This window comes from Methylobacterium sp. GXS13 (genome assembly GCF_001455965.1).
Lineage (GTDB): Bacteria > Pseudomonadota > Alphaproteobacteria > Rhizobiales > Beijerinckiaceae > Methylobacterium.
Window position 1 is genome coordinate 1 of sequence record NZ_LKKO01000017.1, and the last position, 56,462, is coordinate 56,462.

Here is a 56,462-nt window from a genome sequence, read left to right on the forward strand (position 1 = left end):
CTCGCCGGCACCTCGGCGCCCCCGGGGGGCGAGGCGAGCCGCGCCTCCGCGGTGGTGCTCGCCCCCCGGGCGACGCTGGACGGGTTCGGGGCGCTCGGCTCGCCCCCCGCCTCCGCCACCGCGGTGGCGGCCGACTATGCTGACCGGGGGAGCGCCGAGCACCCGCCCGGTTTCTACGGACCGGCCGATGGCGGCATCAGCGTCAACGCTCTGAAGCCCGACGACCGCCTGAAGCCCCTCGACACCGCGGCGCTGGACGGCGCCCGGATCGGAACCCTCGCCGGAGCTGAGACCCTAGATCTGCGCCCGACCCTGTTCACCCTGGCGCTGCTGCTGCTCGCCCTCGACACCCTGGCCGGCCTGTGGCTCGGCGGCTTCCTGCGCCGCTCGGCCTGGGCGAGCCGCCTGCGCGGGCGCCCGCCCGTGCTGGCCTTCGCGGGTTTGCTCCTGTTCGCCGCAATGCCGGCGCAGCCGCTGCGCGCCGAGGAGCCCGCGGCCAACCGGCCGAACGGCATCGAATCCGCCCTCGTCACGCGGCTCGCTTACGTGATCACCGGCGACGCCGCCGTCGATGAGGCGAGCCGGGCCGGCCTGACCGGCCTGACCCAGATGCTCGCCTCGCGCACCGCCCTCGAACCGGGCGAGCCCGCCGGCATCGATCCGGCCAAGGATGAGCTGGCCTTCTACCCGCTGATCTACTGGCCGATCGCGCCGTCCCGGCCTCAGCCGTCTGAGACGGCGATCCGCAAGATCGACGCGTTCATGCGCAACGGCGGCACGGTTCTGTTCGACACTCGCGACGCGCTCACCGCGCGCCCGGGCGGCCCCCCCTCGCCGGAGGCGGCTTACCTGCGCAAGATGCTGGCAACCCTCGAAGTACCGGAACTGGAGCCGGTGCCCCTGGACCATGTGCTGACCAAAGCGTTCTATCTCGTCGACAGCTTCCCGGGCCGCTACGCCACGGGCCAGACCTGGGTCGAGGCGCTGCCCCCCGCCGCCGAAGGCGCCGAGCGCCGCCCCGCCCGGGCCGGCGACGGCGTCAGCCCGATCATCATCACCGGGAACGACCTCGCCGCCGCCTGGGCGGTGGGCCGCCGCGGCGAGCCGCTTTACCCGGTGGTCGGTGGCGACCAGCGCCAGCGTGAGATGGCGTTCCGGGGCGGCGTGAACATCGTGATCTACACGCTCACCGGAAACTACAAGGCGGACCAGGTCCACGTGCCCGCGCTGCTGGAGCGACTGGGGCAGTGAGTTTTTTGGATAACCAGCGAGGCGCCGAAGCCCCTCCCCCCTCTGTGGACTACGGGCGACACGAACGCGAAGCGCGGGCGCTGTTGCAGGCCGCGACGCGCCCCCTCTCCTGTGCAGGCTTGCAGATTCATATATCGAGGTCGGCAGATGAGATGGGAAACACCGCGGCTCTCCCTCTCCCCTCTGCGGGGGAGGGTGGCCCCAGAAAGGGGGTCGGGAGAGGGGAGCGACGGTGCAGGACAAGGCTGCGGCCGTCATGCCGCCCCCGCCCCTTTCGGAACCCGGGTTCCCCTCTCCCGACCCCTGCTGACGCAGGGGCCACCCTCCCCCGCAGAGGGGGAAGGGAGACGCGCTTGGGGTTAGCCTTGGCTCTCATCCGGCAGCAATATGTAAATCTGTTAGCCTGTCCTGGAAAGGATTGGGGTGGGGGGTCAGGTCTATCCGGAAAGGTCGCATCCCTCACCTTGTCTCTCTCCCGCACGAGAGAGGGGACCGGCGCCTTCCGCGGTCACGCCCAGACGACGGCCACGGTCAAAAAAGGCTTAGGGCGTAGCTCGCCCGGCGGAAGAAGCCACCGCACCACCGAACCGGAGCGCTCCGCCCCATGCTGAGCCTCAGCTTCACCCCCCTCCTGCCCTGGCCGGTCCTGGCCGCTCTCGGGCTCATCGTCGTCGTCCTGGCCGTGCTCGCCTTCGTGGCGCGGGGCCGGACGGCGCTGCTGCGCGCCCTGGTGCTCGCCCTGGTGCTGGCAGCCCTCGCCAACCCCGCTCTGGTGCGGGAGGACCGCGAGCCGGTGAAGGACATCGCCGCGATCGTGGTCGACCGCTCCGGCTCGCAGGCGCTGGGCGACCGGCCACAGATGACCGATGCGGTCCGGGCCGAGCTGCAGCGCCGCTTCGGCGCGCTCACCAATATCGAGCCGCGCTTCATCGATGTGCCCGACGCCAAGGATGGCGACGACGGCACCAAGCTATTTACGGCCCTGGGCCAGGCGCTTGCCGACGTGCCGCCCGAACGGCTCGCCGGGATCGTGATGCTCACCGACGGCGTGGTCCACGACATCCCGGCCTCGATGGCCCAGCTCGGTATCAAGGCGCCGCTCCATGTGCTCGTCACCGGTCATCCGGACGAGCGCGACCGGCAGATCAAGCTTCTGGAGGCGCCGCGCTTCGGCATCGTCGGCAAGGATCTCTCGATCCGCGCCGAGGTGATGGAGCGCGGTGGCACCGGCCATGCCGTGGTCACGGTCCGCCGCGACGGCGAGGAGATCGATCGCCGGGACGTCGCCACCGACAAGCCGTTCGCGCTGACCACCCGGATCGAGCATGGCGGCCCGAACGTCGTCGAGATCGAAGTCGAGCCGCTGCCGGGGGAATTGACCACGGTCAACAACCGCGCCGTCCTGCCGATCGAAGGCATCCGCGAGAAGCTCCGGGTGCTCCTGGTGTCCGGGGAGCCGCACCAGGGCGAGCGGACCTGGCGCAACCTGCTGAAATCCGACGCCAACGTCGATCTGGTGCACTTTACCATCCTGCGCCCGCCGGAGAAGCAGGACGGCACGCCGATCTCCGAACTGTCGCTGATCGCGTTCCCGACCCGCGAGCTGTTCGTTCAGAAGATCAAGGACTTCGACCTGATCATCTTCGACCGCTACGCCAACCAGAGCGTGCTGCCGCAGGCCTATTTCGACAACATCGTCCGCTATGTCCGTGAGGGCGGCGCGCTGCTCGTTGCAGCCGGCCCCGAATATGCCGGACCGGCGAGCCTCGCCCGTACGCGACTGGCCAGCATTCTGCCGGGCGACCCGGACGGGCGGGTGGTCGAGCGCCCCTACAAGGCGACGCCGACCCAGGTCGGCCAGCGCCACCCTGTCACCCGCGACCTGCCGGGCTCCGACGCCAACCCGCCCGCCTGGGGCGACTGGCTGCGCATCGTCCAGGCCCGCACCCGGCCCGGCATCCAGCCGATCCTGTCGGGGGCCGATGGCCTACCACTGCTCGCCCTGTCCCGGGAGGACAAGGGCCGCGTCGCGCTGCTCCTGTCCGACCACGCCTGGCTCTGGGCGCGGGGCTACCAGGAGGGCGGTCCCTATCTCGATCTGCTGCGCCGCCTCGCGCATTGGCTGATGAAGGAGCCGGCCCTCGAAGAGGAGGCCCTTCGGGCGCAGACCACGGGCCGCGGCCGCGAGGTGCGGGTCGAGCGCCAGACCATGACCGAGCAGGTCGAGCCGGTCACCGTCACCGGGCCGACCGGGAAGGTCACGACGCTCACCCTGAAGCCCGGCGAGCCCGGCCTGTTCACCGGCACCTTCGACGCCGAGACCCTGGGGTTGCACACCTTGCGCTCGGGCAACCTCGTGGCCTTCGTCAGCGTCGGTCCGGCCAACCCGCGCGAGCTCGCCGACGTCTTCAGCGACACCGAGCGCCTGAAGGCGGTGGCGGAGGGCTCCGGCGGCTCGATCCGCCGGGTCGCGGATGCCGGCGGCACCACCCAGGTGCCGCGGCTCGCCACCGTGCGCAGCGGCCGGTTGGCCGGCGGCGACTGGATCGGTTTCCGCCCGAGCGACAGCGCCAACATCCGCGGCGTCGAGGTCTACCCGCTGGCGCTCGGCCTCGCCGCCCCGGCGGCGCTCGCGGCAGCCGTGCTCGCCATGTGGCTGGTCGAGGGTCGCCGCGGACGTGCGGCTTGATTTTTTGGTTTTTCGCGTCGCGGCTGTCCGACTGGATCGGACAGCCGCGACGCCCTCCCTCCCCCCTCTGCGGGGGAGGGAGACGCGCGCGGATCCGGCCCCCGTCAAAAAAGCCCCGTGCTGCGCGTCACGCCACGGTCGTGCACCGACCTGCAACACGCAGCCTCGACGCCCAGGCCGCACCCGGCCTAAGACCCTTCGGAAACCAAAATTCCCGCACCGCACGGTGCGTCGATAGGGAGACAGCCTGCCCGTGACCGGACGCCTCCTCGCCGCGACGCTCGTCGTCGCCTGCCTCCAGTTCGCCCCGGCCCGGGCGCAGGAACCGGCCGCGATGCCGGCCGCCACCGGACAATGGACCCACGCGATCACGTTGATGGGCGAGCCGAAATACGGCTCCGATTTCAAGCATTTCGACTATGCCGACCCCAATGCGCCGAAAGGCGGCCTGGTGCGGATGGGCGCGCAGGGCGGCTTCGACAACTTCAACATCGTGGTCGCGGGCCTGAAGGGCGACCTCGAGAATGGGGTCCAGCAGATCTACGATACGCTGATGACCGAGTCCTCGGACGAGCCATTCACGTCCTACGGGCTGCTGGCCGAGGCGGTGCGGATCGCCCCCGATCTCGGCTCGGTCTCGTACCGCCTGCGCGAGAACGCCCGCTGGCATGACGGGAAGCCGATCACCCCCGAGGACGTGGTCTGGTCCTACGGCGTGCTGAAGGCCAACTCTCCGTTCTACGCCGCCTACTATCAGACTGTGGCCAAGGCCGAGGCGACCGGCCCGCACGAGGTGACCTTCACGTTCACCGAGAAGGGCAACCGCGAGCTTCCGCAGGTGATCGGCCAGCTGCGCGTCCTGCCCAAGCACTGGTGGGAGGCCAAGGATGCCAACGGCAAGCCGCGCAGCCCCACCGAGACCACCCTGGAGCCGCCGCTCGGCTCCGGGCCCTACCGGCTCGCCAAGTTCGAGCCCGGCCGCAGCGTCACCTACACCCGCGTGCCGGACTATTGGGGCAAGGATCTGCCGGTGAATGCCGGGCGCTACAACTTCGACACGGAACGGTTCGAGTATTTCCGTGACGGCACCGTGCTGGTCGAGGCCCTGAAGGGCGACCTCTACGACTTCCGGGCCGAGAACATCGCCCGCAACTGGGCGACCGCCTACGACGATTTCCCGGCCGTGAAGGAGGGGCGCCTGATCAAGGAGGCGTTCCCGGAGCGCGGCACGGGCATCATGCAGGCCTTCGCGTTCAACACTCGCAGGGAGAAGTTCAAGGATCCGCGGGTGCGCCGGGCCTTCAACCTGGCCCTGAATTTCGAGGAGATGAACAAGGCGCTGTTCTACGGCCTGTACAAGCGGATCGACTCCTACTTCTTCGGCTCCGAGCTCGCCTCCGCGGGCCTGCCGGAGGGCGAGGAGAAGGCGATTCTGGAGAGCGTCAAGGATAAGATCCCGGCTTCGGTCTTCACCACGCCCTACGCCAACCCGGTCAACGAGACGCCGGACGCCATGCGGAAAAACCTGCGCGAGGCCGTCGGATTGCTGCGCGAGGCGGGCTACGAGTTACGCGGCGGCAAGATGGTCAACAAAGCCACCGGTGAACCGCTGACGGTCGAGTTCCTGGAATTCCAGAACGCGTTCGAGCGGGTGATCCTGCCGTTCGCCGCCCAGCTCAAGCTCATCGGCATCGATGCCTCGCTGCGGGTGATCGATGCGGCGCAGTACCAGAACCGGATGCGCGAGTTCGACTTCGACGTCACGACCAACGCCTGGGGCGAGTCGCTGTCGCCGGGCAACGAGCAGCGCGAGTTCTGGGGCTCGGCGGCGGCCGACAAGCCGGGCTCGCGCAACCTGATCGGGATCAAGGATCCCGGCATCGATGCGCTGATCGAGAAGGTGATCTACGCGCCCGACCGGGCCGGTCTGGTCGCCGCCACCCGGGCGCTGGACCGGGTGCTGCTCGCCCACGATTACGTCGTGCCGCAATGGTCGGCCAGCGAGCAGCGGACCCTGCGCTGGAACCGGTTCGGCCACCCGGCGATCCTGCCGCGCTATGCCGGGTCCGGATTCCCAACGACCTGGTGGTACGACGAGAAACTGGCCGCCAAGACCGGAGCCCCGCGTTGACCGCCCGCCCCTGGCGGCCGAGCCGGCGCGGCCTCGTGCTCGGCGCTGGCGCCCTCGCGGCGATCCGTCCCGCCTGGGCAGCCGGCGAGGAGCGCCACGGTCTGTCGAGCTTCGGCGAGCTGAAATACGGCCCCGGCTTCGAGCGGTTCGACTACGTGAACCCGATCGCCCCGAAGGGCGGCCGGTTCTCGACCCAGCTCACCGGGACGATCGGCAACCAGTCGCTCAACACTTTCAACACGCTCAACATTTACGTGCTGCGCGGTGACGGCGCCGCCGGACTGGACCAGACCTTCGACAGCCTGATGGTCCGGGCCCTCGACGAGCCGGATGCGGTCTACGGGCTCGTCGCGCGGGCCGTCACGGTGAGCCCCGACGGCCTGACCTACACCTTCGCGCTGCGCCCCCAGGCCCATTTCCACGACGGCTCGCGGCTCACCGCCCGCGACGCCGCCTTCAGCCTCAAGCTCCTGCGCGACAAGGGACACCCCTCGATTTCCGAGGTGATCCGGCCGATGACCGACGCCCGGGCCGAGGGCGACGACACCCTGGTCGTCACCTTCGCGGAGGGCCGCGCCCGGGACGCGGCGGTGTTCGTGGCCCAGCTGCCGATCTTTTCCGCGGCCTATTACGGCGCCCGCGACTTCGAGGCGTCGAGCCTCGAGGCGCCGCTGGGCTCCGGTCCCTACCGGGTCGGCGCGGTCGATCCCGGCCGCTCCATCGGGCTGGACCGGGTGCCGGATTACTGGGCGGCGGACCTCGCCGTGACCGCCGGGCAGAACAATTTCGACGCGATCCGCTACGAGTATTTTCGCGATCGCACCGTGGCCTTCGAGGCGTTCAAGAGCGGCGCCTTCACGGTCCGCGAGGAGTTCACCGCCCGGGTCTGGGCCACCGGCTACGACTTCCCCGCCGCCACCGAGGGCCGCGTGATCCGCCAGACCGTGCCGGATGCGCGGCCCAGCGGTACGCAGGGCTGGTGGATCAACACCCGCCGCGCACCGTTCCGCGACCCGCGGGTCCGCGAGGCGATCGGCTTGTGCTTCGACTTCGAATGGTCGAACCGCAACTTGATGTACGGCGCCTACACCCGCACCGCCTCGTTCTTCGAGAATTCCGACCTCAAGGCCACTGGCAAGCCCTCGGCCGAGGAGCTGGCCTTACTGGAGCTGTTCAAGGACCTGCCCCCGGAGGTGTTCGCCGAGGCCTGGACGCCCCCCGTCTCGGACGGGTCCGGCCAGGACCGGGCGCTACTCAAGCGCGCCGACGCGCTGCTGCGCGAGGCCGGCTGCACCCGCCAGGGCGGCGGCCTCCTCCTGCCGGGCGGCCAGCCCCTGGACATCGAGTTCCTGGACGACGACCCCGTCTTTCAGGCGGTGACCCAGCCGTTCATCCGCAATCTCGGGCTGCTCGGGATCAAGGCGACCCACCGCACCGTCGACCCGTCGCAGTACCAAGCCCGGGTCAACGATTTCGACTTCGACGTCACGTCTCGCCGCTTCGCCGGCGGCGTCACCCCGGGCGCGGAGCTGCGCGAACTCTACGGCTCCAAGGCTGCCAGCACCCCGGGCTCCAACAACCTCTCGGGCGTCGCCGATCCGGTCATCGACGCGCTGCTCACCGTCATCGCCGATGCCCAGTCCCGGGCCGCGCTGACCACGGCGTGCCGGACCCTCGACCGGGTGCTGCGGGCCCAGCGCCTCTGGGTGCCGATGTGGTATTCCGGCGCGCACCGCCTCGCCCTGTGGGACCTCTACGGCCGCCCGGCGAACCCGCCCAAATACGATCTCGGCGCCCCCGGCACCTGGTGGTACGAGGCCGACAAAGCCAAGCGGATCGGGCGGGACTAGGACGATCATGCTTGGCTACATCCTGCGCCGCATCGGCCTGATGATCCCGACCCTGTTCGGGATCATGCTGATCACCTTCACCATCGTGCAATTCGCCCCCGGCGGCCCGGTGGAGCGGGTGCTCTCGCAGATGAAGGGCCAGGGCGACGGCGCCCTGTCGCGGGTCACCGGCGGGACCGGCGATCTCGGCGGCGGCGGCCGGTCGGCAGGGGGCGGCGAGGGCAATTCCCGCTATCGCGGCGCGCAAGGGTTGAGCCCCGACTTCATCGCCAAGCTGGAGAAGCAGTTCGGCTTCGACAAGCCGGCTCCCGAGCGCTTCGCAAAGATGCTCTGGGACTACGCCCGGTTCGATTTCGGCCGCAGCTACTTCCGCGATGTCACCGTGATCCAGCTGATCCAGGAGCGCCTGCCGGTCTCGATCTCGCTCGGCCTGTGGATGACGCTGCTGTCCTACGCGATCTCGATCCCGCTGGGCATCCGCAAGGCCGTCAAGGACGGCGAGCGCTTCGACCGCTGGACCTCCTTCGTGGTGATCATCGGCTACGCGATCCCGGGCTTCATGTTCGGGCTGATGCTGATCATCCTGTTCGCAGGCGGCTCGTTCTACCAGTGGTTCCCGCTGCGCGGCCTCACCAGCGAGGGCTGGGAGAGCTTCTCCACCTGGCACAAGCTCACCGACTATGCCTGGCACATGGTGCTGCCGCTCACCGCCCTGGTGATCGGCGCCTTCGCCACCTCGACCCTGCTGACCAAGAACTCGTTTCTCGACGAGATCCGCAAGCAATACGTCCTGACCGCCCGGATGAAGGGCCTGTCCGAGCGCCGGGTGCTCTACGGCCACGTCTTCCGCAACGCCATGCTGATCGTGATCGCCGGCTTCCCCGGGGCCTTCATCTCGGCCTTCTTCACCGGCTCGCTGCTGATCGAGACGATCTTTTCTCTCGACGGGCTCGGCGAATTGTCGTTCCGGGCGATCGTCGGTCGCGATTACCCGGTGGTCTTCGCGACCCTCTACATCTTCTCCCTGCTCGGGCTGGCGGTGAACCTGCTCTCGGACCTGATCTACGTCTGGATCGATCCGCGGATCGACTTTTCCGCCCGGGCGACCTGACGGTGGGAAGCGACGACCGCGGGGTCCGGATGCCGGAGGGTTCCAACCCATGCCGGGCATCGCGACCGTCGCCCAGCTTCTCGAAAGGCGGTCGGATGGCGGCCGCCCTTCGATGTCGGCTCGGATGGTCGGCGGAGACACCGCTTGACGACGAATAGGGGTCGCGACACTATCGCGGGACATGATCAGGAATCAGCCATTATGTGACCGACGCCGACGCCGCTGCACCCAAGCGGCGGCTCCTCGGGCTGCGCGTCGATCAGCGCCCGTCCGCGTGGTGACGGCCTCGCCGTAGGTCCCACCCGCCGGAGCGGCTCCGGCCCGCGTTCCTGAACCTCCGCAGCCCTCGGCTCCGGGGGTTTTCTTTTGCCCGAACCCCAGAAGGACACCCCTATGAGCCTCCGCGTCGGCATTGTCGGGATCAGCGGTTTTGGCGGCGGCGAGGCGATGCGCCTGATCGCGAACCACCCGTCTTTCGAGCTGATCTACGCCGCGGGAGAGGGCAGCGCCGGCAGCCGTCTGGTGGAGCGCTTCCCCGGTGTGCCGGCCAAGCTGGCCGAACTGGTGATCGAGAAGTGGGATCCGGAGACCCTGCCGAACCTCGACGTGCTGTTCGCATCGCTGCCCACGGGCACTTCGGCCGAGGCGCTGGCACGCGTCTCCCAGGACGTGAAGATCGTCGATATCGGCGGCGACCACCGCTACGTCGCGGGTTGGGCGTACGGCTTGGCCGACGTCTGGCCGAGCCAGATCAAGGGTCAGAGCCGCATCGCCAACCCCGGCTGCTTCCCCGCGGCGACGCTGACCGCATTGGCGCCGCTGCTGGCCGACAAGCTGATCGAACCCGGTCAGATCGTCGTCGATGCCAAGACCGGCATTTCCGGTGCCGGCCGGGGCGGTGCCGACAGCCGGTTCGGCTATGCCGAGAGCAACGAGAACCTCGTGCCCTACGGCCTGCTCAAGCACGTCCACATGCCCGAGATCGCCACGACGATCGAGCGGCTGAACGGCGGCAGCGCGGCCGGGCTGGTCTTCACACCGCATCTGGTGCCGATGACCCGCGGCGTCCTCGTCACGATCTACTGCCGCGGCCAAGCCACCACGCGCCAATGCCTGAACGCCGCCCGGCGCTTCTATGCCGAACGGGCGTTCGTCCGCGTGACCGATGCGCCGCCGCAGACCAAATGGGCGGCCGGCTCGAACCTGGCATTCGTCAGCTATGCGTCCGATCCGGAGCGCAGCTTGGTGATCGCGATGGGCGTGGTCGACAATCTCGGCAAGGGCGCGGCCGGTCAGGCGGTGCAGAATGCCAACCTCATCTGCGGTCTGCCGGAAACCGCCGGGTTGGACGGTGCACCTGTTTGGCCGTGATGAGGACGGAACATCGGCGCGAATCTCGGCCACGCCGTCCCGCGTCCCGGTGAGAAGAACGGGAACGACGCGTTGCTGTCCGTGGTCAGGGCCATGCAGTGATCGTCGCCCGCGCGGAACGGCGCGGCGTTCATCAGGGCGCACCACCGCTCCGCCGCCATCGCCTCGGGGGCCTCGAAGCCGCGCAGGATCACGCCTCGTCCATGCGTGCCGATCTCGGTCCGCCAGCAGTTGGGCAGCGTCCCGCCCTTTGCCTGGGCTGCCCAGGCTCGCCCTGAGATCGGGTGGACCGCTTGAAACGTGCACGATCGCCTCGTGCGCACACAGAGCAGGCAAGGAGGCTCATTGGTGTCGTTCGCGTCTCCCGCCCCGACCGACAGGGCTTCGATCCCGGGACGCGGGTGAAGTCGCCTGCGCAAGGCTCTGGAGATGCTCGACCTCCGTGCCACCAAACCGCGACGCACCGGGGGCATGCGCGCCTGCGTCAAGCCAGCCTGTCACGATCAAAGCCGCAGCGTCATTGATCCCGATCACGATTCCGGTAGCACTGCCCGGGCCGTGCAACGCAGGATCGTACGGCGATCGCGATCGGAGCACCCATGCGCCTCTCGACCCTTCTCGTCGGCCTTTGTCTCGGAACCGCGCTGCCCGGCGTGGTGCTGGCGCAGCCGGCACCGAAACCCGCGCCGGCCGCGGCGCCGGATCCGGCTCTGCTGAAGGTCGCCCGGGAGACGGTCGCGCAGATGCAGGGGGATCGCGCCGCCACGCTCGGCTCGATGGCAGCCCCGATGGTCGGCATGATGCAGCAGATCGGCATCAAGGAGCCCGAGAAGGCGCAGGTGCTGGTCCAGGAGGTCGTGATGCCGACCCTGTCCGACCATTACGATGAACTCCTCGACATCCAGGCCCGGGGCTTTGCCACGATCCTGAGCAAGGACGACCTGCAGGCGATCGCGGCCTTCTACGCCACGCCCACCGGCAAGCGCCTCGCGGCCGCCCAGCCGCAGCTCGCCCAGATCCAGCTGGCGGGCATGCAGCAATGGATGCAGGCGGTGGCGCCCGAGATGCAGGGCAAGATCGTCAAGGCGGTCCAGGCCCATGGCTGGGGCCCGGGCGGCCAAGCCAAGCCGAAGTGACCAACTGATCCGGTTCGACTGAGAACCGCGGGCGGTTTAAGGCGGTCCACCGCCGCCCAGCACCCGGGCCACCGTGCTCCGCAGGGCCTGCGCGCTTCGGTAGCCCACCGCCGCCGCCACGGCGCCGGGCGGGCCGCCCTCGGCGGCGAGCGCGAGCGCCCGGATCACCCGGGCCCGCGCCCGCCAATCGCCGAAGCTGAGCCCGGTCTCGGTTCGGAACCGGCGAGTCAGGGTGCGCCGGCTCGCCCCGGCGCGGTCGGCCCAGGCGTCGAGGTCCTCCGCCGCCGCGGGATCCTCGATCAGGCCGAGACAGACCCGGCGCAGGCGGGCATCCCGGGGCAGCGGCAGGGTGAGCGGCGTCTCCGGGGCGCGGCCGATCTCGTCGAGCACCAGGGCGGCGAGGTGGCCACCGCGGCCGGCCTCATCGTACAGAACCGGTTCTTCCGCGAGGGCGGTCAAGGCTGCGGCGAGGAGCGGCGAGACCGCGATCACACGGCAGAACATCGGAAACGAATCCACGGCGGCCGGGTCGAGATAGGCCGTGCACAAGGCCACCGGCCCATGGGTCACCGTGGCATGCGGCAGGCGCGGCGGGATCCAGAGGGCGTGCCCCTCGGGGACCACCCAGGTGCCGTCCTCGGCCGAGGCGCTCATCAGCCCGGCCGTCGCATAGAGGAGCTGAGCCCGGATATGGAAATGCAGGCCGGTGCCGCTCCCGGCCGGCAGCGGCTTGCGCACGACCGCAACCGGCCGCGGCACATGCTGATAGTCCGACGCGGCGGTCGACCGCGGCGCAACCGTCAATTTTGGCCCGTTCGCATCCATATCCGGCCCGACGCCTCTATCGGGCCAGGCTATCAAGGGTCGATCCTGGAGGATACGCCGCGATGGATGCCGAAACCCTGTCCCGCCGCACGCTGCGTTTCGTCAACGTCGCGCATGCCCTCGACCATTTCGTGCTGCTGATCTACCCGACCGCGGTCATCGCCATCGCGGCCCAGACCGGGCTCGGTTACGGCGAGCTGATCGGGCTCGCCACCGGTGCCTTCGTCGCCTTCGGCCTGTGCTCACTGCCGATGGGCTGGCTGGCGGATCGGTTCGGCCGACGCACCATGCTGGCGGTGTTCTTTTTCGGCTACGGCCTGTCCTGCCTGGGGGTGGCAAGCGCCACGACCCCGTTGAGCTTCGCGCTGTGGCTGTGCGTCCTCGGCCTCGCCTCGGCGATCTACCACCCGGTCGGCTCGACCATGCTGGTGACCCATGCCCGCCGGCTCGGGCGGGACCTCGGTGTCAACGGCGTCTGGGGCAATCTCGGCGCCGCCTCGGCCTCGGGGGTGACCGCGCTGCTCGCCACCACCGTCGGCTGGCGGGCGGCCTTCGTGGTGCCGGGCCTCGTCTGCCTCGCCTGCGGGACCGCCTTCCTGGCCTTGGTCCCGGGTGACGGCGAAGCCGGCGGCAAGAAGGCCGGGATCGCGGCCGCGATCACGGTGAGCCGGCCCTGGGCGCTGATGGCCCTGTACGCCCTGGCGATCTTCGCGGGCGGCGTCACCTTCAACCTGACCACGATCAGCCTGCCCAAGGTGATCGACGAGGGCGTCGGCCACGCCCTGCCGCTGGCGCTGATCGGCTCGCTCGCCACCGTGGTCTTCCTGTTCGGCGCGCTGATGCAACTCGCCATGGGTCGGCTGATCGACCGGTTCAGCCTGCCGTCCCTGTTCGTCACCCTCTCGGTGTTGCAGCCCCTTGGGCTCGGGCTCGCGGCGCTCACCACCGGCCTGCCGCTGCTCGCCGGGCTGATGCTGGCCATGACGGCGATCTACGGCCAGGTGGTGATCAACGACGCGATGATCGCCCGCTACGTGCCCCCGGCCTACCGGGCCCGGGCCTACAGCGTGCGCTACTTCGTGGGCTTCACCGCCAGCGGCTTCGTGGTCCCGGCGATCGCGGTCCTGCACGACCGCGGCGGCTTCGCCCTGGTGCTCGGCATCGCGGCCGCCAGCGTCGCGGTGATCTGGCTCTCGGCGCTCGGCTTCCTGCGGGTGACGCAGGCGGGACCGAGAACCGAGCTCGCGGCGGCGGAGTAGGCCGGCAGTTTGCCGCCCCAGGCCTCCGCTGCTACGCGGCGGCGGTTCCGAGCTGCGAGCCCGCCCTTGACCACACTCTCCCTCGTGATCCGGCCCGAGCGGCCCGAGGACGACCCCGCGATCGAGCGCCTCCAGGCACGGGCCTTCGGTCCCGGACGGTTCGCCCGCACCGCCTACCGGCTGCGGGAAGGTGCGGCGGAGCGGATCGACCTGGGCGTGACCGCCTCGGTCGGCAGTTTCCTGGTGGGTTCGGTGCGGATGGGTCCGGTGCGCACCGGGAGCGTGCCCTTCGTCATGCTCGGCCCCCTGGCGGTGGACCCGAGCTTCGCGGGCCGCGGCATCGGCAGCACCCTGACCCGCGCGGGTGTCGAGGCAGCACGGCAGGCCGGCGAGGGCCTGGTGATCCTGGTGGGGGACGCGCCTTATTACACCCGCTTCGGCTTCACCCGGATCCCGCCGGGCCGCCTCACCCTGCCGGGACCGGTGGACCCGACCCGGCTCCTGTGGCTGGAATTGGCCGACGGGTTCTGCGAGGGGGTGTCGGGGCTGGTCGAGGCGGTGCGCCCGTCGAGCACGACGGGCGTTTGACGAGTCTGGGATTCGAAAGATCCGCGCGCTTTTCGAGAGCAGGGCCGAGCCCGTCGAATACCCCGCTTCGGTTCCGTTCTAGGCCTGTGGCTCGAGACGCCCCTCGATCAGACGCACATATTCGGCTTCCGCAACGCCGTAGCCGTCGCCGGCGCAGTCGAGCAGCCCCTCGCGATCGAGCACTTCGACGCTCCCGCGGCGCTTCCGCACGAACCCGTCGGTCTCCAGGGTTCTGAGGGCCGCGGTCACGCCCGGACGCTCGACGCCCAGCATGAACGACATGAAATCCTGCGTGACGGTGATCTGGTTGCCGTCGATCCGGTCGTGGCACATCAGCAACCATCGGGCGAGGCGGGTCGCGGTGTTGCCCCGCGCATTGGCGAAGGCCGTCTGGGCCGTCTGGACGAACTGCGCCTGGATGAAGCGATGCAGCAGCCGGCGTAGGGTCGGGCGCCGTTCCACCTCGCTCCGCAGCACCGCCACGTCGATGCTCAGCATGTGACCGGCCATCTGCACGAAGTGGGTGTGCGGGCTGCGGTCATCGTCGAGCAGGATGGGGGCGGCGCCGACGAGACCCTCCCGGCCGATCAGTCCGATCTCGACCCGGCCGCTCGGCTCATCGTTGGTGATCGAGACGAATCCCGCCTCCGGGAAGAAGACGGTTTCGATCGTCGTGTGGGAGGGGATCAGGACGTGCCGCAGGGCCATGTCCTGACTGCGCAGCGCCGGCTGCAGGGCCGCGAAATCCTCCGGTGGAAGCGCACGGAGAAGGCGATTTCGGACCCCGGATTGCGGGAGGATGGACATGGTGCTCGCCTGCGACGGGCAAGAGCACAGAGCGTCCCTCAATCACCAGCGCCCGAATTGTGGCCGGCGATCAGCATCAAGTGGTGTTTTTCGCAAGACCTGCAAGTGTTACGGAAAGAGCGTACAAGTTTTACAAAATACGCTTTCCAACATCGCTCACCGCCGACCAAATAAATAACAAACGTTGGATTTGGTGCGGTCTATCTGCGGGCGGAATCGTGGGCTTGTGCCTTCAAAATCTCTTGGACGCACGCGAACACCGCTCTTCGATCCTCGGGGGCTCGGATCGCGAGCCACATCTGCAGAAGCTGAGCGGTGTGCCCGACCGAAGGTCCATCGGGGGCTTCGAAGAAGAGATCCGTCGAACAGCCGAGCACCGCCGCCAGATCATTGAGCCAACCCGACGTCCGAGCGGGTGCCAGCGCATTCAAGGCGTTCGGGGTCTTCATATCCATTTCGGAGTCTCGATCAATAAATCCCGTCGCAGCGGCGACGAATGCATCTTATCACTGTAGATCGGGTTGCAAAACCGTAATTAAAATACAATAATTCAAGAGATAGAGATCTGAATGTAAATTTTTTACATTCGAGAACCCGCCCTTGAACATCTTACAAATTGGATTTGCAATGAATCGGGCCTCTGATCTGGATGCTGTAGCAGATGCATGTATTGCCGCCCATGCCGTCATCACCGAACACGGCACACCTCAGATGAAGATGCTGAGCCGGGTTCTGCTGCACATCGTCGGCAAAGAGATCGCACGGAACCTGTCATCCGCGCAGCACGAGGGCGATCTGGCGCGGCACGAGCGGATCACGCCCGTCGCAGCGCCAGGGCCGCGATCAAGCCGGCCGTGAGCAGCGCCAGGGCCACGGGGGTCGCCGACGTCGCAGGCCAAGCCGAGGCCGCAACCGTGAACAAAGCCCCGAAGGTCATTTGCGTGAAGCCGTAGAGGCTGGAGGCCGAGCCCGCCGCGTGCGGATCGACGTTCATCAGACCGGCCACCGCGTTGGGGCTGAGCAGGCCGACCCCGACCGCGTAAGCAAACAGCGGCACGATCAGGCTGACGACGCCGAGCATTCCGGTCCGGTCGACCAGCAACAACGCCAGGGCTGACGCTATGCAGAGAAGATTGCCGCTGCGCGCCGCCTGCCGGATAGGCACCCGGCTCGCGAGACGGCTCGCCATTACCGCGCCCCCGACCATGCCGAACACCACGATCAGGCAATCGAACCCCACCTCCTGCGATGAGCGCCCGAGCCGGTCGACGAGCAGGAACGGCGCCACCGCCAGAAAGGCGTAGAGGCTGGTTCCGCCGCAGGCTCCCGCGACCAGGTAGGCGCGGAACACCGGCACCTTCACGAGCCGCACATAGCCCGCCAGGATCGCCCCGAAGCCGGGCAGTGCCACCTTGTGCCGGTTGGTCTCCGGCAGGGTGAACACCACCACGGCGCCGAGCAAAGCGACGATCCCGGCGAGCACCACGAACACGGCGCGCCAGCCGAACGCCTCGTTCACCACCCCGCCGATCGCCGGTGCCAGGGCCGGCGTGAGCGTCATCGCGGTGGTGAGGATCGCGAGCTTCCTGGCCGCGTCCTCTCGGGTGGAGACGTCCCGCACCATGGCCCGGCCGATCACCAGGGAGCCGCAGGCCCCGAGCGATTGCAGAACCCGCGCCACCAGCAGCACGCCGATATTCTGGGCCGGGATCGCCAGCAGCAGCCCGGCCAGGTAGAGACCCAGCCCGCCGATCAGGATCGGCCGTCTGCCGAACCGGTCCGAGAGCGGGCCGTAGAGAAGCTGACCGCCCGCGAGCCCGACCAGATAGACCGTGATGGTGAGCTGCGCGGCGGCCGTCGTGGTGCCGAGATCCGCGGCGGCGGTGGCGAGCGCGGGCACGAAGATGTGCAGCGCCACCGTGCCGGTCATGGTCACGGCGACCAGCAACGGCAGGGGCGCTCGGCGCCCCGCCGGGTCGGGACTTCGATCGGGCAAGAGGATTCCTTCGCGGTGTCTGACCCGGGCTGACATCGGGTCGCGGCCGCCTCAAGGCAAAGGTCGGGCCTGAACCCGACCAGTTCCCCCGCCCCTACTCCTTCGGGGTCGGCAGCGGTGCGTTCAGATCCTTGGTCGGGCCATCGACCTCGAGGTTCCTGGCCCGGTCCACCGCCTCCGGATTGGCCTGGGCCGCCGGCTCCTTGGCGGCCGGGGCGGACGGGGCCGTCGGTTCGGCCGGGATCAGGCTGGACGGCGTGCCCTGCTGGTCGCCGTCATGGGCACCGGCCGGCGGGGTCGGGGCGTTGCGGTCGCTCGACTCGCTCGGCGCCCGCGGACTACCGGCCGACTTCTCCTCGACCGGCTTGGCCGTGCTGGTATCGGCAGGTTTGGCCGGGCTGTCCTTGCCCTCAGACCCCTTGCCGGCGGCCGGCTTGGAGGCGGAGGGTTTTTCCTCGGACGCAGCCGCGGGCTTGTCCTCGGGCTTGGCGGCGGCGGGCGCGGCCTCCGGCTTCGCCTCGGTCTTCTCGACGGCGGGCAGCGGCTTGGGGGTGTCGGCGTTCGTGCGCAGGTAGGCGATGACGTTGGCCCGCTCCTGCGGCGAGGTGATGCCGGCATACGCCATCTTGGTACCGGGGGCGTAGCCCTTCGGGCTGGTCAGGAAGGCGTCCAGGTCGTCGTAAGTCCAGGTGCCGCCCTTGCCCTTCAGGGCCGCGGAGTACTCGAAGCCGGCATGGCCGCCCTTCGGCCGCTCGACGACGCCGTATAGATCCGGGCCGACCTTGTTCGGACCGCCCTTCTCGAAATTGTGGCAGGCCCGGCAGGCCTTTGTGCCGCCCTCGCCCTTCTCGACGTTGGCGCTGGCGAGCCGCACGGCGATCGGCTCGACCTTCGCCTCCGGGGCCGCGGCGGCGGTTTGCGGCTCCGGCTCGGGCAGATCGTACCCGGCTTTGCCGGCGGGTTTGGGATGGTAGATCAGCTCGGCGACGAAACCCGATCCGGCCGCGAACAACAGGGCGCCGAGGACGGCGCCGAGGACCTTGTTCACCTCGAACGAGTTCATGCTCTTCTCTCGATCTGCCCCCGCCCGACGCCGGCTGGCTGGGACGCGGGACCTTGGAAGATTTCAAGGGTGCTTAGCCGTTTCGGCACGATCTTGACAATGCCGCACCCGGGATCCGCACTGTCGCGGGCCGAAAGGGTCGAGGCAAATCGCCCAGCTTGTCACCCGATGGCATCATTTTTCCGGTTTGCGCGATGCGGCGCCCGTGGCGCCCGAGGGACGACAACGGCGGGAAGGCCTGTTAAGCAGCCGCGCTTTGCTGGCGGACGCCTCTGCCTCTGGTCCGAGCCCCTCATGTCCGATCCCCTCGTGCTGATCCCGGCCCGCCTTGCCGCGACGCGCCTGCCGAACAAGCCGCTGGCCGAGATCGCCGGCGAAGCGATGATCGTCCATGTCTGGCGCCGGGCCATGGAGGCCGGGATCGGCCCCGTGGTGGTGGCGACCGACACGGCCGAGATCGCCCAAGTCGTCGAGGCCGCCGGCGGCATCGCGGTGATGACCCGGGCCGACCACCCGTCCGGCTCGGACCGCCTCGCCGAGGCGCTGGACACCGTCGATCCGGAGGGGCGCCACGATGTCGTGGTCAACGTGCAGGGCGACTTGCCGACCATCGACCCGGCGATCATCGGCGCCTCGATCGGCCCGCTTTCCGACAGGACGGTCGACATCGTCACGCTGTGCGCGCCGATCAGCGACGCCCACGAGGCCGACAATCCCAACGTGGTCAAGCTCGTGGGCCATCAGGTGGGCCCGGGCCGCCTGCGTGCGCTCTACTTCACCCGCGCCCGCGCCCCCTGGGGCGAGGGTCCGCTCTGGCACCATATCGGCCTCTATGCCTATCGCCGCACGGCGCTCACCCGCTTCGTCGCCCTGCCCCCGGGGGAATTGGAGACCCGGGAGAAGCTCGAGCAGCTGCGCGCGCTGGAGGCCGGCATGCGCATCGATGCCGTCATCGTCGACGACCTACCGCTCGGCGTCGACACCCCCGCCGACCTGGAGCGCGCCCGCGCCCTGCTCCAGGCCCGCCGCCTGAACTGAACCGCATTCCCGATGACAGACCGCACCATCTCGTACCAGGGTGAGCCCGGGGCCAACTCGCACATCATCTGCGCCGAGGCGTTTCCGGATTGGACGCCCCTGCCCTGCGCCACCTTCGAGGACGCCTTCGCGGCGGTCACGGAAGGTCGGGCTCAGCGGGCGATGATTCCGATCGAGAACTCGATCGCGGGCCGGGTGGCCGATATCCACCACCTGATCCCGACCTCGCCCCTGCACATCGTGGCCGAGCACTTCCTGCCGATCCATTTCCAGCTGATGGTCCTGCCGGGCACCGCCCTGGAGACCGTGCGCACCGTGCACAGCCACGTCCATGCGCTCGGCCAGTGCCGGCGGATCGTCCGTCGGCTGGGCGTGAAGGCCGTGGTCGCCGGCGACACCGCCGGGGCGGCGCGCGAGGTCGCGGAGATCGGCGACCCGAGCCGGGCGGCCCTAGCGCCCGCTTTGGCCGCCGAGGTCTACGGCCTCGACATCCTAGAGCGTGACGTCGAGGATGAGGCGCACAACACCACCCGCTTCGTGGTGTTCTCCCCCGAGCCCGCGCCGGTGGAGCCCGGCAGCGGCCCGTGCGTGACCAGCTTCGTGTTCCGGGTCCGCAACATCCCGGCGGCCCTCTACAAGGCGCTCGGCGGCTTCGCGACCAACGGCGTCAACATGTCCAAGCTCGAGAGCTACATGATGGACGGCGAGTTCACCGCCACGCAGTTCTACGCGGAGGTGGACGGCCATCCCGAGGATCCGGGCCTCGCCCGGGCGCTGGACGAACTCGGCTATTTCTCCCGCGAACTCAGGGTGGTCGGGACCTACCCGGCCCATCCGTTCCGCGAGGCCGCGCGGCCGGCGGCGGAGTAGCGGGCTTCGCAGTTCAGGCCTGTCATCGCACCTTGCGGTAACGACAATCCGTAACTACGCTTCGCCCTGGGCTTTCAATGGGATACCGAGAAGGATGCAGCCAATCAGGCCAAGCATCTGATCGGATTCCGACAGGCTGCCGAGATCTTCCGCGGCTTTCGGCTGACGCGCGAAGACCTGCGACGCGACTATGGCGAACGCCGGTTCATCCGCTTGGGCCTGTACGACGGGGCGGTGTTGCGGGTGGTGTATGTTCAACGTGACGGCGCCATCCGCATCATCTCGGCATGGAAGGCGAGCCGCCATGACAGGAAAGTCTACGCCGAAGCGCGTTCGAGAGCGGGCAGCGACCGTCCGGTATGAAGGCTTTGCTGACATGCCCGCGGCGGACCCGTTGAGCCCGGCCTTCAAGGCCCTGGACGATGCCGAGATCGAGCGACGCGCCGCTGCAGATCCCGATGCCGGCCTGATTCCGCCGGGTTTCTGGGACGAGGCCTCGCCGGCGTCCGTCGCGACGAAGCAACAGATCACGCTGCGCCTCGACGCGGACGTGCTGCGGCATTTCCGGAGCGCCGGAAAGGGTTATCAGTCTCGGATCAACGCGGTGCTCAAGAGCTACGTGACGGCGCAGGAGAAGCGGCGGTAGCAAAAATCACTCCCGCCGCAACACCCTGTCGGCCGCGAAATCCGACCAGAACCCTGGCCGAAAATCCCGCTTGAGCGCCTCCGGGTCGTAGATCGTCTCGACCCAGGTCAGGAAATCGATGCCCTTGGCCTCGCCCTCCGCGCGGTAGCGCGCGAAGAAGGCGTCGAGGATGCCGGTCTTGGCGAAGCGAAGATGGCCGTAGCGGGCCGAGAGCTGGCGGGCGGCCTCGGCCACCGGGCGGTTCTCGTGCAGGATCAGGTAGAGGGCCGAGGCGAGCCCGGCCCGGTCGGCGCCCGACTTGCAGTGCATTACCGCCGGGTACTGGATGCCAGCGAAGAAGTCCTTGGCGCGCAACAGGGTCTCCCGGTCCGGGGCCTCCCGGGAGCGCAACACGAACTCGACCAGGGTGAGCCCATGGCGCTCGCAAGCCTCCCGCTGCAGCGGCCAGGAGCCGTGCTCGCGCCCGCCGCGCAGGGAGATGATGGTGCGCACACCCTCGGCCCGGAAGCGCGCGAGCTGGTGCGGCCCGGGCTGGGCCGAGCGCCAGAGCCGACCCGAGCCGACCCGGTGGCGGTTGAGGTAAGCCAACCGGAACACGCCGTGATCGATCAGCAGCATGTTCGCCCAGGCCTTCAGCCGGTCGCCGGGGCCGGCGATCGGCCGCTCGAAGCGGGCGATCCGGGCCATGCGGCGCGCGTAGCGCGTCTCGGGCTTGAGGAAGCGGTTGAACACGATCGGGGCTGCCGCGGAATCGGGAGCCGGCTCTAACAGCCCCCCGGAAGCCCGGCAATTCGCCTATCGAACCGGCAGCCAGGCCGCTGTACCGCCGACCAACGGAGAGGTCCCAAAAAACCGGCGCCGATCTTGCCTCCACTCTGCCTGGATCGGGATCGAACCTGGGCGGGCCGCACGGGTTATCCGACGGTCGACGGGGGAGGCCGGAAGCCCATGAGCACGCGCACCACGAGCATCCGCCGGGCTCGCGAAGCCGATCTCGGCAGCCTGTCGACGGTGTTCGATGCGTCGTGGCGCGAGGCCTATCGCGGCATCATCCCCGGGGTGGCTCTGGAGCGGCTGATCGCGGGTCGCGACCGGGCCTGGTGGCGCAGCGCCCTGCGCCGCGGCCGCCCGATTGCCCTGGTCGAGACCGGGGAGCGGGTGGTCGGCTACGCCGCCTACGGGCGCACCCGCAGCCGGGCGCTCGGCACCGAGGCGGAGATCGACGAGCTCTACCTGCTGCCGGAATATCAGGGCGTCGGCCTCGGACGCCGCCTGTTCAAGGCGGTCCGCAACGACCTCGCCGACCACGGCCTCACCCAGCTCGGCGTCTGGAGCCTGGAGGACAACGCCCGTGCCGGCGCGTTCTACGAGGGTCTCGGCGGCAAAGCCGGACCGCGGGTGCTGGACCGGGTCGCGGGGGTGGCGCTTCCCAAGGTCGGATACCTGTTCAGCTAACGTTTCTTGGGACTCGTCGCCGGCCTCGCGCCGATACTGATTTGCATCGCCCGGCCAGGCATCTAAGAGGTCCGGGAAGCGGTGCAGACCGCATCCCGGAAGCGATACGCCATGAACATCGACGCCATCCCGCTCGGCAAGAAGCCCCCGCACGACGTCAACGTCATTATCGAGGTGCCGCTCGGCGGCGAACCGATCAAGTACGAGATGGACAAGGAATCCGGCGCGCTGGTCGTCGACCGGTTCCTCTATACGCCGATGTTCTACCCCGGGAACTACGGCTTCATCCCGCATACCCTGTCGGGCGACGGCGATCCCTGCGACGTGCTGGTGGCCAACACCCGCGCGGTGCTGCCCGGCGCGATCATCAGCGCGCGCCCCGTCGGCGTGATGGTGATGCAGGACGAGGGCGGCGAGGACGAGAAGGTCATCGCGGTGCCCTCGCGCCACCTGACCAAGCGCTACGATCGGGTCGAGAACTACACCGACCTGCCCGACATCACGATCCAGCAGATCCAGCACTTCTTCGAGCACTACAAGGATCTGGAGCCCGGGAAGTGGGTGAAGTTCGTCCGCTGGGGCGACAAGGAAGAGGCCCACCGGCTGATCGAGGAAGCGATCGAGCGGGCGAAGGCCAAGAAGTAATCGTTCCTCGCAGGCCGCTCCCGCTCGGAGCGGCCTGCCGCAATCATCCGTCGATGCGACGCAGGCCGGCCTTGTAGCGACGGGCGTTCTCGACATAGCGCAGGGCCGCCTGGCGCAGGCCCTCCACCGCCTCGGCATCGAGGGTGCGCACGGCCTTGGCCGGAGCGCCGACGATCAGGCTGTGATCCGGAAATTCCTTGCCCTCGGTGACCAGCGCGTTGGCGCCGATCAGGCAGCCCCGGCCGACCCTGGCGCCGTTCAGCACCGTCGCACCCATGCCGACGAGACTGCCATCACCGATCGTGCAGCCATGGACGATGGCGCCGTGGCCCACCGTAACGTCGGTACCGATCACCAGCGGAAAGCCGGGATCGACATGCATGATCACGCCTTCCTGCACGTTGGTGCGGTCACCGATCCGGATCGGCTCGTTGTCGCCGCGCAAAGCTGCGCCGAACCAGATGCCGACATCGAGGCCAAGATAGATTTGGCCGATCACCTGGGCGTCCGGGGCGATCCAGACCCGGGTGGGATCGGCAAGCTGCGGCGCGTGGTCGTCGAGGGCGTAGAGCGGCATGGCTGGCTTCCGTCCCGGAGGCTGATCCGTCGGCATCGAGGCCGACGATGGGCATCGCCTGTCGCCGGAATGGCACAGGTCCGTCCCGCCTGCCAATGCTAGGCTGCCCGCTCGATCGGATGCGAGGCGCAGGCGTGAAACGGATCACGGCAACGATCGGCCTCGCGGGCCTGCTACTGGCGCAAGCGGCCGCGGCGGCGGATTGGCACGAGGGCGTCCGGCCCGCGGGCTTTCGGGCCACCTGTGAGGATCTGGCAACCTTCTGCTTTGCGGCTACCTGCGGGGGCGATCAGATCGAAGCGGCCGAAACCTGCCGGGCGCGCTGCCCGAGCGCTGTGATCCTGAGCGTGGTGCCGGCCGCCTGCCGAATCCCGGGCGCGGTGCCCGGGCCGGTCCTCCGGCGGCGGAGCTGAGGCCACGGCATGATCCGACGCAGCCTCGGCGACGGATCGATAGATCTATGTGAGAAAAAAGCCTCCGTCCTGCGGCAACAAAACGCGGGGCGCAGCATTGAACATGCTCCAACGGCTCAAAAGCAAGCACCTCATTGCGGACCGTTGCTCGCACTGGCGCGAGACCGGAAGCTATGAAGATGATCAAAGACGATCTGAACCCGCCCCCTATGGGCTTGAACGCCGATCCTATTCTGTACGGGGTCGCTGTCGGACTGGCGGCGCTGTTTCCGCCGGTGCTGTCCCACGGTCACGATTCCACCGACCGGACCGTGTCGTCCGACGAAGACGAGGATCGGGACGCGCCCGATTCGGAGTGAGCGTGTCGCCATCCGCCGCCTGATCGTCAGCCGGCCAGCCGCGCGATCAGCAGCAGCGTTGCTGCGGCCGGCACGGCGGCGGCGAGCCAGAGTGCGAGAGCATGAAACGCAGGCGGCGCCGTGAAGCGTGACGGCCACGATACACTGGGGCGCAAAGGTTCTCCGCGCCCGAAATCGATTCCGATGGCCATCAGCGCCTCCTCGATGCCCGAGGAGAAAAGGCCGGCGGCCCTCAAGAGCGTCTGAATCCGCAGACGGGTTCGCGTGGCGTGGTGAACCCGTCCTTAAAGCAGGGGCCGGTGCGCCGGAGCAGGTCTCAGAGCGCCCGGTCGAACTTCAGCTCGCCATTCGGGCTCTTCAGCACGAGTTGGGAACCGACGAGATCCCACACGGCTGCTGTGCGCAGGGCGACGAAGAAGGCTTGCTCTGAGGCCGCGAGGCCCTTGTCGCAGCTCTTCTTCGTGAGGGCGAGCGGACCGACCGCGAGGTGCTGATCCTTCAGCGGGAAGGCGGTCGCCGCGAAAGTGTTGCAGCCGCCGTAGCCGCGAGCGCGGTACTGCTTGTCGATGATGAAGCTCGGCCGGTCGCCCCCCGTGAACGGCTTGCCGTTGAGGCTCACGGCCGTCCAGGTCGAGTCGAGCGGGAAGATCTTCTCGCTCGCCTTCGTGCCCGGCACGTATTGCGGCTTCTTCTCTTCTTCGCCGCCGGGGCGGCGGTTGCCGCGGCCGAAGCCCGTGGGCGCGCCGCCCATCTGGGCCTGGGCCTGCGTCGCTGCGGTCAGGTCCACGGCCAACACGGCACAGGCCAAGGTGGCGATCAGCACCGCTCTCATCGTTCTGCCCCTCAAACGCGCGCGCACGGCGCTCAGCTCATCGTCCATCCGGGGGATGCACCGCCTACGGCAGATACCGGCCCGACGCCCACGATTCGTGCGTCGCGGCCGCCCCGAACCCATACGCCCCCGCGGATGCGATTGAAATTCAGCACAATTATGGTCGCGGCACATTGTCGGGCGCCCGGAAACGATCCGCGGCGGATATCGTTGTCGATGATTGCACGGGATGGAGGACAACGTGGCAGGATCGGACGAGGGCGGCCAGGCCGGTGCGGGTGCGCCCGCGATGAGCCCAGCACAGTCGCGGGCGGCACGGGGACTGCTCGGATGGTCCGAGGCGGACCTTGCCGGAAAGGTCGGCCTCGACGAGCAATTCGTGCGCGACTTCGAGAGCGGCTACGGCGACCCGCCGAGCGGGCAGATCGAAGCCCTGCGCAGCGCCCTCTGCACCGCGGGCGCGGCGTTCGACGATGCACCCAATTCCGGCGTCCACCTGGCTGCTGGGTCCAAGGCCGACGAGGGCGTCCGGCTCGGTGCCCTGACGACCGAGAACGATCGGTAGGGCCTCTGTCGGACGGCCTCGGTCATGACGCGTTCAGCCGCCGGAGCCGATATCCGGGAGGCTCGATCTGCCCGTCGTTCCAGGAGCGATCCGTGACCCTTCTCCACAACCGCTCGATCTGCGCCGGCGCGCAAGCCTGGACGGGGGCACGCTGATGCGGGCCGATACCTTCCTGGCGGCTGCCGACGCGCTGCCCGAGGCGGATCTCGGCACCCTGGTGGAACGGGGCGGCGTCGTGGTGGTGGCGCCGCATCCTGACGACGAGAGCCTGGGCTGCGGCGGCCTGATCGCGGCGGCCCGCGCCGCCGAGCGGGACGTACGCCTGGTGGTGGTCAGCGACGGTTGCGGCTCGCACACCCATTCCCAGCTGTACCCGTCGGATAAGCTGCGCGCCCTGCGGGAAGCTGAGACGCTCCGGGCCGTATCGATCCTCGGCCTGGCTGCGGAATCCGTGATCTTCCTGCGTCTGCCCGATGCGCATGTGCCGAGCGCCGGCCCCGAGGCGGAAGCGGCCGCCCATGCTGTCGTTCAGGCCGCCAGCGCATGCGAGGCCGGCGCCGTCTTCGTGACCTGGCGGTACGATCCGCATTGCGACCACAGGGCATCGGCCGCCATCGTCGGCCTGGCCCGGCCGCAGATGCCGGGCGTGATGATCTACGAATACCCGGTCTGGGGCTGGACCCTGCCGCCCGAGACCGAAGTCGGGCCCGCCCCGGACGGCCTGCGGCTCGACGTCTCCGCCTACCGCGCGGCCAAGGCCCGGGCGGTCGCGGCACACGAATCGCAGACCACCGATCTGATCTCGGACGATCCCACGGGATTTCGGCTGGAGCCCGCGATGATCGACCGGCTCTGCGGCCCCTACGAGCGCTTCGTCAGGATCCACACATGAGCCGAGCGACGGAGACTCTCCCGAGCGATTACTTCGCCGGTATCTACGCCAGCGATACGGATCCCTGGCAATTCACAACCTCGACGTACGAGCGCGACAAGTACGCGGCGACACTGGCCTGCCTGCCGCGGCCGCGCTACCGCGCCGCCTTCGAGCCGGCCTGCGCGATCGGGGTGTTCACCCGCGCCCTGTCCGAGCGCTGCGACCGCCTGCTGGCGAGCGACCTGATCCCGGCCGCCGTGGAGGCCGCCCGAGCCCGCAACGCCGACCAACCAACGGTCGAGATCCGCCAGGGCGCCGTTCCGGCGAACTGGCCGGAGGGTCTGTTCGACCTGATCGTGCTGTCCGAATTCCTGTACTTCCTGGACCCGCGCGATCTTGCCGAGGTGGTCCGGCGCGTCGGCGGCGCGATCGAACCCGGCGGCGATCTGGTACTGGTCCACTGGATCGGCGAGACCGACTATCCGCAATCGGGCGACCAAGCTGCCGAGAGCTTCATTGCGCAGGCCGCCTCGTTCGCGGGCCTGATGCACCAGGACCGGACCGACAAGTATCGGCTCGACGTGCTGCGCGCTGGAGCGTCCCGGTGAGCACCACGGTCATCACCCTCAACAAGGGTCGTGGCCCCCATCTCGCGCGGCTGCTAGAAGGGCTGGAGCGCGGCACGCCCCCCGACGCCTGCATCGTCGTCGAGATCGGCGGGGACGACACCCCGCTGCCGGACCTGTCCTTCCCGATCGCGCGCGTCCCGTTCCCGCGGGACGGCCTGCCTCTTGCGGCGGCGCGCAATGCCGGGCGCCAGGCGGCCCGGACCGACACGCTCGTCTTCCTCGATGTCGATTGCATACCGTCCTACGGACTGGTCGCGGGCCTGTCGCGGGCGGTGGCCGAGCATGACGCCCTGATCTGTTGCGAGATCGGCTACCTGCCGGCGGGCGCCGTCCAGGATGGCTGGGAGGAGGCCATGCTCGACCAGCTCGGACATCCGCACCCGGTGCGTGCCTTCCCGCCCCCCGGCTTGGTGGCCCCGGCGCCGCAGCCCGGCCTGTTCTGGTCCCTCGCCTTCGCGGTGCGGGCCGCGACCTACGACCGGATCGGCGGCTTCGACGAGTCCTTCTCCGGCTACGGGGCCGAGGATACCGACCTGGCGTTCCGGGCGGACACAGCCGGCGTGCCGATCCTGTTCCTCGGCGGCCCACGGGCCTACCACCAGCACCATGCGAGCTACGACCCGCCGCTCCAACATTTCCGCGATATCGTCGCCAACGCCGCCCGTTTCCACGCACGCCACGGCTTCTGGCCGATGGATGGATGGCTCGACGGGTTCGCTCGCCTCGGCCTGATCGCGTCGGATCGGTCGAACGGTATCGTAATCCACCGCGATCCGACTCCGGCCGAGATGACTGCGGCGCGCCTGCCGGACGCACGTCCGTTCTAAAGCGATTGCGTCGCGGCCGGTGATCCCGGCCGCGACGCACATTTGGGCCGCCCGCCCCGCAGGGAGAGCGAGCCCCCTCACGCCTTCATGGCGTTGGCCTTCTCGATCAGCGCCTCGGCCATGCGGATCGACGCGATGTCGATCAGGCGGCCGTCGAGGGAAACGGCGCCGCGACCGGCCTTGGCGGCCTCCTGCATGGCCTCCAGGATGCGACGGGCCTTGGTGACCTCGGCCTCGGACGGTGTGAACACCTCGTTGGCGAGATCGATCTGCGAGGGATGGATCGCCCACTTGCCCTCGAAGCCGAGCGCCGCGCAGCGCTTGGCCGCCGAGCGGTAGCCGTCCGGATCCGAGAAGTCGCCGAACGGGCCGTCGATCGGGCGCAGGCCGTAGGCGCGGCAGGCCACCAGCATGCGGTTCTGGGCGAACAGCCACGGATCCTGCCAATGGGTCTGGCGATTGCCGGCCTCGTCCTTGTCGGTGAGCACCGAGAAGTCCGGGTTCACGCCGCCGATCACCGTCGAGCGGGCGCGGGTCGAGGCGGCGTAGTCGGCCACGCCGAAGGACATCGCCTCCAGGCGCTTCGACGACTGGGCGATCGCCTCGACATTGGCCATGCCGAGGGCGGTCTCGATCAGCACCTCGAAGCCGATCTGCTTCTCACGCTTCTTGGCCTGCTCGATCTGGGTGACCAGCACGTCGATCGCGTAGACGTCGGCCGGGACGCCGACCTTGGGGATCAGAACCATGTCGAGCCGCGGACAGGCTTCGACGATGTCGACCACGTCGCGGTACATGTAGTGGGTGTCGAGACCGTTGATGCGGATCATCATGGTCTTGTTGCCCCAATCCAGGTCGTTCAACGCCTGGATGATGTTGGTGCGGGCCTTCTCCTTGTCGTCGGGAGCGACCGCGTCCTCGAGGTCGAGGAAGATCACGTCGGCAGCAGAAGACGCCGACTTCTCCATGAAGGTCGGGTTGGAACCCGGAACGGCGAGTTCGGAGCGATGCAGGCGCGGCTTGGCCTGCTGGATCAGGGTGAAGCTCATGGGTGTTTCTCTCTCCTGGTAACGGTTCTGATGCCGCCGGGGTGCGTGGGGATCGCCCTCCGGGAACAAGATGGGTCAGATGCGGGGCACCGACAGGGCGCCGCGCCTCACCCGGTCGAGCCGAAGCCGACCGCGATGCAGTTGATCGACAGCAGCAGAGCCGATTTCACCGCCTCGCGCCGGTCCTCGTCGGTCTCCGCGCGGTAGCGGGCCAGCAGCTCGACCTGCTCGCGGCCGACCTGATTGATGGTCGACAGCCGGCCCTTCAGACGGTCGCGGAACAGCGGGAAGCGCTCGGCGAGGTCGGTTCCGCCACTCACCCGCAGCACCATTTCGCGGGTCAGCGCGTACTCGGCCTCGATCATCGAGAAGATCCGGTCCCGGATGCCCGCGTCCGGGACGAGGCCCGCATAGGCCCGGGCGATGTCGAGATCGACCATCATCAGGGTCTTCTCGACCTCGTCGAGAACGAGGCGGAACACGCGGGATTCCTGGAACAGGCGCTTCAGGGTCGCCTCACCATCTCGGCCGCGCACGTCGAGGAAGCTCGCCAGCCCCGAGCCGACGCCGTACCAGCCGGTGATCACGTGCCGGTTCTGCGACCAGGCGAACACCCAGGGGATCGCCCGAAGATCCGAGAGCGAGCGGGCGCCGAACCGGCCGGCCGGGCGGTGGCCGATGTTCAGGAGCGCGATCTCGTCCAGCGGGCTCGCCGACTGGAAATAATCGACCAGGCCGTCGGTCTGGAGCAGCCGGACATAGGCGGCCCGCGAGGCGCCGGCGAGCGCCTCCAGGGCGTCGTCGTGGCCGACGCTAGCCCGCTCGCCGTCGCCCGCCAGGGCGTGCTCGAACACCGAGGCGGCGAGCAGCTCCATCTGGTAGGCGGCGGTGCCGCGGTTGGCGTATTTGAAGGAGACGACCTCGCCCTGCTCGGTGGTGCGGAACCGCCCGCGGATCGAGCCCGGCGGCTGGGCCATGATGCCCCGGTGGGTCGGCACGCCGCCCCGGCTCACCGAACCGCCGCGCCCGTGGAAGAACGCGATGCCGACGCCGAGCTCCTGGCCGAGCCGGGTCAGCTTGCTCTGCGCCTTGTACAGCTCCCAGTTGGCGGCGACGAAGCCGCCATCCTTGTTGGAGTCGGAATAGCCAATCATCACCTCCTGCACCCCGCCCTGCCAGCGGGTCGAGCGGCGCACCACCGGCACGCTCAGGAGCTCGCGCATGATGGCCGGGGCGGCCCGCAGGTCGTCGATCGTCTCGAACAGCGGCACGATCGCCAGGGGGCAGATCTCCGGGCGGATGTCGGGGCCGGCCGCGTCGAGGAACACGCCGGCCTCCTTGGCGAGCAGGTAGGCGCCGAGGACATCCTCCACCGAGCGGGTCATCGACAGGACGAAGGCGCCGAACGCCTCCCGGTCGAGGGTCTCGCGCATCTCGGCAACCAGCGCGAAGGTCGCCAGCGTCTCGCGGGCGGCGTCGGGGAGGTTCTCGAAGGAGCGTTCCGGATCCCGGGGCCGGACCAGCTCGGCGTCGAGCCAGTGCCGCCACGCCGCCGAGCCGAGCGCCGGGGGCTCGCCCTCGCCATTGCGCTGGCGCCAGAGCGCCTGGAGCGTCTCGGTGGTCCGGGTGGTGTTCTCGCGCAGGTCGAGCCGGACCGTGGAGAAGCGGAAGATCTCGACCATGCGCCGGACCGGTCGGACCAGATCGCGGCCGAGCGCGCCGCACTTCGCATCCTCCAGACCACGCTCAAGGGTGCGCAGGTCCTCGATCAGGCCATCGGCGCTGGCGTAATCGGGGCCGGACGGGTGCTGGCCCTCGTTGCGGGCGATGGTCGCGTCGAGCTTGCGCAGGACGCAGGTGAGATACTGGCGGTACGGCTCGCCGGGATTGCGCCGGGCGATGGCCCGGGCCTGCCCGCTCTCCGCGAGCTGCCGGTCGAGTTCCTGGCGGAACGTCTCCGGCAGCGGCAGCGAGCGCTCGGTGAGCGAGAGCGTCCGGCCGAGCTCGCGCACGCCGTCCCGGTAGCGGTTGAGCGAGGCGAGCGCGTTGCGGTGCAGGGCCTGCCGGGTGACCGCGGCCGTGACGTAGGGATTTCCGTCCCGGTCACCGCCGATCCACGAGCCGAATTGGAAGAACGGCGGCACCTTGAACGGCGTGCCGGGATAGGCCTCGGCCAGGGACTCTTCGAGCGTGTCCATGGTCTCGGGCAGCATCTCGAACAGGGTCTCGTCGAAGAAGTGCAGCCCCCAGGCGACCTCCCGCTCGACGGTGGCCTTCTCCAGGTGCAGCTCGCCGGTCATCCAGACCAGCTCGATCTGGTCGCGCAGCTCGTTCATGAGCCCGTTGCGCTCGCGGTCGGTCCAGCGCGGCATCTCCAGCTCGCGCAGCACCAGGTAGATCCGCCGGAACTTCTCCAGCACGGTCACCCGCTTGCCCTCGGTCGGGTGTGCGGTCAGCGTCGGCCGAATGCGCAGGTCGGAGAGCAGCGCCTGGATCTGCGCCGGCTGGATCCCCTTGGCGCGGGCGTCGGCGAACACCTTCGCGAACGATCCGCTTAACGCGGCCCGCCCCTCGGTGCGCTCGACGTGGCGGCGCCGGCGCATGGCCGCGTTCTGCTCGGCGATCGAGATGAGGTGGAACCAGATGCCCTGCACCTGGAGGGCGCGCGCCAGCATCTCCGGCGAGAAGCGGGAGATGTCGGCCGTGCCATGCAGCACCGCCTCGAGATCCGGGTCGTGCCGCCGCGCGACGTCGAGCAGAGCCTGGAACAGGATGTCCAGGGCCTGCTCGGCCGACGTGCCGGTGATCACCGGCGGCGCGAAGGCGCTGGCCTCGGCGAGGCCGGGGGATGCGTGAAGGGTACGGGTCATGGAGCCACCTTGAGCGCGGTGCGCTCCCCTCCCCCTTGCGGGGAGGGGTAGGGGTGGGGGTGGCGCAGGATCCAGCGATCCGGTCCCTTCTGCACCACGCCCACCCTCGGTCCCTCCCCGCAAGGGGGAGGGAAGATTTCAAGCCGCCCGGGCGAGCACGTCGGCCACGGTCTGGCCGAACGAGCCGGGATCGGGCGCCACGGTGAGGCCGTAGGAGCGCATGATCTCGGCCTTCTCCGCGGCGCTGTCGCCGGCCGCCGAGATGATCGCCCCGGCATGGCCCATCCGGCGCCCCTTCGGAGCCGTGAGCCCGGCCACGAAGCCGATCACCGGCTTCGACATGTTGTCCCGGATCCAGGCCGAGGCCTCGGCCTCCTGCGGGCCGCCGATCTCACCGATCATCAGCACCGCGTCGGTGTCCGGATCGGTCTCGAACAGCGCGAGATGGTCGAGGAACGACGAGCCGTTGATCGGGTCGCCGCCGATGCCGACCGAGGTCGAGATCCCGAGACCGAGCTCCTTGAGCTGCGAGGCGGCCTCGTAGCCCAGGGTCCCGGAGCGCGAGATGACCCCGACATTGCCTTTGAGGTAGATGTGGCCGGGCATGATGCCGAGCATCGCCTTGCCGGGGGAGATGATGCCGGCGCAGTTCGGGCCGACCACCATCGTGCGGCGATCCCGCGGGTAGCGCATCAGGTAGCGCTTCACCCGCATCATGTCCTGGGCCGGGATGCCGTCGGTGATCGAGCAGACCAGCCGCAGGCCGGCATCGGCCGCCTCCATGATGGCGTCGGCCGCGAAAGGCGGCGCCACGAAGGTGATCGACGTGGTGGCACCGGTGGCGGCGACCGCCTCCTTGACGGTGTTGAACACCGGCAGGCCAAGGTGAGTGCGACCGCCCTTGCCCGGCGTGACGCCGCCGACCACGTTGGTGCCGTAGTCGAGCATCTCCTTGGCGTGGAAGGTGCCCTTGTCGCCCGTAATGCCCTGGACGATGATCGGGGTGGTCTCGTCGATGAGGATGCTCATGGCGTGGTTTCCCCTCAGCGGTTCTTCTTGGCGGCGTCGCAGGCGTCGACCGCCTTGCGCGCCGCGTCCGACAGGGTGTCGGCGGTGATCAGGTCGAGGCCGCTCTCGGCCAGGATTTTTTGGCCGGCCTCGACATTCGTGCCGGCCAAGCGCACCACCAGGGGCACGTCGATCTTCACCTCCCGGGCGGCCTGGATCACGCCCTCGGCGACCCAGTCGCAGCGGTTAATGCCGGCGAAGATATTGACCAGGATCGCCTTGACGTTGCGGTCCGAGAGCACCAGCCGGAACGCCGTGGCGACCCGTTCGGGCGAGGCACCTCCGCCCACGTCCAGAAAGTTCGCCGGCTCACCGCCCGCGTGCTTGATCATGTCCATGGTCGCCATGGCCAGCCCGGCGCCGTTGACGATGCAGCCGATCTCACCCTCGAGCCCGATATAGCTGAGGTTGTGCTCGGCGGCCTGGGCCTCGCGGGGATCACCCTGCGACGGGTCGTGCATGTCGGCGATGCCCGGCCGCCGGAACATCGCGTTGTCGTCGAAGCTCATCTTGGCATCGAGGGCCAGCACCCGGTCGTCCTTGGTGACGACCAGCGGGTTGATCTCCAGCATCGTGCCGTCGCAATCGCGGAACGCCCGGTAGGCGTTCATGATGGTCTTCACCGCGGCCGAGACCTGCTTGATGTTCAGGCCGAGCTGGAAGGCGATCTCCCGGGCCTGGAACTGCTGCAGGCCCACCGCCGGCTCGACGACGACTTGGATCAGCGCCTCCGGCTCGTTGGCGGCGATCTCCTCGATATCCATGCCGCCGCGCTGGCTGGCGATGACGCGCACGCGCTCGGCCTTCCGGTCCAGCACGTAGCCGAGGTATAGTTCGCGCTCGAACGGGTCGGCGGTCTCGACATAGACCCGCTGGACCGGCTTGCCCTCGGGGCCGGTCTGCAGAGTGACGAGGCGCTTGCCCAGCAGCTCCTTGGCGGCGTCGCGGACCTCGTTGTAGGTCCGGCACAGCTTGATCCCGCCGGCCTTGCCGCGGGCGCCGGCATGGATCTGCGCCTTCACGGCCCAGAATGAGCCGCCGAGTTCGGTGGCGGCATAGACCGCTTGGTCCGGACTGAACGCGATGGCGCCCTTCGGAACCGCCACACCGAAGCTCGCCAGCAGCTCCTTGGCTTGGTACTCGTGGACGTCCATTCGGCGCCTCCTCCGCGGTCGTTGCCGCCGTTCGACTCTCTCTACTTTAGTTGAGTATGAAGATTACGCCCGTCAAATTTTTTGATCCACCGGTTCAGGTCGGCTTTTTCGCGGGTGCAGCAGAATTCGAACCCACTATTGCGATGCAGCATTGCAGAAAAACAACGAGACCGGGAGCATGATGCTCCCGGCCTCGACTATCGATCCATTTGTGCCCGCCGCGGCGGATGCGGCACGCCTCAGTTCACCTTGGCCTTCACGACGGCGTAGACCTTCTCGGTAAGCGCGCCGGCCTCGGCCAGCAGGCCCTCGAGCTCCTGAAGCCGCTCGTCGGCGAACTCCCGGTCCTCGATCCCCTTGGCGTTGACGTAGACGTTGAGCGCCGCGCTGCGCAGGCCGGCATAGGCCGAGAGCACCGCCACCCCGGCATCGGAGACGACGTTGAGATTGCCCTTCTCGGCGGTGATCGCAGCGAGATCGATCACCGTGCGGCAGGCCCGGCAGCAGGACAGCGGCACGTCGGTCGCCGTCTTCAGCGCCGCCTGGATCGCCGTAGCGCGGGAAGCCTTCTCGTCGTCGGTGCCCTTGGGCAGGCCATAGGCGCCCATCACGGCGTCGAAGGCCTGGACGTCCTCGCCGATCATGCCGGTGAGCACGACCCGCAGGCCCTCGGACCGGGCGAGCACATCCTTCAGCTCGGCCTCGACCTCGACGTACTTCTTCTTGCCGATGGTCAGGTTGCAGACCATCGACACGAGGGCCGCGCCCATGGCGCCGGAGATCGCCGCAGCACCGCCGCCGCCGGGGGTCGGCGCGGCGCTCGCCAGCTCCGTCAGGAACTTATCGATGCTGTCGGTTTCGGGGGGGACCGTGTCGGTCACCGGCACCTCCTCTCAGGCCATCTTTTTCGCCAGGGCGTAGATCTCCTCGGCATCGAGCACCTGCTCGGTGCTCTCGAAGAGCTGGCCGACGCAGGCCCGGTGCAGCTTGAGCTTCAGGCCGCCGATGCCGAGCGCGCCGAACGCCTTCTTGCCGTTGCGGTCCTTGCCCTTGTCCATGACGTCGATGCCGCCGATCCCGGTCGGGGGCTGGGCGTTGTAGTCGGCGACGATCTCGACGGCCGGATCCTGTGCCCAGGCGGCCTCCGGCAGCAATTCGACCCCGATGGCGCCGGCCGTGAAGATGAGGTTCTTGCCCTTCACCAGGGCGACGCGTGAGGCCTCGTCCGGCGTCGCAGCGGCCTTGACCGAGACCTTGAAGCGCTTGTTGATCGCGTCGGCGGCAGCCTGGGTCTTGTCCAGAGCGCGGCCCGCGATGGTCACGTCCGCACCCTCGCCGGCCAGCAGCGCCGCGGAGCGCATGCCCACCGGGCCGGTGCCGGCGAGAACGACGGCGCTCTTGCCCTGAAGCGAACCCGCAGCCTTTGCCACCAGTGCGACGCCCGCAGCCGCCGTGGTGTTCGAGCCGTTGGAATCGAGCATGCATGAGACCCGGAACGGGCCGAAGAACCGCTTCTTGACTGCGGTGAAGAGTTCCTCACCCGCCGCCATACTGCCGCCGCCGACGAAGATCGCCGTCGACTTCTTCTCGGAACCGCCGCGGGTGTAGATCGTGCCATCGACCAAAGCGCCGACATTGTCGGGCGTCACACCGCCGTAGCCGGTGATGTGGTCAGCACCGCCGTCATAGCCGACCACCGTGTCGAACACGTTCGGCATCGCATCGGTGTCGAACAGGAACAGCAGCTTCTTTGTCATGCTTTTTGGACCTTATCCGTCGCGCCTGTGAGGCGCCGTCGTGATGTCTTCTCGATCCGTTCCCAATCTCGAGGGGAGCGGACGACCTAAATGTCAGAAACCGGCTCCGCGCGTCTCCCTCCCCCCTCTGCAGGGGAGGGTGGCCCCTGCGTCAGCAGGGGTCGGGAGACGGGAGCCCGGGTTTAGCAAAGGGCGCGACCGGCATGAGGGGCGCAGCCCGCTTCTGCACCGTCGCTCCCCTCTCCCGCCCCCCTTTCGGGGGCCACCCTCCCCCGTAAAGCGGGGAGGGAGAGGCCAAGCCCTACTCCACCACGTTCTGCGGCTTGCCGGCGACGAACGCCTCGACGTTGTCGACAAGCTGGTCGGCGAGGATCTGCATCGCCTCCTTGCTGGCCCAGGCGACGTGCGGCGTCACGATCAGGTTCGGCAGGTCGGCCTCGCACAGGATATTGCCGTCTTTCGGCGGCTCCTGCGCCACGACGTCGAAGCCCGCGCCCGCGATGGTGCCGTCCTTCAGCGCGGCCAGGAGGGCCGCCTCGTCCACCAGCCCGCCCCGGGCCGTGTTGATCAGGATGGCGCTCTTCTTCATCCGCTTGAGCTCAGCGGCGCCGATCAGCCCCTTGGTCTCGGGGGTCAACGGCACGTGCAGCGTGATCACGTCGGACTGCGTCAGGATCGTCTCGAAATCGACCAGCCCGTCCTGCGGGAAGACGTCATAGGCCAGGACCTTCATGCCCAGCGCCTCGGCGCGCTTGCCGATCGACTTGCCGAGGGCCCCGTAGCCGACGATGCCGAGCGTCGAGCCGGCGATGTCGTAGATCGGGTAGTCGAAGTAGCAGAACTGCTTGGACTTCGCCCAGTCGCCCCGCTTCACGGAGTTTGCGTAAGGCACGATCGCCCGGCGCAGGGCGAACATCAGGCCGACCACGTGCTCGGGCACGGTGTTGAACGCGTAATTGCGGATGTTGACGACCGTGATGCCCTGCGCCTTTGCCTGGGCCTTGTCGACCACGTCGGTGCCGGTGGCGGCCACCGCGATAAGCTTCAGGTCGGGAAGCTGCTTCAGGGTCTCGGCCCGCATCGGGACCTTGTTGATCAGCGCGATCTCGGCTCCCTTGAGCCGCGCGACCGTATCCTCCGGCGTCCAGGTCGAATCGTGTTCGACGTATTCATGCGGGAAGTTGAACGGCCGGACCGTCGCATCGAGCGACTCGCGATCCAGGAATACGATCTTCTTGGTCATAGATCCCCTCTCGGACGACGGGCGGTTTCCTCGGGATTCTTGTTCTTACTTGCGCGCCGGGGCGGGGCCGGCAACCCGGCCCCGCCCCGGCAACGTGCATGGATCACGCCTTATGAAGCGGATTCTCGCGCAGGTAGCTGGAGGCGGCGGCGACGCCGGAGCCCGGTGTGACCTTCACGCCGCAATCCAGCAGCGCCATCTCGGCGCCCGCGATGGCACCGAGCAGGGACAGCTCGTTCAGATCACCGATATGGCCGATGCGGAACACCTTGCCGGCGACCTTGGACAGACCGCTGCCGAGGGACAGGTTGTAGCGCTCATAGGCGTGGGTGATGACCTTGGCGGCGTCGACGCCCTCCGGCACCAGGATGGCCGTGACCGTGTCCGAGTTCCACTTCGGCTCCTTGGCGCAGGGCTTGAGGCCCCAGGCCGCGACAGCCTGACGGGTCGCCTCGGCGAGCACGTGATGGCGGTGGTAGATGTTCTCCAGCCCCTCCTCCTTCACGATGGCCAGGGCCTCGCGCAGGCCGTAGAGCAGCGGGAGCGCCGGCGTGTAGGGGAAGTAGCCCGTGGCGTTGGTGGTGAGCTGGTCCTTCCAGGCGAAGTAGACATGGCCGAGCCGATCGTTCCGGCCGGCGCCGCCTTCGGCGATCTTCAGCGCCTTGGGGCTGATGCAGATCAGGCCGAGGCCGGCCGGCAGCATGAAGCCCTTCTGCGAACCCGCGATGGCGCAATCGACGCCCCACTCGTCCATCTTGAACGGCAGCGAGCCGATCGACGAGATGCCGTCCACGAACAGCAGCGCCGGGTGACCGGCAGCGTCGAGCGCCTTACGGACCGCACCGATATCGCTGGTGACACCCGTGGCGGTCTCGTTGTGGACCACCATCACGGCCTTGATCGTGTGATCCTTATCGGCCCGGAGAGCCTCCTCGATCTTCTGCGGATCGGCGCCGGTGCCCCACTCCTCGTCCTGCACCATCACCTCGAGGCCGAGGCGCTGGGCCATATCGACCCAGAGGTGGCTGAACTGGCCGTAACGGGCGGTGAGCACCGTATCGCCGCGGCACAGGGTGTTGGACAGGGCAGATTCCCAGATGCCGGTGCCCGAGGACGGGAACAGGATGATCGTGCCGTGGGTCGAGCCGAACACCATCTTGGCGTCCTGGAACAGCGGCTTCGTCAGCTCGGGGAAGCTCGGCGAGCGGTGATCCTCGGACGGCACATGCATCGCGCGCAGGACGCGATCCGGGATGTTCGTGGGACCCGGGATGAAGAGGTGATTGCGACCGGGGCGCCGGGTTGCGGCCATGTTGTTTCCTCCAAAAAATCTGTTGCGCGCGGGCGGACCCGCGCCGGTTCGTTCGAGCGACCTCAGCGGCCTTGTCGGGCATCGTGCGATCAGCGCCGGTGGCCGCGGCACAATCGCGGCGTCCCGAACTCTCTTCGCATCTTCCGTGGATCGGGGGGCTCAGCGGAGCGGGCGGCGGCCTCGTGCCGCTCGCGTCGCGGCGCGCCCCCGCGCGCCGGTCGCCTCCGTAATGCCGTCCCGTTCTACGGCGCCTCGTCGCGAGGCACCCTGGCCGCCTTCCAGTACGCATCCGGCCCGGCTCACGCCGAGCCGCCGGTTCTTGGTATTATGAGGCGGCGAAGCTGGGAAGCAAAACCGGAAAAACTTCGGGAAGGCGGTAAAAAAATTTTTGGTGCGCCGCAACGTTAGCTATTCACGTTTGAGGACTTCTTCCGCAGCGCACAAAGACACCTCACAGCGAACGCGCCCCGCGTCATCAAACTGAGACGTGATCGCGCTCTGGATCCCTCGACCGTTCGACCGCCGGGAGGGTGACGTGGCCGAGGATGAGGAGATGCCGGTCCGGGTCCGGACGCTGTTCCTGTCCGACCTGCACCTCGGCACGCGCGGATGTCAGGCCGGCATGCTGCTGTCGTTCCTGAGGGATTACGACGCCGACACGGTCTACCTGGTCGGGGATATCGTGGACGGCTGGCAATTGCGCTCCGGCTGGTACTGGCCGCAGGAGCATAACGATGTCGTCCAGAAGTTCCTGCGCAAGGTGCGCAAGGGTGCCCGGATCGTCTACCTGCCGGGCAACCACGACGAGTTCCTGCGCGACTATGTCGGCACCAATTTCGGCGGCATCGAGATCGCCGAAACCGCTATCCACGAGGCGGCCGACGGGCGGCGCTACCTGGTGATCCACGGTGACCAGTTCGACATGGTGGTGCGCCACTCACCCTGGCTCGCCCATCTCGGCGACGGTGCCTACACGCTGGCCTTGAGCCTCAACACCCTGATCAACCGGATCCGTCGGCGGGTAGGCCTGTCCTACTGGTCTCTCTCGGCTTGGGCGAAGCTGCGGGTGAAGAACGCCGTCAGCTTCATCGGCCGGTTCGAGACGATCCTGGCCGACGAGGCCCGACGCCAGGGCGCCAACGGGGTGATCTGCGGACATATCCACCACGCCGCCGACCGAACGATCGGCGACTTGCGCTACCTCAACACCGGCGACTGGGTGGAATCCTGCACCGGCCTGGTCGAGCATTACGACGGCCGGATCGAGGTGCTGCACTATCCCAGCATTCTGCGGGCGCGCGAGGCCGAAGCCGCGCCGCGGGCGATGCCTGGCCGGCGCGCGGTGGCGTGAGGGATCGCGCCGTGAAGCTCCTCATCGCTAGCGATGCTTGGCACCCGCAGGTCAACGGCGTCGTCCGCTCCCTGGAGCAGATGGTGCGCCGGGCCCCTGAGCATGGCTTCGAGACGGCTCTGCTTTCGGTAGCGGATTTCCGCTCCCTCCCCCTGCCGGGCTACACGGAGATCCGATTGGCCCTGGCCGGCCGGGACCGCCTCGCGGCGCGCTGGGCCCGAGAGCGGCCGAGCCATGTCCACATCGCCACGGAGGGGCCGATCGGCTTCGCGGCCCGGCGACACTGCCTGGCCCATGGCCTGCCGTTCACCACGAGCTACCACACCCGGTTTCCCGAATACCTTGCCGCCCGCCTCCCGGTGCCGGAAGCGTGGTCCTACGCCTATCTGCGCCGCTTCCACGGAGCGGCTCGAGGCACGATGGTCAGCACGGCCTCCCTCCAGGCGGAACTCGAGTCAAAGGGATTCACCCATTTGATGCGCTGGACCCGCGGGGTCGATACCGAGCGGTTCCGCCCGGCCGCCCCCGGCGATCTGCCGCCTGCGGAGCTGGCCGGGCTGCCGCGGCCGCTGTTCCTGTATGTCGGCCGGCTCGCCGTCGAGAAGAACCTCGCGGCCTTCCTCAGCCTCGACCTCCCCGGCACGAAGATCGTGGTCGGCGACGGACCGGACCGGGCGCGGCTGCAGGCGCTGGCCCCGGAAGCGCGGTTTCTCGGTACCAGGACGGGGGCGGCGCTCGCGTCCGTCTACGCCGCCTGCGACGCCTTCGTGTTCCCGAGCCTCACCGACACGTTTGGCATCGTCCTCTTGGAAGCCATGGCCTGCGGTTTGCCGATCGCCGCCTTCCCGGTTCCGGGCCCCAACGACGTGCTGAGCGGGACCCGCGTCGGCGTGCTCGACCAGGATCTGCGCGCGGCGGCCCTTGCGGCGCTGCGCCTGTCCCGGTCCGAGTGCCGGCAGGAAGCCCTGCGCCGCGGCTGGGATGTCAGTGCCGATCAGTTCTTTGGGAACATTATCGAAGCGCATGGCGGCGAGCGCGGGGCCCGGAACGCCGCCTGACCGGTGACGGCGGCCGCGCGGGATGGCAGGACGGCACCATGCCGCCCGTGAAGCGAAAAACGCCCGCCCTCACCCCGCCCTTCGATCCGGCCCGGGCTGCGGATTACCCGGCCGTGATCGGCTGCGACGAAGTCGGGCGCGGCGCCCTGTCCGGCCCCGTGGTGGTCGCGGCGGTCTGGTTCGACCCGGTGGCGATTCCCCCTACCCTCCTGGCTGCCCTCGACGACAGCAAGCGCGTGCCCGAGCCGATCCGGGCGCAGCTGGCGCCGCTGATCCGCGCTCATGCCCAGTTCGCCGTTGCGGCGGGCTCACGGGCGCTGATCGACCGGATCAACATCCGCGCCGCGACGCTCGACGCCATGGCGCGGGCGGTGGCGCGCCTCAGGATCGCGGCGCCGGTCCTGGTCGATGGCCGGGACGCCCTGCCCGGCCTGCCGGGCCGGGCGGTGGTCGGCGGCGATGCCCTGGTCCCACAGATCGCCGCCGCCTCGATCGTCGCCAAAGTCTTCCGCGATGACCTGATGCGCCGCCTCGCCACCCGCCATCCGGGCTATGGCTGGGAGCGCAACGTCGGCTACGGCACGGCCCTACACCGCGCCGGCCTGAACACACTCGGCCGGAGCCCACACCACCGCCTCAGCTTCACCCGCGGGTTCGGCTAGGTTTCAAAAGGTCGAGACCTTTTGCGGATGCAGGGTGGAACGCTGCAAGCTTCAGGGTCTCCGCCCCCGAACCGCGCCCAAGAGCTGAACCCTTTGGAAACCCAGTCGTGCCCGTAAGCGGATCGGATCACTTCGATCCAGCTTCGGCCGGCAGCGCGTAGGCGACCACGTAGTCGCCGCGGTCGGGTGATTGGCGCGCGCCGCCGGCGGTGATCACGATGTATTGCCGGCCGGTCTTGGGCGACTTGTAGGTCATCGGCGCGCCCTGGCTGCCCACCGGCAGGCGGCCCTTCCAGACCTCGCGGCCGGTCGCCGCCTCGAATGCCCGCAGGTAGTAATCCTGCGTTCCAGCGAAGAAGATCAGGCCCGAGCCGGTCACCAGCGAACCGCCGAGCGAGGGCAGTCCGATCGGGATCGGCAGGTGCATCTTGATCCCCAGCGGCCCGGTATCCTCCACCGTGCCGAGTGGGACCTGCCAGGCGATGCGGCGCGCCTTCAGATCGATGGCCGTCAGCGTGCCGAAGGGCGGCTTCTGGCACGGGATGTTCAGCGCCGACACGAAGCGGTTCCGGACGGAGACGTAGGGCGTTCCGCGCATCGACGACATGCCCATCTCGGTGCCGGTGGCCTTGCCGGTCTCGACCTGATCCCGGGCGATCAGCCGGTTCCACAGGCCCAGCCGCATGTCGTTCACGATCAGGTAGTCCCGGGTCATGTCGATCGCGGTGCTGCCCCAGTTCATGCCGCCGAGCGAGCCCGGCATCTGGAGGGCGGTGTCGAAGCCCGGCGGGGTGAAGGTCCCCTCGTGGCGCATGCCCTTGAACTGGATCCGGCACAGGAGCTGGTCGAGCGGCGTCGCCCCCCACATGTCGGCTTCCGTCAGGGTCTCGGTGCCGATGGAGGGCATGTCCGAGAAGGGCTGCGTCGGCGCATACTGCTCACCCGGCACGCTGCCCTGCGGCACCGGCCGCTCGGTGACCGGCGCGATCGGCGCCCCGGTTTCGCGGTTCAGCAGGAAGATCTGGCCGTGCTTGGTCGCGGCGATCAGCCCCGGGACGGTGCCGCCCTTCCCGTCCGGCAAGTCGTAGAGGGCCGGCTGGGCCGGAACGTCGAAGTCCCATAGGTCCTTGTGTACGAGCTGGACGTGCCAGCGCGGCCGCCCCGTCGCGGCGTCGAGTGCGAAGATCGACGAGTTGGTGGCGTCGTCCTCAGCGGTCCGGTGGCCGCCGAAGAAGTCGGGCGTCGCGTTGCCGGTGGGCGCGTAGATCAGGCCCAGGGCCGGATCGTAGGCCATGCTGGTCCAGACGTTCGGCGTCCCCCGCGTGTAGGTCTCGCCGGGAGGCGGCAGGCGGGTGGTCGCCGGGTTGCCCGGATCCCAGGCCCAGCGCAGCTCGCCGCTGCCGACATCGTAGGCCCGGACCACGCCGCCGGGTTCCCCGGTCTCGATATTGTCAGCGACCCGGCCGCCGACCACCACGAGATCGCCAGCAATGAGCGGCGCGGCAGTCTGCGTGTAGTAACCGGGCTTGACCTCGCCCATGTCGGTCTTGAGGTCGACCGTGCCGCCATCGCCGAAATCGCTGCAGGGCTGGCCGGTGGCGGCGTCGAGGGCGATCAGACGCGCGTCTATGGTTGCCAGCAGCAGCCGGCGGGGGCAGACCTTTCCGCCCTCCGCAGCGCCCGCATCGTGATAGCCGAGCCCGCGGCACCGCTGCCATTGCGGAGCGCTCGCCTTCGGGTCGTAGCGCCAGCGCTGCGTGCCGGTATCGGCATCGAGCGCGATGACGATGTCGTTGGGCGTGCAGACATAGACGGTGTCGCCGATCTGCAGCGGCGTGGTCTGGTCCTCGGCGCCGAAGCCGTTGCTCACCGCGATGTCGCCGGTGCGGAAGGTCCAGGCCGGCTGAAGCTTGGCGACGTTGGTGGCGTCGATCTGTGTCAGCCTGGCGAAGCGGGTGCCGCCATTGGTGTTGCCCCAGGCCGCCCAATCGACCTGCGGCGGCGCCTGAGTCGCCGGATGCACCGCCGCAACCTCGGTCGCGGCGATGATCGGCACCGGCTGGAACGCCCGCAGCGTGGCGGCCACCAGGGCGAGGGCCAGCGCGGCGGCAATGCCCAGGGATGCCCGGCGCCACACACCGCGACCGGATCGATCGAGCAGCGGCGCCAGCATGGCGACCACGCAGCCGAGCACCGCCAGGGCGAACAGCCGCGAGACGAGCGGCCAGAACGCGAACCCGACCTCCCAAACCGCCCAGATTCCGGTCAGGACGAAGGCCACCCCGTAGAGCAGCGCCCCCGCGCGCCGGCGCTGGGCGACCAGGATACCGGAGACGAGCATCGCGGCGCCCATGACCATGAAATACCAGCTGCCGCCGAGCCAGGCTAAGTATACCCCGCCCGATCCAAATATTAAACCGATTGTAATTAGCACAATACCAAGCGTGATCATCACGCCATTGGCCAAAATTTTGGGTCGGCGCATCGAAAAGCCTCAACCACACAAGATGATCGCCTATTTATCGCGGGTTTTTCTGCGGTCAACGGTGTTTCATGAGATCACAATGCAAATATTATTTTCTTGAACGCGATATTGCACATCGCTAATTACCTATTTGATCGAAAGCTTCAAAATATTCCGATAGTTAATTACTTTTATGCGTCGCAAAAGATGCAAAAAATCCTACGTTTGGATCTAGTCATATTGTTCGGCGCCCATCGAGAAGCACCGGCCCTGGCTCAGCGCAGCACCAGCGGCTAACCGAAGTGCTTGAGCGCAACGAAGTTATCTTCCTGGTTGTCGAGAATCATAGCGCCGTTTTCCTCACGCCCCGCATGAACCGGGCGCGCTCGTGACGACTTTCGCCGTTCCGGTTGAGGCCAAGGACGGGCCGATCAATGAGCCGCCGCTGGCATGAGATCGTGATCTGTCAGTTGCCAACCGGAGGTTTATGACCGCTGCGCCGAGGAGTGGCTGCACGATCAAACATGCCGGTCTGCGAGAGGCAGCAGTCCAGGCCGTTCAGAAATCTACGCTGGCCGAGATCAGGATTGTTCGCGGCGCCCCCGGTGCGAGGAGCCCGCGACCGGTGGTGGCCCAGTAGTTGTTGCCGGTTACGTTCAGGACGTTCGCCTGCCAGGTCACCGGACGGTCCTGAAGAATCGTCTTGTAGCGCAGGCCGAGATCGAGGGTTGCCCAGTCCGGTATCGTCTGGCGGTTGGCTTGATCGTAATATTGCGCGGCCGTGTAGATCACCCGGCCGGTCACGGTGAGGCCCGGGGCGAGCCAGGGGAGGTCGTACTCGCCGTAGAGGTTCAGCTGGACAGCCGGGACGCCAATGGCAACGTTGCCGTTGAACTGGCCGCCTTGCGTTTTCAGGAGACGGCCGTCGATCAGACTTACGCCGCCGACCACCCGGATACCCGTCACGGGCTCGCCGAAGGCCGTGAATTCGAGGCCGCGGTTACGCTGCGTGCCGTCGATTCTGAACCGGTTTGTCGAATCCAGGAAACCGAACGGCTGCTGCAGGTCGTAGGCCGCGAAGCCGAGGCCGAGGCTGCCGAAATCGTACTTGGCGCCGGCCTCGATCTGGTCCGAGCGGACGGCTCCGAACGCCTGGTTGGCATTGACCGCCGTCGCCGGCACGGATGGGGCAGTCAGGCCCTCGCTGTAATTGGCGTAGAGCGACAGCTTCTCCCAGGGCTTCACCACTAGGCCGGCGCCGGGCGAGAATGCGCCGCTATCGGCGATCCCGGTGGTGGCGCCGGTGCGCGAATCGAGGCTCCTGACCGTGATGCCCTGCCAGCGGCCGCCGACGGTGAGCTGCACGTTGCCATCCAGGATAGACAGCGTGTCGGCCACGGCGACGCTCTGGTTGATGCGGGCCGTCGTCGGCGGCATCGCCCGGGTCTGGCCGATGGCGCTGCGCGGCGGGGCCGTCACCGGGGCGTAGATGTTGGAGACGATCGTCGGGCCGACCGGGTAGGTGATCTGGCTCTGGTCATACCAGAGGCCGGTCGCCGCGATGCCGAATTCGTGGCGCACCGGTCCCGTATCGAACTGCCCGCGCAGGCCCGCTTCCGCGGTGTCGGCATTGGAGATGTAGGGCAGGTAGTTGATCGGCTCGCGGTAATCGCCCAGCGCGTTGAAGATCGTCAGGGTGGCGCCGAAATATACCTGATAGAACTGGCTGTGCCCGTACGCCGCGTAGAGGGTGAGCGCGTCGGTGAGATCGTACTCGGCGCGCAATGCCACCGACTTGTTGTCGCTGTCGCGGTATTCCCAGCTCTGCTGCGGGTTGATCCGCAGGTCCGGCGCCCGCGGGATCGGGAAACCCGGGCTGACCGTCCGAGTGCGGAAAGCGGCGTTGAGGTCGGTCTTCTGGTAGCCGAGATCGGCGGAGACGCGCAGGTTCTCACCGCGATAATCGAGGGCGAGGGCCGCGACGCCGAACTCCATCTGCTGACGATCGATCGGCGTTCTGCCGAACTGATAGGCGCCGTTGAACCGGAGCCCCCATTCGTTCGACGGACCGTAGCGCCGGCTGAGATCGACGGCGGTGTAGCTCTGGGCATTGGAGATGTAGCCCTGGGTCACCCGGGTCAGCGGCACGTCCAGGGCGCGCTTCGGGATCAGGTTGATCACGCCGCCGATATTGCCGAACAGCGGGATGCCGGTGAGCAGCGTTCCCGGCCCATGGAGCACCTCGACGCGCTCGATCGGCTCGATTGCCGGGTTGAAGGCGTCGGACACGCCGTAGAGGCCGTTGAACGCGATATCCTGAGCAAAATACGGGAAGCCGCGGATCAGGAACCCCTGGATGCCGCTGGACGGCGGCACGTTGGTGCGGACCGCCGGATCGTTGTTGATCACGTCCTGAAGCGTGTGGGCCTGCTGGTCGCGGATCAGCTGATCTGTGAAGCTGGTCTGGCTGTAGGGCTGGTCGAAGCTGTTCCGATTGCCCAGCAATCCCAGCCGGGAGCCGGACCCGACTTGGCCGCCGGCATAGGTCGGAGGCGCGTGGCCGATGACGCCGACTGCTGCTCCGTAGCTCTTCGGGGTGCCTTGTCCTTGTGTCTCGACGCTGAGCTCGTCGAGCTGGACCATCTCTTCGGCCCTAGCCGCAATGACGGTACAGAGGACCGCGCCCGTCGCCGTGGCCGACAACAGGATCGATACTTTCCGCATCCAGAACCACATGACCCACCGCCGAAAGCCAGCCGCTCGGGCCGGAACGCCATGTCATGAGGAGTGGGCCAGCAACAAAACGGGTCAATCGGAAGTGCGCTAATATCGCTCCTCTTATGCCGCGAATGACGGCGGGTTGTGCTTGTGCAACGGATTAAATTTATTTCATTTATAACGTGCTTATCTAGGGGCGTCGAACCTATAAGAATTGAATTCCTGGTTGTGATTTTTCCGAAAGATCAGATGCACGGCTGCGTCGGTGCGTCTTCCAGATGCGCATGAAACCGAATCATCGGAACCCGAGGCTGATCGGGCCTCTACGCTTCGACTTGGCATGAAAAACCGTATTGGCGGACCAATTTCGCCGGTCGAGATCTTTCTCGCGGAAGATCGCAGTGGGCCCGAAATTCCACCAAGTCGAGAGCTTTGGAAATTGAGGCCGCCTCGTCAGCGCCGTCCGCCGGCCGCGCGCAGGGCTCGGCCCGCGGGCGCCGGGGTGCCGTTCTCCTCGAACAGCTCGGCCAGCTTCTCCGTCATGGCGCCGCCCAGCTCCTCGGCGTCGATGATCGTCACGGCCCGGCGGTAGTAGCGGGTCACGTCGTGGCCGATGCCGATAGCCAAGAGCTCCACCGGCGAGCGCGTCTCGATCTCCTCGATCATCCAGCGCAGATGCCGTTCGAGATAGTTGCCGGCATTGACCGAGAGGGTCGAGTCGTCGACCGGCGCGCCGTCCGAGATCACCATCAGGATCTTGCGCTGCTCAGGGCGACCGAGCAGGCGCTTGTGCGCCCAGTCCAGAGCCTCGCCGTCGATGTTCTCCTTCAGGAGCCCCTCACGCATCATCAGGCCCAGGTTCTTCCGGGCCCGGCGCCACGGCGCGTCCGCGGATTTGTAGACGATGTGGCGCAGGTCGTTGAGACGGCCCGGATTCGGGGGCTTGCCGGCAGCGAGCCAGGCTTCGCGGCTCTGACCGCCCTTCCAGGCGCGGGTGGTAAAGCCGAGAATCTCGACCTTGACGCCGCAGCGCTCCAACGTCCGTGCCAGGATGTCGGCGCAGGTCGCCGCTACGGTGATCGGCCGGCCACGCATCGACCCGGAATTGTCGAGAAGCAGCGTGACCACGGTGTCGCGGAAATTGGTGTCCTTCTCCTGCTTGAAGGAGAGCGGCTGGTAGGGATCGATGACCACGCGAACGAGCCGGGCCGGATCAAGCTGGCCCTCTTCCAAGTCGAAATCCCAGGCGCGGTTCTGCTGGGCCAGGAGCCGGCGTTGCAGCCGGTTGGCGAGGCGCCCGACGACGCCTTGCAGATGCGAGAGCTGCTTGTCGAGGTAGCTGCGCAGGCGCGACAGTTCGTCGGCGTCGCACAGCTCCTCGGCATGGATGATCTCGTCGAACCGGGGGTTGAACACCCGGTATTCGGGCCCCCGCGCCTCGTTGCCCTGACGCGTGGGCGGCCGCGACGCCTCGGACGCCTCCTCCGAGTCCGCATCCTCGGACTCGTCGGGCAATTCGCCGGACGGCGCGTCGGCCGATTCCTGTGCGCCCTCCTCGATCTCGTCGGAGGCTTCTTCCGAGGTCTCGATCTCGGCGCGCTCGCCCTGGCTCTTCTCCTCGGAATCGCCCTCGCTCGGGTTCTGCTCGTCGTCCTGGGCGTCGTTCTCGTCGTCGTTCTCGTCATCCTCGGCGTCGAACGGCGTCTCGTCCGACATGTCGAGGGAGGTGAGGAGATCGCGCACCGAACGGGCGAACTTGCGCTGATCCTCGATCGAACCGATCAGACCATCGAGATTGGGGCCGGCCTTGGCTTCGATATGCTCGCGCCACAACGCGACGATCTTGGAGGCCGCCTCGGGGGGCTGTTGCCCGGTCAGGCGCTCGCGCACCATCAGGGCGACGGCGTCCTCCATGGGCGCATCGGCCCGGTCGGTGATGGTCTCGTACTTGCCGCCGCGATGATAGCGGTCCTCCAGCATCGCCGTGAGGTTGCTGGCGACGCCCGTCATCCGCCGCGAGCCGATCGCCTCGACCCGGGCCTGTTCCACCGCGTCGTAGACGGCGCGGGCGGCGGCGTTCTCGGGGGCGAGCCGGCGGTGCACCGCGATGTCGTGGCAGCCGAGCCGCAGCGCCATGGCGTCGGCATTGCCGCGCAGAACTGCGACATCCTGTGCCGAGAGCTCGCGCGGAGGCTCGGGCAGCCGGGCCTTGTCGCCGGTCAGTGCCGGCCGGTCGGTGGCGTAGGTCACCTCGACCTCGGACCGGCGGGCGATGGCGCGCAGGCACCCCGCCACCGAGCGCTTCAGGGGCTCGGCCACGGATTCGCGACGCTCGCCGGGCTTGCGGTTGGAGATGGACATGCGGGGTTACGTCTTCACCGAATCGAGGTCGAAGGGGCGCTCAAGCAGATCGTCCCAGATGTAAGGACAGTCCGGCGGGAACTCGTCGGGTGGGAGGTGGGTCTCGTTGGCAGCCCAATCCCGTGCATCCGGGTAGGCTTCCGCCAGGGCCTCATCGAGCCGGGATTTGAGGCCCAGGCTACCCTTGAGAAGCCGGTCGAAGCGTCGGCGCTGCTCGCGGATCGAGAAGATCCAACTCGGGGTGCGATGCTCGGGCTGCTGATCCCACTTGAGCATGTGCATGATCAGCACGCGCAGGCAGCTATAAAGCCTAGAATATTCGCGCTTCGACACATCCTCGAGCTCCTCGGCAACCAGCTCGACATCGACTTCGTCGAACCGGCGCGCGCGCAGCAGTGCGACCTGTTCCTGCACCCAGGTGTACAGGTCATCCTCGTAGCGCGTGCGGCCCCGCGCGAACGGGGCAGCCGCCTCCATCGCTTCGCCTCGGGCCGGACGCGCCACGTCTTCCTCCATGCGGTCAGCTTAGGGCGACGTTCAACGCGCTCTCGGGCAGCTCCTTGCCGAAAGCACGCTGGTAGAACTCGGCCACCAGCGTCCGCTCGAGCTCGTCGCACTTGTTCAGGAACGTCACCCGGAAGGCGAACCCGACATCCTTGAAGATGTCGGCGTTCTCGGCCCAGGTGATGACCGTGCGCGGGCTCATGACGGTTGAGAGGTCGCCGTTCATGAACGCGTTGCGGGTCAGGTCCGCCACGCGGACCATCCGGTTGACGATGTCGCGGCCCGGGTCGTTGCGGTAATGGAGGGCCTTCGAGAGCACGATGTCGACTTCGCGGTCGTGCGGCAGGTAGTTCAGAGTCGTCACGATCGACCAGCGGTCCATCTGACCTTGGTTGATCTGCTGGGTCCCGTGATAGAGCCCGGAGGTGTCACCCAGACCCACGGTGTTCGCGGTGGCGAACAAGCGGAACGCCGGGTGCGGGCGGATCACGCGCTTCTGGTCGAGCAGCGTCAGGCGACCCGACAGCTCCAGCACACGCTGGATCACGAACATCACGTCCGGCCGGCCGGCATCGTACTCGTCGAACACCAGGGCGACGTTGTTCTGCAGCGCCCAGGGCAGAATGCCGTCCTGGAAGGCGGTGATCTGCTTGCCGTCCTTCAGGACGATCGCGTCCTTGCCGACCAGATCGATGCGTGAGACGTGGCTATCAAGGTTGATACGGATGCAGGGCCAGTTCAGCCGAGCGGCGACCTGTTCGATATGGGTCGACTTGCCGGTACCGTGATAGCCGGTGACCATCACGCGCCGGTTGCGCGCGAAGCCCGCCAGGATCGCCAGCGTCGTCTCGCGATCGAAGATGTAGTCCGGATCGAGATCGGGAACGTGCTCCTCGGGTTCGGCATAGGCCGGAACCTTGAGGTCGAGATCGATGCCGAAGACCTCGCGGACGGAAACGGTGCGGTCAGGCAGCGCGGCGGGCGTATCGTCAGAGAGCATTCGGAACCTCGTGAGGCGCGGAGCCTCCAGCCCGAAGGGTGGAGAATCCGCACGGAAGAACGTCGAGCCGGGCATCCGCCGCGGGGCGGACTCGATCTTTAAACGGCGGCGCCGTGCGGCGCCACCGATCGGCACCAGCCCCATATAGGGTCACGACGCGCGGTTTGCCCTATCGTACGACCGGATTGGCCTGCATCGTTCATGCCGCTCAGCAGAGTCCGGCGGCGCGCAAGACGTCGTGGGCGCGAATGATGTCGCGCAGCCGCTCCTCGAACGAGCGGTCGCCGCCATTGGCGTCGGGATGGAAGCGCTTCACCAGCGCCTTGTACTGCGCCTTGATGGCGGGTCCCTCCGCCCCTTCTTCGAGACCCATCACGTCCAGGGCGCGGCGAACCGTGGCGGTGCGGCGCGGCTTCTCTGGCTCCGGCTGGCGGGCACGGCGCCGTCCCTCGACGCCGGCGCCGCGCAGGATGCCGAGCGGATCGACATAGGCCCAGTCCCGGGTCGGCTCCTCGGCCGGCTTGCCCTGGCCGGCCGAGTTCACACCCATGGCCCAGGTCGGGCGATGGCCGATGATCGCGTCCTTCTGATAGGCCTGGACCGCGGCATCGTTCATGCCGTCGAAATAGTTGTAGCTCGCGTTGTAAGCGCGGACGTGGTCGATGCAGAACCGCCAGTACTGGCCTTCGGCCTTCCGCCCCTTCGGAGCCCGGTGCAGCCCCGGCTGCGTGCAGCCTTGCGCCTCGCACGTGCCGTCGGCTGCGGGCTTCGGCTCGTCGCAGGACGGTTTTCTGATCCGGATGCTGTCGAACAGGCGCGAGTTGAGATCCATGACGGGCCGATTATGAGGGGGCAAACCCGAGACACAAGAGCACCGGGCCTGATGACGCATGCGCGGGATCGGGCTTGACGGATGCCGGCGACATGACGTGAGGGCACGATGGCTGACGGGACTGGTGAAGACGGCACCCTTCGGGGTTGGATGGAGGCTAAGCTGCGCGCGGAACTCGCGCCGGCACACCTCGATGTGATCGACGAATCGCACCTGCATGCGGGCCATTCCGGCGCACGTCCCGGGGGCGAGACCCATTACAGGCTCGACATCGTCGCCTCGGCGTTCGAGGGCAAGAGCCGTGTGGAGCGGCATCGCCTCGTCAATGGCCTGCTGGACGACGCCTTCAAGCGTGGGCTGCATGCCTTGGCGCTGCGCGCCCGGACCCCGGCCGAGGCCGCCTGACCCGGCCTGCTGGTCCGGCGCGACCGATGTGCCGGTTTCGGATTGTTCTGTGAGGATATGGCGATCGTGGCACCGGTCTGCACTCCCGAGATCGGCGCCTCCATTCCGGGCGCGGTGGTCCGGTATGCCGGTGGCGGGTACAAACCGGACGCCGGCCGGAGGTCGTCATGTCCCTGCGGGTGAACGCGCGGATTGCCATCGAGGACGACGAGATCGAGCTGTCGTTCATGCGCGCCTCCGGTGCGGGCGGACAGAACGTCAACAAGGTCGAGACCGCGGTCCAGCTGCGCTGGTCGATCCTCGCCTCGCCCGCGATTGACGAGCGGGTCAAGGCGAACCTGTACAAGCTCGCGGGCCGGCGCCTGACCAAGGATGGCGTTCTCATCCTGTCCGGGCAGCGACACCGGACCCAGGAGCGCAACCGTGCGGATGTGCTGCAGCGGCTGGTCGACCTCGTGACAGAGGCGGCCAAGCCGCCGCCGCCGATCCGACGCGCGACCAAGCCCACGAAGGGCTCGAAGGAGCGGCGCATCGGCGCCAAGAAGAACCGTGCCGTGATCAAGCAGGGCCGGGGCAGCTACCGGGATTCGGATGGCTGATCCGCTGGCCTCTGCGACAGGCCAGCGGATCGGCTTCAATGGATCGCGTCGATCACCCTCGCCTTCGGGCTCGCGTCGGGAGCCGGCGCCGAGCCGGCGACCAGGGTGCTGCCGGGCTTAGCGATGGTCAGGGCGATCGCGATCAGCGCCAGGATTGCGGCGAGGGCGGCGGGAAACAGAAAGGCAGACTCACCGTACCGGATATCGAGCAGGCCGCCCAGCACCGCGCCGGTGCTGAGGCCGGCCCAGAGCGGCGCCTGAAGCCAGAACGAGGGCGCCACCGTACCGAGCAGCAGGTTGGCGCAGCCGGTGCCAAAACGCACCACCGCACCGGTGACGTAAGTCAGCGCCAGCGACCGCCCACCCTCGTCCTGCAGGGTCGCGTTCTGGAGGCCCAGGGCCAGCACGATCGGATAGGCGTGCAGCGGGTAGGCGAAGGTGCCCCAGGGCATCAGCAGGCCGCCGGCGAGCAGGAGCGCTTGGAGCGTCAGCAACACGGCCAGCCGCCAGCGCCCGACCCAGGCTGCGATCAGGGTGCCCAGGAAGGCGCCGAAGCAGAACAGGCTGATCGTGCTGGCGACGCGGGTGACGTTTTCCCAGTCGCCGTTCGACACGGCCACGCCGAACCGCGTCGTGTTGCCCGACATGAACGACATGAAGAGCTGCGAGAATTCCAGGAAGCCGATGGAATCAGCGCAGCCGGCCAGCGTGGCCAGCGCAATAGCGAAGAAGATGCGCGTTCGGGGATCGGCCGGGAAGGAGCGATCCACGGGCGGGTCGGGCTTGCGCTCGGGTGCGCGCCCATCGTTCCCGCCGCCGAAATCCGCCATGCCCATCCCCGATTTTACCGCCGCGCTTGTTGCAGCCGACTGACAATGGACGAATAGCCGGGCGGTTTCATGCCGCAGTGCGGCGCAACACAACGACGCGGCCCGGCACCGGACGTCCTCCCTCCCGCCGGACATCGGCGGGACGTAGGGTCAGAATCTCCAGGCCAGCTTGGACGGCCGAGGCGGCGATGTGGGAATCCGTGTGGGCATAGCGCCCATCGGTACCAAGGACGGCGCCGTCGCCGTCATGGGACTGTACCGTGAAGGCCCCGAGGCCGCCGGGCCGCAGGACGCGGACGATCCCTGCCAACACCGGGGCCAGATCCGCCACGTAGATCAGCACGTCGGCGGCCAGGCACAGCTCGACAGAAGCCGGGGGCTCGCCTGCCAGGAACGCCGCGAGATCACCCTCGGCCAGGCGGTCGTAGAGCGGCCGGCGGTGATGCGTCTTGGCTCGAGCTAAAGCCAGCATCCCGGGGGAGAGATCGACCCCGGTAAGATGCCCGACACGCTCGCGGATCGCCGCGCCCATCAGGCCGGTGCCGCAGCCAAGATCGAGCGCCGCGTCGAACCGCTCCGGCTCGGGCGGCAGGGCGTCCATGACGAGTTGGGGGCCGACATAGCCCAACCCGTCCACCAGATGGCGCTCGAAGCGCGGGGCGTAGCCGTCGAACAAGGCCCGGACATAAGCCGGCGACAGGGCCGGCAAATTGCCGCCTTCGCCCAGTCGGACGAGATGCGCCCGGACGCCAAGGGTATCGTCGGGATCGATATCCAGGGCGCAAGCATAAGCCCGCGTCGCCGCCGCCCGCAGCGCCGGATCGTCGCCCTGGACGGCCAGTCCCTCCCGGGCGCGGCCCAGCAGGAGCCAGGCCGGCGCGTAGCGGGGCGCGATCTCCAGCGCCTGCTCGGCGAGATCGGCGGCCCCGGCATGATCGCCGTCTGCCAGGCAGGCCTCGGCGTAGCGATAGCGGCGGTCGGCGAGGAGGTCGCCGGAACTGTGTTGCTTGGCCATGCGTCTGCCGGGTCGGGGCCGCCTATATACCGGGGCCACCGGCGGACTCCACCGGCAGCGACGGACCCGATGCCGACACGCGCGAGCGATCTCCTGACCCTGACCCGCGAGGGCCTCTACTGCCCGCTCGGGGGCTTCCACGTCGATCCGACCTGGCCGGTGGAGCGCGCGCTCATCACCCACGGCCATGCCGACCACGCCCGGGCCGGCCACGGCCATGTGCTCGCGACGCCAGAGACCCTGCGGATCATGGCGGTGCGCTATGGTGAAGACTTCTGCCGCCAGCGCCAGGAGGCCCGGCTCGGCGAGGCGCTGCGCGTCGGCGACGTCACGGTGCGCTACGCCCCCGCTGGCCACGTGCTCGGCTCGGCCCAGATCGCCATCGAGCGGGACGGCGTCCGCGTCGTGGTGTCGGGCGACTACAAGCGGGCGCCGGACCCGACCTGCCTACCGTTCGAGGTGGTGCCCTGCGACGTGTTCATCACCGAGGCGACCTTCGGCCTGCCGGTCTTCACCCATCCGGACACGCGGGACGAGGTCCGCAAGCTGATGGCCTCCGTGGCCCTGTTCCCGGAGCGGGCCCACATCGTCGGCGCCTACGCGCTGGGCAAGGCGCAACGGGTGATGGCGCTGCTGCGCGAGGAGGGCTGGGACCGGCCGATCCACCTGCACGGGGCGATGGAGAAGCTGACCGAGCTGTACAAGCGCGAGGGCATCCCCCTGGGTGAAACGCCCAAGGTTGTGGCCGCCGACCGAAAGGACCTGCACGGGGCCATCGTGATCTGCCCGCCCAGCGCGATGCAGGACCTGTGGTCGCGCAAGTTCCCCGATCCGGTCACCTGCTTCGCCTCGGGCTGGATGCGGGTCCGTGCCCGCGCGCGCCAGAAGGGCGTCGAGCTGCCACTGGTGATCTCCGACCATTCCGACTGGCCGGACCTGTGCCGTACGATCCGGGACACCGGCGCCGGGGAGGTCTGGGTGACGCACGGCCAGGAGGATGCCCTGGTCCATTGGTGCGGAACGCAAGGCATCAAGGCGAAGCCGCTGCACCTGTTGGGCTATGGTGACGACGGCGAGGCGGAACCAGCCCCGGCCGACGCCGCGGAGCCGGAGGTGGCCGCGTGAACGACTTCGCCCATCTCCTCGACCGCCTCGCCTACGAGCCGCGCCGCAACGCCAAGCTGCGCATGCTCCAGGATTTCTTTTCGCGCACGCCGGATCCGGAGCGGGGCTACGCGCTCGGCGCCATGACCGGCACGCTGAATTTTCGCGAAGCCAAGCCGGCCCTGATCCGCGGCCTGGTGGAGGAGCGCATCGATCCGGTGCTGTTCCGCCTGTCGCACAACTACGTCGGCGATCTGGCCGAGACCACGGCGCTAATCTGGCCCTCGACGCCTCTCCCTCCCCCCTCTGCGGGGGAGGGTGGCCCCCGAAGGGGGGCGGGAGAGAGGCAGCGCGACGATGCGGGACATGAGGCCCGTCGCGACTCGTCCGGCACCGTCGTTCCCCTCTCCCGACCTGGCCTCACGGCCGGCCCACCCTCCCCCGCAGAGGGGGGAGGGAATGCGCACGCTGGTCTCGGCCACAATAACCCTCCGCCGCCGAGCCTGGCTGAGGTCGTCGAAACCCTCAGCACCATCCCGAAGCGCGAATTGCCCCGCCATCTCGCCGAATGGCTCGACGCCCTCGACGAGACCGGGCGCTGGGCGCTCCTCAAGCTCGTCACCGGCAACCTGCGGGTCGGGGTCTCGGCGCGGCTGGCCAAGACCGCGGTCGGCGCGCTTGGCGGCCACGAGGCGGATGCCGTGGAGGAGGTCTGGCACGGCCTCACCCCGCCGTTCGAGACCCTGTTTGCCTGGGTCGAGGGCCGGGCCGAGCGGCCCGAGACCCTGAACCCGGCCCCGTTCCGTCCACCCATGCTGTCGCATCCGATCGAGGAGGAGGCCGATCTTGAGAAGCTCGAGCCGGACGCGTTCTCGGCCGAGTGGAAATGGGACGGGATTCGCGTCCAGCTCGTCGGTGGCCGCGACCGGGAGGGCGTCCAAGTCACGAAGGTCTATTCCCGCACTGGCGAGGACATCACCGGAGCGTTCCCCGACCTCGCCGAGGCGATCGGCTTCACGGGGACACTCGACGGCGAGCTGCTGATCCTGCGCGAGGGCCGGGTCCAGAGCTTCAACGTCCTGCAGCAGCGCCTGAACCGGAAGGCTGTGACGGCCAAGCTTCTGGAAGAGTTCCCGGCCCATGTCCGGGCCTACGACCTCCTGACGCTAGACGGGGACGACCTGCGGGCGGAGCCATTCGCGACCCGCCGGGAGAAGCTGGAGGCCTTGGTCACCCGCCTCGACCACGCGCGGATCGACATCTCGCCCGTGGTCCCGTTCGCGGATTGGGAGGCGCTCG

Annotated in this window: 53 protein-coding genes (1 of these 53 running past the window's edge); 28 read left to right on the plus strand and 25 right to left on the minus strand. The window is 68.4% G+C overall.

Annotation, left to right across the window (positions count from 1 at the left end; all coding sequences use genetic code 11):
- The 7 genes from AO398_RS04580 to AO398_RS04610 form a co-directional block, all read left to right on the plus strand.
- Positions 1-1,251: DUF4159 domain-containing protein (locus AO398_RS04580; RefSeq protein WP_152997410.1), on the plus strand; the 1,251-nt coding region annotated here is incomplete at its 5' end.
- 604 nt (positions 1,252-1,855) lie between these two features.
- Positions 1,856-3,940, plus strand: coding sequence for a hypothetical protein (locus tag AO398_RS04585; RefSeq protein WP_058190853.1), 2,085 nt, complete (start codon positions 1,856-1,858; stop codon positions 3,938-3,940).
- Between the two features lie 253 nt (positions 3,941-4,193).
- The gene (locus tag AO398_RS04590) at positions 4,194-6,071 is read left to right on the plus strand and encodes an extracellular solute-binding protein (protein ID WP_082643122.1); all 1,878 of its coding nucleotides are present in this window, start codon (positions 4,194-4,196) and stop codon (positions 6,069-6,071) included.
- Positions 6,068-7,921, plus strand: coding sequence for an extracellular solute-binding protein (locus AO398_RS04595; RefSeq protein ID WP_058190855.1), 1,854 nt, complete (start codon positions 6,068-6,070; stop codon positions 7,919-7,921). Before AO398_RS04590 ends, AO398_RS04595 begins: the two co-directional genes overlap by 4 nt.
- Before the next feature lie 7 nt (positions 7,922-7,928).
- On the plus strand, positions 7,929-9,032 hold the full coding sequence (locus AO398_RS04600) for a microcin C ABC transporter permease YejB (RefSeq protein ID WP_058190856.1): 1,104 nt from the start codon (positions 7,929-7,931) through the stop codon (positions 9,030-9,032).
- Between the two features lie 393 nt (positions 9,033-9,425).
- Positions 9,426-10,403 carry an N-acetyl-gamma-glutamyl-phosphate reductase gene (gene argC, locus AO398_RS04605; RefSeq protein ID WP_058190857.1) on the plus strand — a complete coding sequence of 326 codons (978 nt, stop codon included), beginning with the start codon at positions 9,426-9,428 and terminating at the stop codon, positions 10,401-10,403.
- Between the two features lie 599 nt (positions 10,404-11,002).
- Complete coding sequence (locus AO398_RS04610) at positions 11,003-11,539, plus strand: DUF2059 domain-containing protein (RefSeq protein WP_058190858.1); 537 nt, start codon at positions 11,003-11,005, stop codon at positions 11,537-11,539.
- A 36-nt stretch (positions 11,540-11,575) separates the two neighbouring features.
- On the opposite strand, the gene AO398_RS04615 is transcribed toward AO398_RS04610, so the two are convergent.
- Positions 11,576-12,364 carry a helix-turn-helix domain-containing protein gene (locus tag AO398_RS04615; RefSeq protein WP_058190859.1) on the minus strand — a complete coding sequence of 263 codons (789 nt, stop codon included), beginning with the start codon at positions 12,362-12,364 and terminating at the stop codon, positions 11,576-11,578.
- A gap of 62 nt (positions 12,365-12,426) precedes the next feature.
- Between AO398_RS04615 and AO398_RS04620 the strand changes: the two genes are divergently transcribed.
- Both AO398_RS04620 and AO398_RS04625 read left to right on the plus strand, forming a co-directional pair.
- Positions 12,427-13,623 carry an MFS transporter gene (locus tag AO398_RS04620; RefSeq protein ID WP_058190860.1) on the plus strand — a complete coding sequence of 399 codons (1,197 nt, stop codon included), beginning with the start codon at positions 12,427-12,429 and terminating at the stop codon, positions 13,621-13,623.
- A gap of 66 nt (positions 13,624-13,689) precedes the next feature.
- Entirely contained in the window at positions 13,690-14,211 is a 522-nt protein-coding gene (locus AO398_RS04625; RefSeq protein ID WP_058190861.1) for an N-acetyltransferase, read from the plus strand.
- 78 nt (positions 14,212-14,289) lie between these two features.
- Here the strand turns inward: AO398_RS04625 and AO398_RS04630 are convergent, their stop codons facing one another.
- Entirely contained in the window at positions 14,290-15,018 is a 729-nt protein-coding gene (locus AO398_RS04630; protein WP_058190862.1) for a Crp/Fnr family transcriptional regulator, read from the minus strand.
- 200 nt (positions 15,019-15,218) lie between these two features.
- Positions 15,219-15,473 (minus strand): hypothetical protein, encoded by a 255-nt coding sequence (locus AO398_RS04635; protein ID WP_058190863.1) that lies wholly within the window; start codon positions 15,471-15,473, stop codon positions 15,219-15,221.
- 145 nt (positions 15,474-15,618) lie between these two features.
- On the opposite strand from AO398_RS04635, the gene AO398_RS28100 reads away from it, so the two are divergent.
- Complete coding sequence (locus tag AO398_RS28100; protein WP_152997411.1) at positions 15,619-15,876, plus strand: hypothetical protein; 258 nt, start codon at positions 15,619-15,621, stop codon at positions 15,874-15,876.
- On the opposite strand, the gene AO398_RS04640 is transcribed toward AO398_RS28100, so the two are convergent.
- Together AO398_RS04640 and AO398_RS27275 are read right to left on the minus strand one after the other, a co-directional pair.
- Entirely contained in the window at positions 15,833-17,014 is a 1,182-nt protein-coding gene (locus tag AO398_RS04640; protein ID WP_244498663.1) for a multidrug effflux MFS transporter, read from the minus strand. The two genes, AO398_RS28100 and AO398_RS04640, sit on opposite strands and share 44 nt — an antisense overlap.
- 94 nt (positions 17,015-17,108) lie before the next feature.
- Positions 17,109-18,077, minus strand: coding sequence for a cytochrome c family protein (locus AO398_RS27275; protein ID WP_082643124.1), 969 nt, complete (start codon positions 18,075-18,077; stop codon positions 17,109-17,111).
- Between the two features lie 294 nt (positions 18,078-18,371).
- Here AO398_RS27275 and AO398_RS04650 point away from each other — a divergent pair, with 294 nt between their 5' ends.
- From AO398_RS04650 to AO398_RS04665, 4 genes are all read left to right on the plus strand, one after another.
- On the plus strand, positions 18,372-19,115 hold the full coding sequence (locus tag AO398_RS04650) for a 3-deoxy-manno-octulosonate cytidylyltransferase (RefSeq protein WP_058190864.1): 744 nt from the start codon (positions 18,372-18,374) through the stop codon (positions 19,113-19,115).
- 12 nt (positions 19,116-19,127) lie between these two features.
- Complete coding sequence (locus AO398_RS04655; protein ID WP_058190865.1) at positions 19,128-19,985, plus strand: prephenate dehydratase; 858 nt, start codon at positions 19,128-19,130, stop codon at positions 19,983-19,985.
- Positions 19,986-20,105: 120 nt separating this feature from the next.
- A complete protein-coding gene (locus AO398_RS27280) occupies positions 20,106-20,348 on the plus strand; it encodes a BrnT family toxin (protein WP_244498671.1) in 243 nt (80 codons plus the stop codon).
- A gap of 13 nt (positions 20,349-20,361) precedes the next feature.
- Entirely contained in the window at positions 20,362-20,631 is a 270-nt protein-coding gene (locus AO398_RS04665; protein ID WP_058190867.1) for a BrnA antitoxin family protein, read from the plus strand.
- Between the two features lie 6 nt (positions 20,632-20,637).
- Here the strand turns inward: AO398_RS04665 and AO398_RS04670 are convergent, their stop codons facing one another.
- Positions 20,638-21,363, minus strand: coding sequence for a tyrosine-protein phosphatase (locus tag AO398_RS04670; protein ID WP_058190868.1), 726 nt, complete (start codon positions 21,361-21,363; stop codon positions 20,638-20,640).
- A 216-nt stretch (positions 21,364-21,579) separates the two neighbouring features.
- Between AO398_RS04670 and AO398_RS04675 the strand changes: the two genes are divergently transcribed.
- Both AO398_RS04675 and ppa read left to right on the plus strand, forming a co-directional pair.
- The gene (locus AO398_RS04675; protein ID WP_058190869.1) at positions 21,580-22,086 is read left to right on the plus strand and encodes a GNAT family N-acetyltransferase; all 507 of its coding nucleotides are present in this window, start codon (positions 21,580-21,582) and stop codon (positions 22,084-22,086) included.
- A gap of 111 nt (positions 22,087-22,197) precedes the next feature.
- Positions 22,198-22,731 (plus strand): inorganic diphosphatase, encoded by a 534-nt coding sequence (gene ppa / locus AO398_RS04680; RefSeq protein ID WP_007559546.1) that lies wholly within the window; start codon positions 22,198-22,200, stop codon positions 22,729-22,731.
- A 43-nt stretch (positions 22,732-22,774) separates the two neighbouring features.
- Here ppa and AO398_RS04685 read toward each other — a convergent pair whose 3' ends face one another.
- Positions 22,775-23,308 (minus strand): gamma carbonic anhydrase family protein, encoded by a 534-nt coding sequence (locus AO398_RS04685; protein WP_058190870.1) that lies wholly within the window; start codon positions 23,306-23,308, stop codon positions 22,775-22,777.
- A 586-nt stretch (positions 23,309-23,894) separates the two neighbouring features.
- Here AO398_RS04685 and AO398_RS04695 point away from each other — a divergent pair.
- Positions 23,895-24,080, plus strand: coding sequence for a hypothetical protein (locus AO398_RS04695; protein ID WP_058190872.1), 186 nt, complete (start codon positions 23,895-23,897; stop codon positions 24,078-24,080).
- A gap of 26 nt (positions 24,081-24,106) precedes the next feature.
- Here the strand turns inward: AO398_RS04695 and AO398_RS04700 are convergent, their stop codons facing one another.
- Together AO398_RS04700 and AO398_RS04705 are read right to left on the minus strand one after the other, a co-directional pair.
- Positions 24,107-24,316 carry a hypothetical protein gene (locus tag AO398_RS04700; protein WP_058190873.1) on the minus strand — a complete coding sequence of 70 codons (210 nt, stop codon included), beginning with the start codon at positions 24,314-24,316 and terminating at the stop codon, positions 24,107-24,109.
- 80 nt (positions 24,317-24,396) lie between these two features.
- Positions 24,397-24,912: an META domain-containing protein gene (locus AO398_RS04705; protein ID WP_058190874.1), complete on the minus strand. Its 516-nt coding sequence runs from the start codon at positions 24,910-24,912 to the stop codon at positions 24,397-24,399.
- 241 nt (positions 24,913-25,153) lie between these two features.
- Here AO398_RS04705 and AO398_RS04710 point away from each other — a divergent pair, with 241 nt between their 5' ends.
- From AO398_RS04710 to AO398_RS04725, 4 genes are all read left to right on the plus strand, one after another.
- Positions 25,154-25,477 (plus strand): helix-turn-helix domain-containing protein, encoded by a 324-nt coding sequence (locus AO398_RS04710; RefSeq protein WP_244498664.1) that lies wholly within the window; start codon positions 25,154-25,156, stop codon positions 25,475-25,477.
- A gap of 154 nt (positions 25,478-25,631) precedes the next feature.
- Entirely contained in the window at positions 25,632-26,369 is a 738-nt protein-coding gene (locus AO398_RS04715) for a PIG-L family deacetylase (protein WP_058190875.1), read from the plus strand.
- Positions 26,366-26,959 (plus strand): SAM-dependent methyltransferase, encoded by a 594-nt coding sequence (locus AO398_RS04720; protein WP_058190876.1) that lies wholly within the window; start codon positions 26,366-26,368, stop codon positions 26,957-26,959. The genes AO398_RS04715 and AO398_RS04720 overlap by 4 nt, the downstream gene beginning before the upstream one ends.
- Entirely contained in the window at positions 26,956-27,807 is an 852-nt protein-coding gene (locus AO398_RS04725) for a galactosyltransferase-related protein (RefSeq protein WP_058190877.1), read from the plus strand. The genes AO398_RS04720 and AO398_RS04725 overlap by 4 nt, the downstream gene beginning before the upstream one ends.
- A 77-nt stretch (positions 27,808-27,884) precedes the next feature.
- Here the strand turns inward: AO398_RS04725 and AO398_RS04730 are convergent, their stop codons facing one another.
- The 8 genes from AO398_RS04730 to AO398_RS04765 form a co-directional block, all read right to left on the minus strand.
- Positions 27,885-28,856 carry a CoA ester lyase gene (locus AO398_RS04730; RefSeq protein ID WP_058190878.1) on the minus strand — a complete coding sequence of 324 codons (972 nt, stop codon included), beginning with the start codon at positions 28,854-28,856 and terminating at the stop codon, positions 27,885-27,887.
- A 107-nt stretch (positions 28,857-28,963) separates the two neighbouring features.
- Entirely contained in the window at positions 28,964-31,726 is a 2,763-nt protein-coding gene (locus AO398_RS04735; protein ID WP_058190879.1) for a phosphoenolpyruvate carboxylase, read from the minus strand.
- Positions 31,727-31,864: 138 nt separating this feature from the next.
- A complete protein-coding gene (gene sucD, locus AO398_RS04740; protein ID WP_007559569.1) occupies positions 31,865-32,755 on the minus strand; it encodes a succinate--CoA ligase subunit alpha in 891 nt (296 codons plus the stop codon).
- A 14-nt stretch (positions 32,756-32,769) separates the two neighbouring features.
- Positions 32,770-33,948 carry a malate--CoA ligase subunit beta gene (locus tag AO398_RS04745; RefSeq protein ID WP_007559571.1) on the minus strand — a complete coding sequence of 393 codons (1,179 nt, stop codon included), beginning with the start codon at positions 33,946-33,948 and terminating at the stop codon, positions 32,770-32,772.
- Positions 33,949-34,187: 239 nt separating this feature from the next.
- A complete protein-coding gene (gene fchA / locus AO398_RS04750) occupies positions 34,188-34,829 on the minus strand; it encodes a methenyltetrahydrofolate cyclohydrolase (protein WP_058190939.1) in 642 nt (213 codons plus the stop codon).
- Positions 34,830-34,841: 12 nt separating this feature from the next.
- Positions 34,842-35,705: an NADP-dependent methylenetetrahydromethanopterin/methylenetetrahydrofolate dehydrogenase gene (locus tag AO398_RS04755; protein ID WP_058190880.1), complete on the minus strand. Its 864-nt coding sequence runs from the start codon at positions 35,703-35,705 to the stop codon at positions 34,842-34,844.
- A 301-nt stretch (positions 35,706-36,006) separates the two neighbouring features.
- Complete coding sequence (locus AO398_RS04760) at positions 36,007-36,948, minus strand: D-2-hydroxyacid dehydrogenase (protein ID WP_058190881.1); 942 nt, start codon at positions 36,946-36,948, stop codon at positions 36,007-36,009.
- Positions 36,949-37,051: 103 nt separating this feature from the next.
- A complete protein-coding gene (locus AO398_RS04765; RefSeq protein ID WP_058190882.1) occupies positions 37,052-38,260 on the minus strand; it encodes an aminotransferase class V-fold PLP-dependent enzyme in 1,209 nt (402 codons plus the stop codon).
- 535 nt (positions 38,261-38,795) lie between these two features.
- Here AO398_RS04765 and AO398_RS04770 point away from each other — a divergent pair.
- The 3 genes from AO398_RS04770 to AO398_RS04780 are packed head-to-tail and all read left to right on the plus strand — an operon-like array spanning position 38,796 to position 41,331.
- Positions 38,796-39,611, plus strand: coding sequence for a UDP-2,3-diacylglucosamine diphosphatase (locus AO398_RS04770; protein ID WP_058190940.1), 816 nt, complete (start codon positions 38,796-38,798; stop codon positions 39,609-39,611).
- Between the two features lie 11 nt (positions 39,612-39,622).
- Positions 39,623-40,669, plus strand: a complete 1,047-nt coding sequence (locus AO398_RS04775) for a glycosyltransferase family 1 protein (RefSeq protein ID WP_058190883.1) — start codon at positions 39,623-39,625, stop codon at positions 40,667-40,669.
- 38 nt (positions 40,670-40,707) lie between these two features.
- A complete protein-coding gene (locus AO398_RS04780; protein WP_058190884.1) occupies positions 40,708-41,331 on the plus strand; it encodes a ribonuclease HII in 624 nt (207 codons plus the stop codon).
- Between the two features lie 127 nt (positions 41,332-41,458).
- Here the strand turns inward: AO398_RS04780 and AO398_RS04785 are convergent, their stop codons facing one another.
- From AO398_RS04785 to AO398_RS04810, 6 genes are all read right to left on the minus strand, one after another.
- Entirely contained in the window at positions 41,459-43,816 is a 2,358-nt protein-coding gene (locus AO398_RS04785; protein WP_058190885.1) for a membrane-bound PQQ-dependent dehydrogenase, glucose/quinate/shikimate family, read from the minus strand.
- 537 nt (positions 43,817-44,353) lie between these two features.
- Complete coding sequence (locus AO398_RS04790) at positions 44,354-46,438, minus strand: TonB-dependent siderophore receptor (protein ID WP_244498665.1); 2,085 nt, start codon at positions 46,436-46,438, stop codon at positions 44,354-44,356.
- Between the two features lie 528 nt (positions 46,439-46,966).
- A complete protein-coding gene (gene cobT, locus AO398_RS04795; protein ID WP_058190886.1) occupies positions 46,967-48,874 on the minus strand; it encodes a cobaltochelatase subunit CobT in 1,908 nt (635 codons plus the stop codon).
- A 6-nt stretch (positions 48,875-48,880) separates the two neighbouring features.
- Complete coding sequence (locus AO398_RS04800; RefSeq protein ID WP_244498666.1) at positions 48,881-49,390, minus strand: DUF29 domain-containing protein; 510 nt, start codon at positions 49,388-49,390, stop codon at positions 48,881-48,883.
- A gap of 4 nt (positions 49,391-49,394) precedes the next feature.
- Positions 49,395-50,378 carry a cobaltochelatase subunit CobS gene (gene cobS, locus AO398_RS04805; protein WP_058190943.1) on the minus strand — a complete coding sequence of 328 codons (984 nt, stop codon included), beginning with the start codon at positions 50,376-50,378 and terminating at the stop codon, positions 49,395-49,397.
- A gap of 208 nt (positions 50,379-50,586) precedes the next feature.
- Positions 50,587-51,210 carry a DnaJ domain-containing protein gene (locus tag AO398_RS04810; RefSeq protein WP_058190887.1) on the minus strand — a complete coding sequence of 208 codons (624 nt, stop codon included), beginning with the start codon at positions 51,208-51,210 and terminating at the stop codon, positions 50,587-50,589.
- Positions 51,211-51,318: 108 nt separating this feature from the next.
- On the opposite strand from AO398_RS04810, the gene AO398_RS04815 reads away from it, so the two are divergent.
- Both AO398_RS04815 and arfB read left to right on the plus strand, forming a co-directional pair.
- Entirely contained in the window at positions 51,319-51,615 is a 297-nt protein-coding gene (locus AO398_RS04815; protein ID WP_058190888.1) for a BolA family protein, read from the plus strand.
- A gap of 167 nt (positions 51,616-51,782) precedes the next feature.
- Complete coding sequence (arfB, locus tag AO398_RS04820; RefSeq protein WP_058190889.1) at positions 51,783-52,214, plus strand: alternative ribosome rescue aminoacyl-tRNA hydrolase ArfB; 432 nt, start codon at positions 51,783-51,785, stop codon at positions 52,212-52,214.
- A 35-nt stretch (positions 52,215-52,249) separates the two neighbouring features.
- On the opposite strand, the gene AO398_RS04825 is transcribed toward arfB, so the two are convergent.
- The gene (locus AO398_RS04825) at positions 52,250-53,044 is read right to left on the minus strand and encodes a YoaK family protein (protein WP_058190890.1); all 795 of its coding nucleotides are present in this window, start codon (positions 53,042-53,044) and stop codon (positions 52,250-52,252) included.
- Between the two features lie 67 nt (positions 53,045-53,111).
- Positions 53,112-54,059 (minus strand): methyltransferase domain-containing protein, encoded by a 948-nt coding sequence (locus AO398_RS04830; RefSeq protein ID WP_058190891.1) that lies wholly within the window; start codon positions 54,057-54,059, stop codon positions 53,112-53,114.
- A gap of 69 nt (positions 54,060-54,128) precedes the next feature.
- Between AO398_RS04830 and AO398_RS04835 the strand changes: the two genes are divergently transcribed.
- Complete coding sequence (locus tag AO398_RS04835; protein WP_058190892.1) at positions 54,129-55,184, plus strand: ligase-associated DNA damage response exonuclease; 1,056 nt, start codon at positions 54,129-54,131, stop codon at positions 55,182-55,184.
- On the plus strand, positions 55,181-56,462 hold the 5' portion of the coding sequence (locus AO398_RS04840; protein WP_058190893.1) for a cisplatin damage response ATP-dependent DNA ligase. The gene runs 590 nt beyond the window's last position; 1,282 of the gene's 1,872 nt are visible here — the first part of the coding sequence; its start codon is at positions 55,181-55,183; its stop codon lies beyond the right edge, outside the window. Before AO398_RS04835 ends, AO398_RS04840 begins: the two co-directional genes overlap by 4 nt.

What these genes read in the sequence shown, in the direction of transcription:
- AO398_RS04685 (WP_058190870.1), bottom strand. Translation starts at nt 23,308, where the DNA reads ATGCCGCTCTACGCCCTCGACGACCACGCGCCGCAGCTTGCCGATCCC.
- AO398_RS04665 (WP_058190867.1), top strand. Translation starts at nt 20,362, where the DNA reads ATGCCCGCGGCGGACCCGTTGAGCCCGGCCTTCAAGGCCCTGGACGAT.
- arfB (WP_058190889.1), top strand. Translation starts at nt 51,783, where the DNA reads ATGTCCCTGCGGGTGAACGCGCGGATTGCCATCGAGGACGACGAGATC.
- AO398_RS04720 (WP_058190876.1), top strand. Translation starts at nt 26,366, where the DNA reads ATGAGCCGAGCGACGGAGACTCTCCCGAGCGATTACTTCGCCGGTATC.
- AO398_RS04650 (WP_058190864.1), top strand. Translation starts at nt 18,372, where the DNA reads ATGTCCGATCCCCTCGTGCTGATCCCGGCCCGCCTTGCCGCGACGCGC.
- AO398_RS04790 (WP_244498665.1), bottom strand. Translation starts at nt 46,438, where the DNA reads ATGGTCCAGCTCGACGAGCTCAGCGTCGAGACACAAGGACAAGGCACC.
- AO398_RS04715 (WP_058190875.1), top strand. Translation starts at nt 25,632, where the DNA reads ATGCGGGCCGATACCTTCCTGGCGGCTGCCGACGCGCTGCCCGAGGCG.
- AO398_RS04755 (WP_058190880.1), bottom strand. Translation starts at nt 35,705, where the DNA reads ATGACAAAGAAGCTGCTGTTCCTGTTCGACACCGATGCGATGCCGAAC.
- AO398_RS04825 (WP_058190890.1), bottom strand. Translation starts at nt 53,044, where the DNA reads ATGGCGGATTTCGGCGGCGGGAACGATGGGCGCGCACCCGAGCGCAAG.
- cobS (WP_058190943.1), bottom strand. Translation starts at nt 50,378, where the DNA reads ATGCTCTCTGACGATACGCCCGCCGCGCTGCCTGACCGCACCGTTTCC.
- cobT (WP_058190886.1), bottom strand. Translation starts at nt 48,874, where the DNA reads ATGTCCATCTCCAACCGCAAGCCCGGCGAGCGTCGCGAATCCGTGGCC.
- AO398_RS04735 (WP_058190879.1), bottom strand. Translation starts at nt 31,726, where the DNA reads ATGACCCGTACCCTTCACGCATCCCCCGGCCTCGCCGAGGCCAGCGCC.
- AO398_RS04760 (WP_058190881.1), bottom strand. Translation starts at nt 36,948, where the DNA reads ATGACCAAGAAGATCGTATTCCTGGATCGCGAGTCGCTCGATGCGACG.
- AO398_RS04745 (WP_007559571.1), bottom strand. Translation starts at nt 33,948, where the DNA reads ATGGACGTCCACGAGTACCAAGCCAAGGAGCTGCTGGCGAGCTTCGGT.
- AO398_RS04620 (WP_058190860.1), top strand. Translation starts at nt 12,427, where the DNA reads ATGGATGCCGAAACCCTGTCCCGCCGCACGCTGCGTTTCGTCAACGTC.
- AO398_RS04600 (WP_058190856.1), top strand. Translation starts at nt 7,929, where the DNA reads ATGCTTGGCTACATCCTGCGCCGCATCGGCCTGATGATCCCGACCCTG.
- AO398_RS04695 (WP_058190872.1), top strand. Translation starts at nt 23,895, where the DNA reads ATGAAGATGATCAAAGACGATCTGAACCCGCCCCCTATGGGCTTGAAC.
- AO398_RS04705 (WP_058190874.1), bottom strand. Translation starts at nt 24,912, where the DNA reads ATGAGAGCGGTGCTGATCGCCACCTTGGCCTGTGCCGTGTTGGCCGTG.
- AO398_RS04635 (WP_058190863.1), bottom strand. Translation starts at nt 15,473, where the DNA reads ATGGATATGAAGACCCCGAACGCCTTGAATGCGCTGGCACCCGCTCGG.
- AO398_RS04800 (WP_244498666.1), bottom strand. Translation starts at nt 49,390, where the DNA reads ATGGAGGAAGACGTGGCGCGTCCGGCCCGAGGCGAAGCGATGGAGGCG.
- argC (WP_058190857.1), top strand. Translation starts at nt 9,426, where the DNA reads ATGAGCCTCCGCGTCGGCATTGTCGGGATCAGCGGTTTTGGCGGCGGC.
- AO398_RS04675 (WP_058190869.1), top strand. Translation starts at nt 21,580, where the DNA reads ATGAGCACGCGCACCACGAGCATCCGCCGGGCTCGCGAAGCCGATCTC.
- AO398_RS04615 (WP_058190859.1), bottom strand. Translation starts at nt 12,364, where the DNA reads ATGGATGCGAACGGGCCAAAATTGACGGTTGCGCCGCGGTCGACCGCC.
- AO398_RS04785 (WP_058190885.1), bottom strand. Translation starts at nt 43,816, where the DNA reads ATGCGCCGACCCAAAATTTTGGCCAATGGCGTGATGATCACGCTTGGT.
- AO398_RS04780 (WP_058190884.1), top strand. Translation starts at nt 40,708, where the DNA reads ATGCCGCCCGTGAAGCGAAAAACGCCCGCCCTCACCCCGCCCTTCGAT.
- AO398_RS04830 (WP_058190891.1), bottom strand. Translation starts at nt 54,059, where the DNA reads ATGGCCAAGCAACACAGTTCCGGCGACCTCCTCGCCGACCGCCGCTAT.
- AO398_RS04655 (WP_058190865.1), top strand. Translation starts at nt 19,128, where the DNA reads ATGACAGACCGCACCATCTCGTACCAGGGTGAGCCCGGGGCCAACTCG.
- AO398_RS04585 (WP_058190853.1), top strand. Translation starts at nt 1,856, where the DNA reads ATGCTGAGCCTCAGCTTCACCCCCCTCCTGCCCTGGCCGGTCCTGGCC.
- sucD (WP_007559569.1), bottom strand. Translation starts at nt 32,755, where the DNA reads ATGAGCATCCTCATCGACGAGACCACCCCGATCATCGTCCAGGGCATT.
- AO398_RS04835 (WP_058190892.1), top strand. Translation starts at nt 54,129, where the DNA reads ATGCCGACACGCGCGAGCGATCTCCTGACCCTGACCCGCGAGGGCCTC.
- AO398_RS04810 (WP_058190887.1), bottom strand. Translation starts at nt 51,210, where the DNA reads ATGGATCTCAACTCGCGCCTGTTCGACAGCATCCGGATCAGAAAACCG.
- AO398_RS04815 (WP_058190888.1), top strand. Translation starts at nt 51,319, where the DNA reads ATGGCTGACGGGACTGGTGAAGACGGCACCCTTCGGGGTTGGATGGAG.
- ppa (WP_007559546.1), top strand. Translation starts at nt 22,198, where the DNA reads ATGAACATCGACGCCATCCCGCTCGGCAAGAAGCCCCCGCACGACGTC.
- AO398_RS04730 (WP_058190878.1), bottom strand. Translation starts at nt 28,856, where the DNA reads ATGAGCTTCACCCTGATCCAGCAGGCCAAGCCGCGCCTGCATCGCTCC.
- AO398_RS04765 (WP_058190882.1), bottom strand. Translation starts at nt 38,260, where the DNA reads ATGGCCGCAACCCGGCGCCCCGGTCGCAATCACCTCTTCATCCCGGGT.
- AO398_RS04630 (WP_058190862.1), bottom strand. Translation starts at nt 15,018, where the DNA reads ATGTCCATCCTCCCGCAATCCGGGGTCCGAAATCGCCTTCTCCGTGCG.
- AO398_RS27275 (WP_082643124.1), bottom strand. Translation starts at nt 18,077, where the DNA reads ATGAACTCGTTCGAGGTGAACAAGGTCCTCGGCGCCGTCCTCGGCGCC.
- AO398_RS04610 (WP_058190858.1), top strand. Translation starts at nt 11,003, where the DNA reads ATGCGCCTCTCGACCCTTCTCGTCGGCCTTTGTCTCGGAACCGCGCTG.